Here is a 46,573-nt window from a genome sequence, read left to right as displayed (position 1 = left end):
GGGGTGGAGCAGCCCGGTAGCTCGTCAGGCTCATAACCTGAAGGTCGTCAGTTCAAATCTGGCCCCCGCAACCACCTTGATCTGACGCCCCGGACCATCAGGTTCGGGGTGTTTTTTTTGGTCCGCGAGCTTCCGCCGGATGGGCGTGACGTGCTCCCCGCCTATTCACCAATGAGCTCGATCTCTCACAAAGTGCAGGACCATACGGAGTAGTCGTTTCCGTGAAACCGGTCCTGGAGCCAGTCTTCCATTGGCGGCGTGGGTCCGGGCGGGACGGAACCTCCCTCCGGATCGACCCATATCTGCGGGCTCTGGCGAGCATAGCCGTAAAGGCTCGAGCCGTCTGCCCGGAGCGCGGCGAGGCCGAGCGGGTCGGGTTGGGCATACCGCCCGAGGGTCGGGTCGTAGTGGCGGTGCCAGTTGTAATGGAGGCCCGCCTCGAGCTGGAACCACTGGCCGGGGAAGCGGGCGTCGAGGGTGGCGCTGCCGGTGATCGAATGGACCTTGCCGAAGGATTCGTAGACCGCCCGCCAGACGACCGCCTGGGCGGCGTCGGTCATCATGAAGGGGCGGCCGACGTGGTCGTTGTGGACGTGCAGGAGCGTCGGCGTGGCCAGGTTCGCGCCGTCGACCGCGACGGGCAGGTCGTCGAGCCAGATATATTCCCGGAGCGTGACGCCGGCCCCGTTGGTCTCGGCGATCGGGCGGTCGCGCGTGTCGTAGATGGAGTGCGTGGTTCCGTTCGGCGTGCCGTTGGTGAGCGAGCGCACGACCAGCCGCTCGAAGGCGTCGTACCTGTATGTGGCCCGCGCGGTCGCCCCGACCGTCAGGCTTGAGGGACGCCCGGCCTGATCTCGTGCCGAACTTCACTGCGTTGCCACGTGGCCGCAGATTTGCCGGTCCGGTCCACACCAAGGCCTGCGGAGCCGTGATGACCGGCCGGTGCCGGTCAGGCCGCGTCCTTTCGGCCCGCCTGCATCCGTTCGGTCCGGCGCTTCAGGAGTTCGACCGCCACCAGGAGCAGGAGGGCCGCGACCATCATGACGATCGAGGCGGCGGCGATCATCGGGGAGAGGCTTTCGCGCAGGCCGGAGAACATCTCGCGCGGGATCGTCCGCTGCTGGGGCGCGGCGAGGAACAGGACGGTGACCACCTCGTCGAAGGAGGCCGCGAAGGCGAAGAGGGTCCCGGTGACGACGCCGGGCAACACGAGCGGCAGCATCACGCGCCGGAAGGCGAGCAAGGGGGGAGCCCCGAGCGATGCGGCGGCGCGCATGAGGTTGTGATCGAAGCCCGCGAGCGACGCGCCGACGGTGACCACCACGAAGGGGCTCCCCAGCGCGGCGTGGGCCAGCACGATGCCGGTGTAGGTCTGCGTCAGCCCGAGGGGGGCGAAGAAGAAGTAGAGCCCGACCGCGTAGATCACGACCGGGACGACGAGGGGCGACAGCAGCAGCGCCGTGACGACCTTCTTGCCGGGGAAGTCGCTGCGCGCGAGCCCGACCGCCGCCGCGGTGCCGAGCACGGCCGCGATCACGGCCGAGGCGGCGCCGATCGCGAAGGAGTTCTTCACGGCGAGCGACCACTTCTCCGATGCGAAGAAGGCCTCCATCCACTTCAGCGAGAAGGCGCGGATCGGGTAGACCAGGAACTCGCCGTCCGAGAACCCGAGCGGCACGATGGCCAGGATGGGCGCGATCAGAAAGATGCCGGTCAGCACCGCGACGGCGGCCAGCAGCAGGGAGGAGATCCGCTCGAGCGGCGTCAGGGGCATGGTCGGTTGCGGCATGTCGGTCTCCTCAGGCGAGGCGGCGGCCGCCGGCGATCCTGGCATAGAGGATCGACAGGACGGCGGTACAGCCGAGCAGAACGACACCGAGCGCCGCGGCGAGACCCCAGTTGATGGTGTCGTTGACGAAGAAGGCGATGAACCAGGAGATCATCTGGTCGTCGGCGCCGCCGACCAGCGCGGGCGTGATGTAGTAGCCGATGGCCGAAATGAACACGAGGAGAGCGCCGGCGGCGACCCCGGGAAGCGTCTGCGGGAAATAGATGCGGCGGAAGGCAGTCGCGGGCGTGGCGCCCAGCGAGCGGGCGGCGCGCACCGTCTCGGGACGTATGCCGCGCATCACCGCCGCGAGCGGCAGCACCATGAAGGGCAGGAGCACGTGCGTCATCGCGACGACGACGCCGACCCGGTTGAAGATCAGGCGCAGCGGCTGGTCGACGATGCCCAGGGCCAGCATGATGTTGTTCAGGATGCCCTGATCCTGCAGCAGGACGATCCAGGCCGCGGTCCGCACGAGGAGCGAGGTCCAGAACGGCAAGAGCACAAACACGGTCATCAGCGCCGCGACGCGCCGGCCCGCCCGCGTCATCAGGTAGGCGTAGGGGTAGCCGATCAGCAGGGTGAGCAGGGTGACGAGCCCTGCGACCGAGAAGGTCCGCTGCAGGATCGTGCGGTAGATCCGGTCCCGTTCGGGCGCGGAGACGATCGCACCGGTTTCGGTCTTGCGCAGGTCGAGCGCCGACAGGAGGTAGAAGTCGGTGACCGGGCCCGAGGCGCGCCGCAAGGCCCTCGTCGTCTCGGGCCGTATCCAGGCCGGATCGATCTGGGCGAAGACGGTCCGCCAGTCTCCGTTCGGCGGCGCCTCGATCCTGCCGATCTGTCGCGCCGTCTTCATGACCAGGGTCCGTCCGCCGTCGACCGCATAGTTCACCCGCCGGGCCGCGACCGCCACCGTGTCGGCCGCCGCCGAGGCCTTGATGTCGGCCGCCAGCGCCGGCCAGAGGAGGGCGGGCGGTTCGCCGCCGCCGTCCCAAGCGCGGGTCACGGCCACGGTCCGCGGCCAGACCGACGCCACGTCGCCGTCGAGGAAGGACCGCCTCAGCATGTCCCCGATCGGCACCAGAAAGGTGAAGACCAGGAAGACGAGCAGCGGCGCGACCAGCAGGAAGGCGCCCCGCCGCCGCCCCCGTTCGGCACGGGCATGCGCCTTGACGAGGTCGAGTTCGGCGGCTGTCGCTTCGGTCATGGCAAGCCGTTCCGTGATGGCGGCGGAACCCGCCCGCGCGGCGCCTCGAGCGCCGGGCGGGCCGGGCGACGACCCGGGCGGACGAGCGCCGCCCGATCTCGGGGGACGATCAGTTCACCGCCGCCCACTTGTTGAAGCGCTCGGCGAGCTTGTCGTTGTTCTCGATCCAGAACTCGGTGTCGATGAGCTTGGCCTTGGCGAGGTTCGCGGGCGCGGTCGGCAGATCGGCCAAGGCCTTGGGGTCGATGAGCGGCGTCGCGGCCTTGGTGGTGACCCCGTAGGCGATGTGGTTCGGCAGCTTGGCCTGGTTCTCGGGCTTGCCCACGACGGCCAGGAACTTGTAGGCCGCCTCGACATTGGGCGAGCCCTTGAGGATGACCCAGCTGTCGAGCGTGTAGAGCGCCTGGTTCCAGACGATGCCGAAGTTGCGCTTGTCCTTCTTGTTGGCGGCGTCGATGCGGCCGTTGTAGACCGAGGTCATGACCACCTCGCCGGAGGCCAGGAACTGCGGCGGCTGGGCGCCGGACTTCCAGAAGATGAGGTCCTTCTTGATGGTGTCGAGCTTCTTGAAGGCACGATCGACCCCGGCGTCGGTCTTCAGCACCTCGTAGACCTTGTCGGCCGGCACGCCGTCGGCCATGAGCGCGATCTCGAGGGTCGTCTTGGCGCCCATGCGCAGCGCCCGCTTGCCCGGCCAGGTCTTCGTGTCGAAGAAGTCGGCCCAGGATTTCGGCGCCTTGTCGGCCGGGATCTTGTCCTTGTCGTAGCCGAGCACGAAGTCGTACAGGATCGCGCCGACGCCGCACTTGTGGACGGCATCCGGCAGATAGGCGTCCTGGCCGCCGATCCGGGCGAAGTCGAGCTTCTCGTAGAGGCCCTCCTCGCAGCCGATCTCGAGCTCGTCGGATTCGACCTGCACCACGTCCCAGCCGGCGTTGCCGCCCTGGACCTTGGCGCGCAGCACGCCGACGCCGCCGTCCCAGCTTTCGTCGATCATGTCGACGCCCGCGGCCTTGGCGGGCTCGAAGTAGACGATCTTCTGGGCGTCCTGGTAGGCGCCGCCCCAGGACACCACCACCAGCTTGCCGGACGCGGCCTGCGCGACGGCGCCGACGCCGAGGACGAGGGCCGCGGTCGCGGCGATCATGTGACTGCGCTTCATGACTTTTCTCCCTGAGGTTTCGTAGTCCGGGTGATCGAGGGCCGCCGCTGGGGCGGGAGGCCGCCGGCCGACCTCTGCGGTCGGTCGTCGGCCTAGTGGTCGGTGCGCGCGGGGTCGTAGGCGCGGGCATGGTCCCGGGCGAAGCCGAAGCGGGTCTCCACCCCGACGTCGGGTGCGGGCAGGCCGTGGGCCGGCTGCTTGGCCACCACGTCGAGGCCGCCGGCGGATATGTGAACCTGGAGGTGATCGCCGTGATAGACGACGTCGACCACGCGTCCGGGGATCGAGTCCGGGAGGCCGTCCGCCGCGGGGCCGATGCGGATGTGCTCCGGACGGACGATGACGGCACAGGGTCCCGCCGCCCCGACGTCGACCGCTTGCGCCTCGATCCGGGCACCCCCGACCGTCCCGACCGTCACCGTGTCGCCGCTTCGCCCGAGAATGGTCCCGTCGAAGCGGTTGGACTCGCCCACGAAGGTGGCGACCAGGCCGTCCGCGGGCTCCTGGTAGAGGCTGCGCGGGTCCGCGACCTGGCGGATGTGGCCGCCGGCGAACACCGCGATCCGGTCCGACATGGTCAAGGCCTCGGACTGGTCGTGGGTGACGTAGACCATCGTGAGGCCGAGCGACATGTGCAGCGAGCGGATCTCGTACTGCATGTGCTCGCGCAATTGCTTGTCGAGCGCGCCGAGCGGCTCGTCCATGAGCACGATCTCGGGCTCGAAGACGAGCGCGCGGGCGAGGGCGATGCGCTGCTGCTGGCCGCCGGACAACTGGCTCGGCTTGCGATCGGCGACATGCGGGAGGCGCACCATGTCGAGCGCGCGCGCCACCTTGTCCTTCACCTCGGCGCGGCCCATCCGGCGCACCTCGAGCGGGAACGCGATGTTCTGGGCGACGGTCATGTGCGGGAACAGGGCGTAGTTCTGGAAGACCATGCCGATACCGCGCTCGTGGGGCGGCTTCTTCGAGAGCGGCCGGTCGGCCAGATAGATCTCGCCCGAGGTCGGCACCTCGAATCCCGCCAGCATCATCAGGCAGGTCGTCTTGCCGGAGCCTGAGGGTCCCAGCAGGGTCAGGAACTCGCCCTTGCCGATCGCCAGGTCGAGGTCCTTCACCACGTGGGTCTTGCCGTCGTAGGTCTTCGACACGCCCCGGAAGGCGACGAGGGTCGATGCCCGCGCGATGTCGCGAGCGCCGCCGGCGACCAAGGGCTTGTTCACGGCAATTCTCCTCCGCCGGACTTGCTCGGCGTCCCTCGATGTCCCGATCGCGCCCCCGCGCCGTCGCGATGACACCCGCTCCAGTCCCGGAGACGCCCCCGCGCCCCCATGACCCTCCTGCCGAGCGCCCCACGGAACCGTCGAGCCCGGCAGGAAGCTAATCACCCCGCGAGGGCCGGACAAACGCTTTTTAACGACCGCAGTGTTGCTCCAACGGCACCAGCCGAACCCGCCGCGCACCATTCCCGTACGGATCCGTGCTCCGGAGCGGCGTGCGCGGCCGGGAAAGGGTTCGTCCACGAGACCGGCTCGACCGCTCGCGCGGACGGCCGGCGCGGGCCCGGCAGAGACGGAGCGAGGCTCGAGCGTCGGATGCGGGGGATCAGTCCTCGACCGGCACCAGCCCGCCTTCGGTGGTGGCCACGCTGGATGCGAACCATTGGCGCAGGCGCAGGATCACCGCCGCATCCCACCGCTGCTCCGGCGCGACGAACCAGTAGCCGCCGAGGCAGACCTCGGTCTGCAGGAGCTCGACGAGCCGACCGGCGACGAGATCGTCGGCGGCCTGCAGACGGGTGGCGAGCGCGACGCCCTGGCCGGCGAGGGCCGCCTCGTGGGCGGAGGAGGCGTACCAGAGGCGCGGGCCGTGCAGAGTGGTCGGCGGCTCGTGGCCGGCGGAGCGGAAGAAGCGCCGCCACTGGTCGCGGCTGTCCTCGTGGATCAGGAAGCACCGGGACAGATCGTCCAGCGTTCGGATCGGGGGCTGACGGGCGATCCACTCCGGGGAGGCGACCGGGAAGATCCTCGTCCGCTCGAGGAGCTGGCTGCGGCCGCCCTCGGGCGGGAGTTCGCCGAAGCAGATCGCGGCATCGGCGTCGCCGCGCTTCAGGTCCGGCCGCTCGACCGTCGCCCGCACGACGATCTCGACGCCGGGCAGCGCGGCCTGGAGGTCGGACAGGCGCGGCGGCAGCCAGCGCGAGGCCAGACCGGGCACGCACCACAGCCGGAGCTGCCGGGCGCCCGCCCGGTCGGGCCTGAGTTCGGCCGTGGCCTCGGCGATGCGGTCGAAGGCGGCGGACGTCGCGGTGTAGACCAGGCTGCCCTGTTCGGTCAGCGCGACGCCGCGCGGGCCGGTCTCCACGAGCCGGGTGCCGAACCAGTCCTGCAGGTTCTGGACGTGGCGGGACACCACCGTGTGGCAGACCCCGAGGTCCTCCGCCGCCTTGCGCATCGAACCGTGGCGGCCGACTGCCTCGAAGGCCCGGAGCATGGAGAGCGGCGGCAGGCGGCGGCGACGGTCGTCCTCGCCGATCCCGCCGTCCGACGTCCCTTTCGCCCGACCGGAGCCTCCTCGCGGCTTCGCCATCGCGGTTTCCCTTGTGGAGTGGTGCCAAGATAGCACCACAGAGCCCGAAAGAAAGCGCCTGCCACGAAGCGTCGTCATGGGGGAAACTGGTCGCACCGTCCGATCACCGGGTATTCCTCGCCATGACCACCAATGCCGCTCTTCTCGCCCGCCGCGCCGCCGCCGTTCCCCGCGGCGTCTCCACCGCCACCCCGGTCTACGCGGACCGGGCCGAGAATGCCGAGATCTGGGACGTCGAAGGCCGGCGCTTCGTCGACTTCGCGGGTGGCATCGCGGTCCTGAACACGGGGCACCGTCATCCCAAGGTGATGGCGGCCGTGGAGGCGCAGATGCGGCGCTTCACGCACACCGCCTTCCAGGTCAACGCCTACGAGCCCTACATCGAGCTGGCCGAGAGGCTCAATGCGCGCGCCCCCTTCTCGGGGCCGGCCAAGACGATCTTCTTCACCACCGGCGGCGAGGCGCTGGAGAACGCGGTCAAGATCGCGCGGGCCCATACCGGCCGCAGCGGCGTGATCACCTTCACGGGCGCCTTCCACGGACGCACCATGCTGACCATGGCGATGACCGGCAAGGTGCTGCCCTACAAGAAGAAGTTCGGCCCGATGCCGGCCGAGGTGTGGCACCTGCCCTTCCCGAACGAGTATCACGGCGTCACGGTGAAGCAGGCGCTCGACGCCCTCGCGTTCCTGTTCCGCGCCGACATCGAGCCCGAGCGGGTGGCGGCGATCGTGGTGGAGCCCGTCCAGGGCGAAGGCGGCTTCTACGAGACGCCGACCGAACTCTTCGTGGCGCTTCGCAAGATCTGCGACGATCACGGCATCGTTCTCGTCGCCGACGAGGTGCAGACCGGCTTCGGGCGCACCGGCAAGCTCTTCGCCATGGAGCATACGGGCGTCGAGCCCGACATGGTGACCATGGCCAAGTCCCTGGGCGGCGGCTTCCCGATCTCCGGCGTGCTCGGCCGCGCCGCGATCATGGACGCGCCCGAGCCGGGCGGCCTCGGCGGCACCTATGCGGGATCGCCGATCGCCTGCGCGGCGGCGCTCGCCGTTCTGGACGTGATCGAGGAGGAGAAGCTGCTCGACCGCGCGAACGCGCTCGGGGCGGCCATCAAGGCGAAGCTCGAAGGCTTCGCGCGCCGCAACGACATGGTGCCGATCGCGGCGATCCGCGGACGCGGCGCCATGATCGGCTTCGACGTGGTCAAGTCGCACGGCGCCCACGAGCCCGACGCGGAGGCGACCCGGCGCGTCGCTGCGGCCGCGCTCGAGGCCGGACTGATCCTGCTAACCTGCGGTGTCTTCGGGAACGCGATCCGGATCCTGGTCCCGCTCACGGTGTCGGATGCCGTCCTGGAGGAGGGGCTGAACGCCCTCGAAACGGCGCTGGTCGCGGCGCGGGGCTGACGCCCCGCACGGGATCCGGGCCCCCAGGGGCCTCGCCGCGCGCCCGAAGGGTCCTCGGCGGTTCGCCAGGCGTCGCCGGATCGGCAGCGCCTCCGCGGTGGCCGGCGCTCCTCGATAGCGGCGGATGGGGTGGCGCGCGAAGGGACCGCCCCCGGGCCCCGCTCGTCCGTGGGGCGCAACGGGCGAGGGCGACGCCGCGCCCCATGCCGAGGACCGGTCTCAGCGGCAGATGTACTTCGTGCTGTTCCTCGTCATGCTCCAGTGGCAGGTCGGGCCGTAGTAATAGGGGCGGTCATAGGGGCGATAGGGCACCCCGAACCCGTAGGGCCCGTAGTAGGTCGGGGCGTAGCCGTAGGACGCCGGGCCGTAGCCGTAGTAGGGGGCGCCGTATCCGAAACCGACCACGACCGGGCCCCCGTATCGGCCCGGATGGTGGTGGCCGTGGCGCCAGACCTTGCCTTTGCCCTTGCCCGCAGCGTGCCCGTGGTTGCCGCCGCCATGGCCCTTGCCGGCGTAGGCCGCCTCGCTCGTGATCGGCAGGGCCGCCAGTGCCAGAGCGGCGCTGGCGAGGAAAGCCACGGACACCTTCTCGACGATCATCGTACTCTCCCTGAAGAACGCACACATGGCAGGCACCCTCGATCGTCCTGGCCACATCCTCCCCGTAACCGATTAGATGCCGATACCGTAAAGACGGCAAGTCGTCGTTTCCCGGAAGCCGGCTCAACCTTGCGAGAGGCGGGGCGGCGTCGAAAAGCTGGTCCAGCAAACTGCGCCGCGTGACGCCGGTCGGTTCTTGGCGGCCCGAGACTCGGTGTTCCGACGTCTTGGCCAATCAACGCTCGAGTTGACGAGGCGTGCAGAGGCCGGCTGCGCGGATCGAATTAAGGCTACGACGTATGTTTTTTGATCAAGTGAAGAGGATCGTGGGAATCCAGCATCTCCAAGCGCTACTCCTCTCCCTCGACTTCCCCGATGCCCGGCCCGAGGACCCGGCCTTGTTTCACAAGGCGGGCTGTGGCTTTATCGCATCCAGATTGGATCGATCCAAAAGAGATCGACCGAATCCGGAGGAGACGCTTGTGGACCAGGATCGCGGCGCCGCGGATCGGGGATCCGCGCGCGGCAAGGTGACCCTCACGGAGATCGCCGCCCACGCGGGCGTTTCGCGATCGACAGTGTCGCTGGTCCTGCGCAAGAGTCCTCTGGTGGCCGACACGACCCGGGCCCGAGTCCGCGCGGCCATCGAGGCGCTCGGCTACGTGTACGACCGGGGAGCCGCCCGGATGCGCGGGCGGCGGTCGGACACGGTCGGGCTCGTCGTCGTCGACCTGACGAGCCCCTTCTACGCGGAGTTCATCGCCGGGGTGGACGCGGCGCTCGATGCGGCCGGACGGCTCGCCTTCATCGCCAACACGGGCGAGGACCCCGCCCGGCAATGGCGAGTCCTTGAGCGCTTTCGCGAGCACGCGGTCGACGGGGTGATCCTGTGTCCGGCCGAGGGCGCCGAGGCGGCCATGCTCGACCGCATCGGCAGTTGGGGCTTGCCCTGCGTTCAGGCCCTGCGTTTCGTACCGGGGTCCGTCACCGACTATGCCGGCACAGACAACAGCCTCGGCACCGAGCAGGCAACCGAGCATCTGATCGGCCTAGGCCATCGCCGCGTCGTGTTCGTCGGCGGAGGGGCCAGCCACTCGGTCGCGCGCGACCGCATGGCGGGCTATCGAACCGCGATGCTCCGGCACGGCCTGGAGCCGGCGACCCTCGCCTGCCGCAACACCCTGGCGGACGGAACCGCGGCGATCAGGGCGGCCTTGTCGGCCCCGGTGCGCCCGACGGCTGCTGTCTGCTTCAACGACCCGGTCGCGATGGGCGTGATCCACGGGGTTCGCCAGGCCGGGCTGCGGCCCGGCGCGGACCTGGCGGTGGTCGGCTTCGACAGCATCGCGGATGCGGCGTTGTGGGTCCCGAGCCTGACCACCGTGGCGATCCAGCCCTCCGAGATCGGCTGCGCCGCCGCCAACCTCCTGATGCGGCGCATCGCGGATCCGACGGGTGCGCCGGAAAGGTCCATCGTGGCGCCCCGGCTGGTCGTTCGCGAGTCCAGCGGCCCGGCGCTATCCGCGGCCCTCGCCTCGGTCGGGGTGGCCTCGGCATGATCGTCGACACGCGCACCCTCCTCCTCGATCGGCTGCTGCCCTGGTGGGCGGAGGCAGCCTGGGACCCGCGGGACGGCGGCTTCGTCGCCGAGCTCGGCCAGGACGGCGGGCAGATCCGGGAGACGTCACGGCTTCTCCTCGTCCAGGCACGCATGCTCTACGTGCTCAGCCACGCGCACCGGCTCGGCGCGGGACCTTTTGCCCTGCACGCCGCCGGGCGCCTCCGCGCCTTCCTCGAAGAGTGGTTCCGCCTCGACGACGGCGCCTGGGCGCGCGCGGCCGCCCCCGAAGCGGGCGGCACTCGGGACGGCCTCGTGGATTTCTACGACCAGAGCTTCGTGCTCCATGGCCTCGCCTGGTGGTATCGGGCGAGCGGCGACCCGCGCACCCCGGCGGATGCGGTCGCGACCCTTGCGGCGCTCGACCGTCGTCTCGCCGACCCGGCGGCCGGAGGCTACTTCGAGGACGACACGCGGCGGCTGCCCCGGCGCCAGAACCCTCATATGCATCTCCTGGAGGCGATGCACGCCTGGTTCGAGGCGACCGGAGACCAATTGTGGCTCGACCGCGCCGAGGCCGTGGTGGCGCTGTTCCGCTCGCGCTTCCTCGACGAGGCAACCGGCACTTTGCGGGAATTCCTCGATGCCGGGCTGGCCCCCGCGGACGGCCCGGCCGGATCTTGGCGCGAACCGGGCCATCATATGGAATGGGTCTGGCTCCTTCTCCACCATCGCCGCCTGACCGGGCGCGGCGACGACCTCGGGGCCGCAGCCGAGCGCCTTTGGGAGACGGCTGAAGCGCATGGCGTGGACCTCTCCGGCCACCTCGTCGAGGCGGTCGACCGCGGCGGCCGCGTGCTCGACCCGAACCGACTTCTCTGGCCGCAGACCGAGGCCGTCAAGGCGGCCCTGGCCAGAACCGAGATGCTTGGCGCCGACCCTGCCCCGGCCGACCGCTTCCTCAAGGTCCTCCTGGCCCACCACATGCCGGCCGGCGGGCCGCTCTGGATCAACCGGTTGTCGCCTGAAGGCGTGCCGCTCGGCGGCACCATGCCAACCCGGATCCTCTACCACCTGACCCTCGCGCTCGCCGAATACGCCCGGCTGCGCCCTTCCTTCGCCGCAACCGGGCCCGCGGGCAGGACGGCGCCAGACCGCATCGGAGCACCGGCATGACGAAGCGAATCGGGTTCATCGGCCTCGGCCTCATGGGCCACGGCATGGCCTCGAACCTGCTTGCAAAGGGCCATCCGCTGACGCTGCTCGGGACGCACGCCCGGGCGAACGTGGCGGATCTCGTCGGGCGCGGCGCGAGTGCGGTCGGAACGCCCGCGGAGGTCGCCGCCGCGAGCGAGGTCGTCATCACTTGCGTGCGCAGTTCGGCCGACGTAGAGGGCCTCGTCTATGGCGAAGACGGCATCCTGGCCGGCGCGAGACCGGGGCTCGTTCACATCGACACGACCACCGCAAACCCGGTCTCGACCGCCCGGATCGCGGCCGACTATGCGGCGCGCGGGCTGCGCTTCGCCGATGCACCGCTCGGACGGACACCCCGCGAGGCGGCGGAGGGGCGCCTGAACGTGATGCTCGGAGCGGACACGGCCCTGAAGGACGAAATCCTGCCCGTGCTGCGGGGGTTTGCCGAGAACGTCTTCCATGTCGGCCCGGTCGGCGCCGGCCATACCATGAAGCTCATCAACAACTTCATGGCCATGAGCCACGCCTGCGTGGCGGCGGAGGCGGTCGCGGCGGCGCGGGCCGCGGGACTAGACCTCAAGGTCATGACCGACATCATCTCGGCCGGCGGCGCCAACAGCGCGCAGTTTCAGATGATCATGCCGTGGGTTGTCGACCGCGATCCCTCGCGGTTGCAGTTCACGATCGCCAATGCGCGCAAGGACCTCGCCTACTACGGCGCCTTCGCGAGCGAGAACCGGCTGAGCGGGGGCGTAGCGCCCGCCGTCCTGCAGACACTGACCCTGGCGGCCGCGCTCGGCCGCGGGGATCAGTTCGTCCCCCGCCTCGCCGACATGCTGAGCGACCTAGCCGGGGCGGGAGAAGAGGGTACGGCACCGAGATGATGTCCGGCTCAAGCAAGTCGAATGTATATTTCGGCCGTTGGCCGAAGATAGTAGCGTACTGTCCCGGCCAAGAAGTCTCTAATCTGTAAATCATTAGTCGTGGCGAAGAAAGGGCTTGTCACACGCCAACGCGCAGCCATAGTGGAAACGACGGCCCCGCCAGAGGGCTCGAAACGGGAGGAACACGCATGAGGAAGATTTGGATCTCGACCGTCTTCGGCGCCGCCATGGCCGTTGCGGCCGGCACCGCCTCGGCCCAGCAGGCGATCGAGCTGCACGGCGCTTCGCAGTTTGGCGACGAGCACGCCTTCACCAAGGCGATGGTCAAGTTCGAGGAACTCGTCAAGGCCTGCTACAAGCAGCCGATCAACTTCGTTCTTCACAAGAACAGCGAGCTCGGCCTGGAGAAGCAATATTTCGAGTACATGGCGGCCGGCAAGGCGGTCGACTATGCGATCGTGTCTCCGGCCCACATGTCGACCTATTCGAAGGCGGCCCCCTTCATCGACGCGCCGTTCCTGTTCCGCGATCTGTCCCATTGGAACAAGGTGCTGGAACAGGACCTCTTCAAGCCGATCGCGGACGAGATCGCACGCCGCGCCGACACCATGCTGATCGGCTATGCGGGCGGCGGCGTGCGCAACATTTTCGTCACCAAGCCGGTCACCAACATGGCCGAGCTGAAGGGCCTCAAGGTGCGCGTCCAGGGCGCGCCGATCTGGAGCCGGACCTTCGCGGCCGCCGGCATGTCGCCGACCGTGATCGCCTACAACGAGGTCTACAACGGCATCCAGAACGGCGTCATCGCGGCCGGCGAGAACGAGGCGGCGGGCGTCGAGCAGATGCGCTTCTACGAGGTCGCCCCGCAGCTCGCGATGACCCAGCACGCCATCACGATCCGGCCCCTGGTGTTTTCGGGCAAGACCTTCCGCAAACTCCCGCCCGAGCTCCAGACCTGCGTGACCTCGGCCGGCAAGGAGGCCGGCAAGCACGGGCGCGACATCGAATCGAGTGAGGACACGGCCAAGCTGGAGGCACTCGAGAAGGCAGGCAAACTGAAGCGGGTGGCTTTCACCGAACGGGACGCCCTCAAGAAAGCCGTCGATCCCATCCTGATCGAGTACGCCAAGGAGATCGAGGCGGGCGACATCCTGGCCAAGATCAACGCGATCCAGTAACGGCGCCTCGGGCGCGGGCTGTCTATCCACGGATGCCGGGCCGAGCCCCGGCATCTTCGGCCCGGACCCGTCCGATCCTGGAAGGCCCGGCCGTCTCCGCGTCCGACCTGTCCCGGACCGACCAGACCGCAATCGTCAAGATGTCCCGCTCGCCCGGGACGGGGGGAAACATGGCGTCCTCAGACAGTGCCGGCGCGTGGCGACGCTTCACGGCCTGGTACCACCGCATCCTGCTCGCGATGCTGGCACTCCTGCTCGGCGTCCTCATCATTCCGGTGACGCTGCAGATTTTCTCGCGCTTCACCCACATCATCCCGCACTACATCTGGACGGAAGAGATGGCGCGCTTCCTGTTCGTCTGGGCCATCATGATCGGCTCGATCGTCGGGGTGCGCGAGTGGACGCACTTCGACGTCGACGTCTGGCCACGCCTCGGCCGCAAGGCCGACGCCGCGCTCCGGCTCGTGGCGCGGACCGGGGTACTCGCCATCGCGTTCGTCTTCCTTATCGAGGGATACGAGTTCACCGACCAGGCGATCTACCGCATCTCGGAACTCGCGGAGCTGCCGCTCTGGATCATCCACGTCGCTTGGCCGCTCACCGGCGCGAGCTGGATCCTGTTTCTCGCCGAGCACTACGTGGACGATTTCCGTGCGCTGACCGGGAGGCATGGATGACCGGATCCCTCCTCGGCTCCGGCCAGGCGGCCGCGATCCTGTTCGGCATCTTCTTCACGGCGCTCCTCTTGCGCATCCCGGTCGCCTTCTCGCTGGCGCTCGCGTGCCTCCCCATCCTCCTAATCGAACCGCGGCTCTCCTCCGAGATTCTCGTTCAGGAGACCTTCAACTCCTACAATTCCTTCATCCTCCTCGCCGTCCCGTTCTTTCTCCTGACCGCGAACCTGATGAACGGCGGCGGCATCACGGACCGGCTGATGACCTTGTCCCGGACCATGGTCGGCCACTGGCCCGGCGGCCTCGCCCAGATCAATGTCGTTCTGTCCTTCTTCTTCGCCGGCATCTCCGGCTCCTCGACCGCTGATGCGGCAAGCCAATCCAAGGTCTTCATCGAGGCGCAGCGACGGGAGGGCTACGACGACAGCTTCTCGGTCGCCATCACGGCGGTTTCGTCGGTGCTCGCGGTGATCATTCCGCCGTCCATCCTCATGATCATCTGGGGCGGGACCCTGACCACCTCAATCGGCGCGCTCTTTCTCGCCGGCATCGTTCCGGGCGCGCTGATCACCGTCGCCCAGATGGCGACCGTGCATGTCTACGCCAAGATGCGCAACTATCCGACCTATAAGCGCGCAAGCTGGGGCGACCTGGCGCGCAGCCTTCTCGTCTCCGTGCCGGCGCTGACGACGCCCTTCATCATCATAGGGGGCAAGATCTTCGGCTGGTTCACCGCGACCGAATCCGCCTGCATCGCCGTCATTTATGCTGCGTTCTTGAGCCTGCTCTTCTACCGCGAGATGAACCTGCGTGGCTTCTACGAGGCCCTCGTGGACACGGGGCGCTTCTCCGCCATCGCACTCTTCTGCGTCGGCACGGCATCGGCCTTCGGCTGGCTCCTCGCCTACTACAAGATTCCCCAAGCGATCCTGTCCGGCGTCTCGGCCTGGCACCTCGGCCCGACCGGGATGGGGTTCCTGGTCGCCGGCGTTTTTCTGGTCGTCGGCTGTTTCCTAGATGCGATTCCGGCGATCATCATCGTCGGGACCATCCTGCAGCCCCTGACCGTGTCGGCGGGCATGGACCCTGTGCATTTCGCGATGATCGGTATCGTGTCCCTGGCCTTCGGCCTCGTCACCCCGCCCTATGGCCTGTGCCTCCTGATCGCCTGCTCAATGGCCGGCATGCGCCTGATGGACGCGATCAAGGACGTTCTAATCATGCTCGCGCCGATGTGCATCGTCCTGGTGATGATTATCGTCTGGCCGGAGATCGTGCTCTTCCTGCCGCGACTGATCTCCCCGGATTTCCTGCGATGATACGGCACCTCGGCACTCTGTCTGCCTATTACGCAAGGTCTCTACTGCACCCGTCGCGAGACCTTGGCGAATATGCTGAGGCCTAGCCATTGCGGCATTGCATAGGTCAAGGCTGGATCGCCTTCCAATCTCAGTTGCCCACTGTCGACCTCATCCTTGATTGTGGTCAGTCCCATCCAGACGGAGGTCATCGAGCGAAGCGAACTCTCCACGAGCAGATCAAGCTCATAGCCGGGGTCGAAGCTGCATAGATCAACGCTGCCCCGGTCGACTACCAGCCACCAATTCCTCTGCTGCAGGGGCACTTCCGAGTACACGAACTGTATCGTGCTGCGTCGCTCGGGAAGCAATGCGACGACGAGGCTGCGGCGCATGTCCCACATGAGCAGCGAGGGGTCGAGGTTCTTCAGGGAAAGCCTCGACTCCATCCAGCGCTGGGCCCATTCGCCAAGGCCGATGATGAGCGGTCGGAGTTCCTCGCCCGCCTCCGACAATCGATATTCCAGGGTTCCGTTCTCGTTTGGACGAGTGACGATCACCCCGGCCTGCTGCAGCTCCTTGAGCCTCTTGGATAGAAGGGAGGGCGACATCTTCGGTAGTCCACGCCGGAGATCATTGAAGCGCGAGCTGCCACACAACAGTTCCCTGACGACAAGAGTTGTCCAGCGGCTGCACAAAATCTCGGATGCCATGGACACTGGGCAGAATTGGCCGTAGCCCGCACGCTGGTCCATTGCTCGTGATCTCCGATGATCGAGCCGAACAATAGCGCGAAAGCCACCCCAAAGAAACAGGCGGTACAGTTCCAGGACTAGATCACTTCAAGGCCGCGAAGGATTATTCCCGTCACTACCAGGGAGGTCCACATGTCCACGTACGCAGCCACGATGAGCCCGGACACATCGCCCGTTCAGCCCGACCTCCCAGACAAGGAGAATTTCGTCGACCTCGCCCATCGGCTGGGGCCTCAGATGGCCGGCCGCGCCATGCAGGTCGACAGCGACAATGTCTTCGTCTCGGACAGCTTCGCGACTTTGAAGGAAGAAGGCCTCATCGAAGCCGGCGTTCCGCGCGAGCTAGGCGGGGGAGGCGCGGAAATTCCCGAACTCGCTGAAATGTTGCGAGTTCTGGCGCGGGACTGTGGCTCTACCGCACTGGCCTTCTCGATGCATACGCATCAAGTCGCGACCGCGGCCTGGCGCTGGCGGCACCAGAACGCCTTGCTGCTCGAGCCGCTCTTGCGGCGTGTTGCCGCCGAAAGAGTGATCCTTCTCTCCTCGGGCGGTTCGGACTGGATCGGCGGTTCGGGCGAGGCCGAGAAGGTCGAGGGAGGCTTTCGCGTCTCCGGGCGAAAGAAATTCACCTCGGGGGCGGAGGCCGGCAACATTCTCATGACCAGTGCCATCTACGAGAAAGACGATGGCAGCCGCTCCGTCATTCACTTCGGCGTTCCGATGGCGTCCGCGAATGTGCGCATAGAGCAGACCTGGAACACCCTGGGCATGCGGGGCACCGCCTCGAACGATGTCGTCCTGGACGATCTCTTCGTTGCCGACGCTTCTGTCGCCTTCTCCCGCAAGGCGGGGGAATGGCATCCCGTTTTCCAGACGATCGCGACCATCGCCTTTCCACTCGTTTATGCCGTGTATCTGGGGGTGGCGGAGAGCGCTCGCGATATCGCAATCGACATTGCAAGAGGACGGCCGCAGGCAGACCCGTCTCTAGCCGGCCGCCTGGATACCGAACTGAGGGCGGCTCAGCTCGCGCATCGCTGGATGCTCGACATCGTGGCTCTGAACGCACCCTCGGCGCATACGGTCAATGAAGTCATGATCGGACGCAGTCTCGTCGCCCGCCATGCAATCGCGGCCGTCGAGCTCGCCATGGAACTCGCAGGCGGCGCATCCTTTTACCGCGCCGCTGGATTGGAGCGTCGCTTTCGCGACATTCAAGGTGCTCGATTTCACCCGCTGCAAGCCGGACCGCAAGCGCACTATGCCGGTGCAACGGCGCTCGGCTTGTCGACCGCGAAGGTCTATTAGCCGGCGAGGACCGCCGCGAGTATTGGACCCCCAACGTCCCAATCGGTGATCCAACCGACGGTTGCGGCCCTGGGCGCATGTCCCGGGGCCGCCCGCCGAGACTCCGTTCGCGCGGACCATTGCGTACGAACGAGGTGAGCCGGTCGGAAAGGCCGCTGACTTCATCCGCCTACGCGTGATATTCACGCTTTTGTGCGGAAATCACGCACCTGCTGCTTGGATCGCATGGGGGAGCCCGAGCGCGAGCCGCGCCAAACCGGTGATGCGAAAGGCTGCGCCGCGCTCGTGCCGGATCCCAGGGGATTGGCATGTACATTGCGAACAAAGGGGTCAGCATACGTCCACCCCTGTGCTCCACGATCGGGAGGATCGCCATGACTGCCCATCGCCGCAGACCCCTCGGATTTCTGGCCGTACTCGCTCTTGCGTCGATCCCGGCCGGGGGCCTGTCGGCCGCGGAGTTGCGCGTCGGGTTCAGCCAGGACGCGCAGACCCTCGATCCGGCCAATCACCGCAACCGCGAGAACGAAACGATCCTGCGGAACATGTGCGACGGGTTGCTGACCCGAGACCCGGCCATGAAGGTAGTCCCCGAGATTGCCGACTCCTTCCGCCAGGTCGACCCTCTGACCTGGGAATTCAAGATCAGGGACGGCCTCAAGTTCCATTCCGGAACGCCGCTCACCAGCGCCGACGTCGCCTTCACGTTCAACCGCATCGTCAAGGACAAGGCGATGAGCGGGCAGACCAGCCCGCGCAAGAGCCTCCTCGGTCCGGTGGAGGACGTGGAAGCCGTGGACACGCGCACCGTGCGCTTCAAGATGTCCGCCCCCTGGCCCATCCTCCCGGCGATGCTTCCGTTCCAGGAGGTCGTCAGCAAGGCCTTCGTCGAGAAGCAGGGCGATGCCGCCCTCGCCACGAAGGTCGACTGCGTCGGCCCCTTCAAGCTCGTCGAATGGCGGCGCGGCGACGCGGTCATCATGGAGCGCGATCCGGGCTACTACGGCGGCTCCCCAGCCATTCCGCCGGTCGGGCCCGCCAAGGTCGACCGCGCCATCTTCAAGATCATTCCCGAGAATGCCTCCCGGGTGGCCGCGCTCCTGGCCGGCGAGGTCGACATCATCAACGAACTGCCCGCCTCCGCCATCCGGCAGGTCGAGGCGAGCGAGCGCGCCAAGGTGATGGCGGTCAACGGCACCCGCACCTTCTTCATGGCGATCAACCTGGCTAAGAAGCCCTTCGACGACGTCCGCGTTCGCAAGGCGCTCAACCACGCGGTCGACCGGCGTCTCATCATCGACAAGATCCTGGAGGGCCGCGCCACGCCGCTGAACGGGGTCATGAGCCCCGACGCCTTCGCTTTCAACAAGGACCTGCCCGAGTACCGTTACGACCCGGACGCGGCCAAGAAGCTGCTCGCCGAGGCGGGCGTGGCGAACCTCGAGTTGACCATCGACACGACGGGGGCCTTCAAGCCGACCGCCGAGGCCATCGCCGCACTGATGGCGCGCGCCGGCATCAAGGCGAATGTCCAGGTCTGGGAGGGCGCCGTCCTGTCGCCCATGTGGAACGCCGCGGACAAGCGCAAGGACCGCGATCTCTACCTCACCTCCTGGGGCAACGGCGCGCTCGACCCGTCGGACATCATGGTGCCGACGCTCCGCTCGGGGGGCCGCGGCAACGCCGCGGGCTACGCCAACGCCAAGGTCGACCAGCTTCTGGACGCGGCGGAGACCGAGGTGGACCAGGTGAAGCGGGAGACGATGTACAAGGAGGCGCAAGCGCAGGTGAACGCCGACGTGCCCTGGGTCTTCCTCTGGCTGCCCCAGGACCTCTATGGCGTGTCCAAGCGGCTGAAGGGCTGGCAACCGTCCGCCGACAGCCGGATCAATCTCCACGACGCCAGCGTCGACTAGCCGACGCCGAGCCCCGGAGCCCGCATCCATGTCGCCCGGCCGCCTCCTCGAACGGCTCGCCGCCCTGATCCCGATTCTCCTCGGTGTCAGCCTGATCGTCTTCCTGATGATCACGCTGACTCCGGGCGACCCGGTCCAGATCATGCTCGGCGATAGCCGCTCGAGCCCCGAACAGGAGGCTGCGCTCCGGCACGACATGGGTCTCGACCGACCGCCCTGGGAGCGCTTCTTCGTTTTCCTGTGGAACGCCGCGCAAGGCGAGTTCGGCCTCTCCTTCTTCCACCGGCGCCCGGTTCTCGACGTGATCCTCGAGCGGCTTCCGGCCACCATCGAACTGACGCTCGTCTCCCTCGTCCTGGCGCTCGCCATCGCGATCCCGCTCGGCGTCTTCGCCGCCGTCCACAAGAACTCCTGGATCGACCGTGCCGCCACGGTCGGTTCCCTGCTGGGCGTTTCCCTGCCGGGGTTCTGGTTCGGCATCCTCCTGATCCTGCTCTTTTCCGTCACGCTCGGGTGGCTGCCCGTCTCGGGGCGCATCGGCTACTCTTCCGAAGTTCCGGGCGTCACGGGTCTGCTCCTCGTCGACGCGCTGATCGCCGGCCGTCCCTCGAGCTTCCTCGACGCCCTCCGTCACCTGGTCCTTCCCGCCCTGACGCTCGCTTTGCCGATGGCGTCGGTGCTGACGCGGGTGACGCGCTCGTCGATGCTGGAGGTGCTCCGGTCCGACTACGTCCTCTTCGCGGAGGCCAAGGGCCTGACGCGCGCGAGGGTGATCGGCCGTCACGCGCTCAAGAACGCCCTGATCCCGACCGTGACCGTCGCGGCACTCGAAACCGGTTCGCTGCTCGGCGGCAACATGATCGTCGAGACCGTGTTCGGTTGGCCCGGCCTCGGCCGGCTGGTGGTGGAGGCGATCTTCAGCCGCAACTTCCCGCTCGTTCAGGCGGCCGTGCTGCTCTACGCGGTCACCTACGTCGTCCTGAACTTCGCCGCCGACCTCCTCTACACCGTCTTGAACCCCCGGGTGCGCCTGTGACCGCCGGGACCGCCGACAGGGAGGCCGGAGGGAGAGCGGATTCGCCGCTGGCGCTCGGCCTGTCCAATTTCCGGGACAATCGCCTGGCCGTCCTCTCCGCGCTCGTCGTGGTCGCCTTCGTGGCCGCGGCCGTACTGGCGCCGTTCGTCGCCCCTCACGACCCCAACGAGGCCGATCTCTTCCGCCGACTGCAGCCGCCCGCCTGGCTCGGCGGCGAGTGGGCATACCCGCTCGGCTGCGACGGCCTCGGGCGCGACATCCTCTCGCGCCTCATCTACGGGGCCCGCGTCTCCATCCTGGTCGGCGTGCTCGTCGTGGCGATCGCGACGGCGGTCGGCGTCCTCGCCGGCCTCGCGGCGGGGTACCTGGGCGGGGCGACAGACCGACTCATCTCCGGCCTCGTCGACGTTCTCCTGGGATTCCCGTACCTCATCTTCGCCATCGGCCTCATGGCCATGATGGGGCCCGGCTTCCAGAACATCGTGCTCGCGCTCGTCTACAAGGAGTGGGTCGTTCCCTGCCGGATCGTGCGGGGCGAAACGCTCGCCGTGCGTGAACTCGAATATGTGGAGGCGGCCCGGTCCCTCGGCGCCTCGCGCAGCCACATCATGCTCCGCGAGATCCTGCCCAACATCGTCTCGCCCGTCGTGGTGGTCGCGACGGTGCGGATCGCGCAAGTCATCATCCTCGAGGCGAGCCTGTCGTTCCTCGGCCTCGGCGTGCAGCCGCCCACCGCCTCCTGGGGTTCCATGGTGGCGGACGGGCGGGAATTCCTGATCGATGCCTGGTGGGTCTCCACCTTCCCGGGCCTCGCGATCCTGGCGCTCGTGCTTGCCATCAACATCGTCAGCCAGGGCCTTCGCGACGCCTTCGATCCAAGGATCCAGGCATGACCGCCCCCGTGGTTCCGCACCTCAGGACCGAAGACGGCCAGATTGCCAGGGCGCTGCTGGTGGTCGAGGGCCTGACCACATCCTTCCCGACCCGGGGCGGCGTGGTCACCGCCGTTGACGGCCTCGATCTCACCGTCAACGAGGGCGAGTGCCTCGGCGTCGTCGGCGAGTCCGGATCGGGCAAGAGCGTCACCTTCCTGTCCGTCCTCGGCCTCGTCCGCCCGCCCGGCACCGTGACGGCGCGCCGTCTCTCCTTCGCGGGGCGCGACCTGCTCGCCCTGTCCGAGGAGGCGCGGCGCGATCTGCGCGGCCGGGAGATCGCCATCACCATGCAGGACGCCCTGACGGCGCTGAATCCCGCCTTCACGGTCGCCACCCAGATCACGGAGACGCTTCTCGCCCACGGGCGGGCCGCGTCGATGGCGGAGGCTCGCCGGGCCGCGGTGGAGATCATGGGCCTCGTCGGCATCCCCGCCCCCGGGAAGCGGCTCGACGACTATCCGCACCAGTTTTCCGGGGGAATGCGTCAGCGGATCATGATCGCGATCGCGCTCGCCTGCCGACCCCGACTCCTGATCGCCGACGAACCGACCACCGCCCTCGACGTCACCATCCAGGCCCAGGTCCTCGACCTGATCGCCGACCTGCGCCGGGACCTCGGCATGAGCGTGGTGCTGATCACCCACGATCTCGGCGTCGTCGCCGAGCATTCCGACCGGGTCCTCGTGATGTACGCGGGCCAGGTCGTCGAGGCGGGCCGGACCCGGGACGTCATCGACCGACCGCTGCACCCCTATACGCGCGGCCTCCTCGCTTCCATGCCCTCCCTCGAGGACCTCGATCGCCCGATCCAGCCGATCCCCGGCCAAGTTCCCGACCCGACCCGTCTGCCCGCCCACTGCCGCTTCTTCGACCGCTGCGGCCTGGCCGACGAGGCGTGCCGGACGCCTGTCCCGCTCGCGCCCGCAGGGCCGGGGCGAGCCGTTCGTTGCGTGCGTCCCGGGGAGCCGGTCGATGCGTGACCCCGCTACCCCTCTGCTGGTGGCCGACCGGATCGTCAAACGCTTTCCGCTTCCCATGCCGCTCGCCAAGCGTCTCCTGGGGCGCAAGCCGGCCGCGGTCGGCGCCGTCGAGGACGTCAGCCTGACGGTCGCCCGAGGGGAGACGCTCGGCGTCATCGGCGAGTCGGGTTGCGGAAAGTCGACCCTCGGCCGGGTGCTCCTGAAACTCCACGCAGCGTCTTCGGGCACGATCCAGTTCGACGGCCAGGACATAACGGACCTTTCGGAACGGCAGTTCCGACCCCTTCGGCGCCGCATGCAGATCGTCTTCCAGGACCCCTACGCCTCGCTCAATCCGCGCCGCACGGTCGGTGAGATCGTCGGGCTGCCCCTTCGCCTGCACGAGGGATTGGGGCGGCGCGACGCCGAGGAACGAGCGGCGGAGTTCCTGCCCCATGTGGGGCTGTCCGCCCGCCACCTGCGCCGCTACCCGCATCAATTCTCGGGCGGTCAGCGCCAGCGGATCGGCATCGCCCGCGCGCTCATCCTCAACCCTGACTTCGTGGTCTGCGACGAGCCCGTCTCGGCGCTCGACGTGTCGATCCAAGCCCAGATCATCGAACTCCTGCTTCGCTTCAAGGCGGAGTCCGGCCTCACCTACCTGTTCATCTCCCACGACCTGGCGGTGGTCGGCCGCGTCTCGAACCGCATCGCCGTCATGTATCTGGGCAAGCTGGTCGAGGTCGGGCCGCGCGACGCCATCCTGCGGGCGCCGGCGCATCCCTATACGCGCGCGCTCCTCGCCGCCGCCCCGCGACTCCACCCCGAGGAGGGCCGAGAGCGGATCCGCCTCGTCGGCGACCTGCCGTCCCCGATCACGCCGCCCTCCGGGTGCCGTTTCCACACACGCTGCCCGGCGGCGATGCCGGTCTGCGCGCAGATGGCGCCGGCCGAGACGGAGGTCGCACCAGGCCACCGCGTGTCCTGCCACCTGCACGGAGTGAGCGGATCATGAATACCTGCAAGGCCGACGTGATCGAGTTGGAAGGCTCCCCGGCGGAGCGCGGCGCCGCACAGGTGCGCGCCGCGGGCGTCGATGCAGCCGAAGTGCGTGCGGTCCTGGACGCACGGTATTCGGCTGCCGCCACCGTCATCGAGTCGGAAGCGGCCCATCGCTATCTGGCCGGCCAGATGGCTTTTGCGCGCCGGCATGCGGCCCCGGAGATGTCCGAGCTCGACGGCGTCGCGGCCGGCCTCGGCATCGCACCCGAGCGTCTGTTCGCCCTCCTTCATCTCTCCATCCTGTCGCACGCGTTCGAGTGCGACGGCTGCACCGCCTGGGCACGCCCGCGGCCCGAGGGTGGCGCCATCCTCGTCAAGAACCGGGACCTCTCCGGCCCGCACCGTCATTTCCAGGCCGTCTTCCGGCACCGGGACCCAACCGCGCCCGGCGGCGTGGTGTTGAATGTCGGGACCATCGGGGCTCCGGGCGTCTACTCGAGCGGCATCAACGGCGCCGGGCTCGCCCTCGCGGACACGGCCATCCCGGCTCCCCGCCACCAGATCGGTTGGCTGCGCTACCTTCTGATGACCCGGATCCTCTTCACCTGCCGGACAGTGTCCGAAGCTATCGATCTGATCGGATCCTTGCGCCACGCCGGGGGCGGCAGCCTCATTCTCGCGGATGCCTCCGGTGCCGTGGCGAGCGTCGAGTTGCTGGCCGAGGGCCCCCGCATCGACAGGTCCGAGCCGGCCTTCCGGACGAACCATTTCCTCGCCGAGCCGCTCCGAGCCACCGAGGCCCGAGTCTCCGCGGCGGCCTTCACGTCGACTACAGGTCGTCTGGCGAACCTCAGAAGCCGCTTCGACTCGGGCCTGGGCCTCGGGACGCCGGAGTCCATTCAGGCCGCCATGGCGAGCCATGGGCCGGCCGGCTTCTGCCGCCACGGCGAGGGCGACGGCGCTCACACGGTATCCTGCGCCCTCTACACCACCGCCGACCGGCGGCTCCGGGTCGCGCGGGGAAATCCTTGCATCGCGCCCTGGGAGAATGCCGCGACCGACGGCGAGGGAGGGGCCGCCGATGCTTCCGCCGGGCATGCGTCATGACCCCGACCCCGGCCGCCATCGACCAGATCCTCGGCAGCCATCCGGGTGTCGAGGACGTGCGTCGGCTCGTTCGGAAGGCCGCCGCCAGTCCGGCACGCTGCGTACTGATCTATGGCGAGACCGGAACCGGAAAAGGGCTGGTCGCCCAGGCCATCCACGAGCTTTCGCAGCGCTCGGCCGGGCCGTTCGTGGACATCAATTGCGCGGCGATCCCGACGGAACTGGTGGAGTCCGAGCTCTTCGGCCACGAGCGGGGCGCCTTCACGGGGGCAGCGAGCAAGAAGGTCGGTCTGGTGGAGGCCGCCCACGGGGGCACACTGTTCCTCGACGAGATCCGCGAACTCAGTCCGGTCCTGCAAGCGAAGCTCCTTACGTTGATCGACCGGCAGAGCTTCCGGCGCATCGGTTCGGTCCAGCCGATCACGGTCGACGTCCGCTTCGTCGCGGCCACGAACCGCATCCTGTTCCGCGAGGTACGTGAGGGGCGCTTTCGGGAGGACCTCTACTATCGACTGCAGGTCGTCGCCATAAACCTGCCCCCCCTGCGCGAAAGGGGCGGCGACATCCTGTACCTCGCCCGGCACTTCCTGCAGCAGCTCAGCGACCGCTACGGCCGCGATATCCGCCGCATGTCGCCGGAGGTCGAGGACATCCTGGTGCGCTATTCGTGGCCCGGCAACGTGCGCGAGCTGCAGCACCTGCTTGAACGCATCGTGGCCCTGGAGGAGACCGACCGCGTCGAAGTCGCGCACATTCCGGCACGGGTCATGCGCGACATCGCCGGCGAGGGGCTACCGCTCCGCCGAGGTGGTCGGATGAGCTTCCACGACGCCACGCACGCCTTCCAGGCCGATCTCCTTCGCGCCGCCCTCGACGAGGCAGGCGGCAACCAGCAGCGCGCCGCCGAAGCCCTCGGGCTGACGCGTCACGCGCTCCGCCACCAGATCCTGAAGCTCGGCCTGAAGATCAGGCCCTGAACCAAACCGGAAGGAAATCGCGCCGTGTCTCGCTCGATGAAGATGATCTGCCCCAACGGACACCTCGGTTTCGCACCGACGAGGCCGGGCAGTTTCGCGCTGGGCGTCCAGGCCTCACCGGACATCATCGCCGCCGACTCGGGCAGCGACGACGTCGGCCCCGTGCCCCTCGGCTCCGATACGTCCACCAGCCCTCTCGCGTGGCAGACGCACGACCTGGAACTGATGCTCCTGGCCGCACGGGCGCGCGGCGTACCGATGATCATCGGGTCGGCGGGCGACACGGGTTCCAACAGCCGGGTCGATCTCTACGTCGACATCATCCGGAGCTTGGCGGCGAAGCATGGCCTGCCCCCCTTCCGACTCGGCTGGTTCTATTCCGAAATCGAGAAGGACTGGCTGCGCTCCCGGATGCGCTCTGGACAGACGGTGACCGGCCTCGATGCGCGTCCCGATCTGGACGACGCGGAACTGGATGCCACCGAACGGATCGTCGCCCTCGCCGGCGTGCACCCCTTTATCAAGCTCCTCGACATGGGAGCCGACGTGATCATAGGAGGCCGGTCGAGCGACGCGGCGATCTTCGCCGCCCCCGCCATTCGCGCCGGCTACCCCGAGGCACTCTCCTACTATCTCGGCAAGGTCCTGGAGTGCGCCTCCTTCTGCGCCGAGCCTTACGGCGGCAAGGAGACCGTGCTCGGAGAGATCACCGATACGGAGGTGCGCGTCACAGCCATGCATCCGGACCAGCGCTGTACCGTCGCGTCGGTCGCCGGACACGCGATGTACGAGCGGTCGAACCCGTTCTTCGAATATGTCGCGGGCGGCTGCCTGGACATGAGCGAGTGCCGCTACGAGCAGATCGGACCGAAGACCACACGGGTCACTGGCCCGAAGTTCGTGCCCTCGGACGGCACGCGGGTGAAGCTCGAGGGATCGGGCAAGATCGGAGAGCGCTACGTTGGCCTCGTCGGGATCCGGGACCCGTACACGATCGCCAATGTCGATCGGGTCATCGACTGGGCCAGGGAGCAGGCCCGTGACCGCTTCGGCAATGCCGACTACCAACTCCACTACACGGTCTACGGCAGGGACGGGGTCATGGGACCGCTCGATCCGGAGCGGGACCGGCCGGCGCACGAGCTCTGCGTCATGGTCCAGGGCATCGCGCCGACGACCGCAATGGCCGAGGAGGTCTGCATGACCGGTACCCGGCAGATGTTCTACGCGCGCCTTCCCGACGTGAAGGGCACGGCAGGCTCCGTGGCCTTCGCGCTCGACGAGGTCATGCGGGCGAGCCCGGCCTATCGCTGGACCCTGAACCACACGGTCGGGCTCGCCGACCCGCTCGAGGTCTTCCCCTGCCACATCGCCCAGGTCGGCGCCTGAGCCCCAGAGGATCCCCATGACGAAGCTCTGCGACCTTGCCAAGACGATCCGCAGCAAGAATGCCGGCACTGATAAGATCACCTTCGACGTGATCTTCTCCGAGCCTGAAACATACCGACGCGTGGTCGGCTCCGGCGCGATCACGCGCGAGTCCATGTCCGCTCTCTACAGGATCGACCCGGCCCGCATCACCGACTTCGTTATCTTCGACCCGGCCCTCGCCATCAAGTTCACGATCCTGCGCGACCGCCCCAGCGGGTCGCCTGGGGATGGCGACATATTCGGGGCCCAACAGTATGCGCCGCTCCTGTCGCTCGAGATCCCCTAGGTCCGGCCTGCCGGTCCGGCTTTGCCCGAGATACCGGCTTTCGCTGATCGGATCGATAGATGGCGACCGAATTGAAGGAGGGTTTTGGAAGCAGGGCCGCCACGCACCGGATCGGGGTTTCCGAGTGCCGCGATCACCTGAGCTTGCGTCGCGGGCCTGTCGAACAGATTTTGGTTCGCCAAGCTCGTTTTTCGGCCAGCCGGTGTGCAGACGTGCCAGGAAGCGGAACTCCTCAGGCATTCAGAATGGGTAGTGCACACGCGCCTCACATCGTCCTACGTCACCCGGCTCCTCCGGGTCACCTGCCTCGCGCCGCCTATCCTTGAAGCGGTGCCCTCCGGCACGCAGCCGGTTGGGCTGTCGGCCAGAAAGCTCATGGCCTACACAGGAACGGGGATGCGCTGGACTGTAGCACCGCCCGAGAAGCCTGTGGGTGGACGCACGTCGCCGCGCCTTCCAACCGGCAGCTCAGCATTGATCTAAGTTCCCGGTACAAATGAAGCCAGGCGCATGCGCCGGCCTTGTTAGTTGTGGGCTCACATACCGCTGAGAGCATTTCTGGCCGGCACTTCGTAAGCAACCGGTTTAGAGCTGTCGCGTCTCAATCCAAGATGAGGTGCTCCCCCCGTTGGCGAGGTCATGTCATCGACAGGAACGCTCCCCTGCGTCAGACCTTCGCCACCGGCATGCCTTCCTCCGCCTGCTTTCAAAATGAAGACGATCTTCCGGCAATCCAGGAAACGAGGCGCAGGTCACTCCGCATCTTGTGCAAGTAACGCCTTGGCCGGTAAGCGCGACGGTATCATCGTCATCAGTTCACGAACTCGTCAGTATGAGTGAATTATTGCACGGGCTGGAACTGGTACACTGGGGGTGTGTATTGAACGTTCCCGAGCCCATTCATGGGAGGGCTGCTTGTGTCGAAATTCACGTTGGAAAGTAAGTACTGTAAATGATAGCGATTACTATGCGAATTATGGATCTGCGCCTCTGCTTGTTTGATTATATTAGTCAACAGTACCGCGCTGACGCAAACAGGCGGCCACGCGACGTGCTCGCGGCATCAGCCCGAAACGCTCTCCCGTCCCTATCCTGCGCGATGCGCGGGCTCACGGCAGTCTCACGAGGCGAACATGGGTGACGTCTACATTCCCGGTGTCTGGTCGCAACGCTACATGAACCTGCCCGCCGCAGTGCGGGCGAACGTCGACCAGGAGGTCAACAGGCTGTTCAGGGAGCGGACCGGCATAACCCGCACCCTCGATCCCAAGAGGGATCACGACCTCGCCAACCGCTGGCTGCGCATCCGCGACGAGGTCATGGAGCAGACGGCCGGAAAGGGTTTGCCTGATACGCGGACGCCGCCCAAGCCGTCGTGCCCGAACGACTTCAGCAAGTCGTTCGAGATCGAAGCCAGAGCGGCCAGCCGCACCAGGCATCAGAGCATCGAAGTTGCCAGCCGGTTTGTCCGCACCGTCGGTGCGGTCGGGCGAACCGGCCGCTTCATTCCGACGATCATCGACACGAAATACTGGTTCGCTAAGCTCTACGAGATCACCACGGGCTTCGAGATCAGCGCGGCACGTGATTACAAGGAGCCGGGCTTTGTGCTCCACTTCATTCCGATCTTCTACAACATGTACAATCAGGCGCTGGATTCGTGGGGGGCCGGCGGCGGCGCGGTTTCACCGCTGTGGCGTGCGCATTTCATGAGTACAGGCCGGCCAGACAACGATTCGATATTGGGCTGGTCGAACGGGGTGGTGGCCAGCCTTGTCACCGGCGTCAACGCCCACATCCGTGGCGATATGGGCCAGGCGCTGGAGACTGCCTACCGCTTGTTCGTCACAAAATACTGCCTCGATCCGGCGCCGCCGTTCGATACCTACAAGCCGGACTTCTTCGCCATGGGCACAGTCTTCAATCAGGCGCGGACGGCAGCAATGTCGCTGGTGGCGTCACTCGGACCCATCCCCGAGGCCGGGGTGAAAGTCGGCGACGCGCTCGGGGCCGGCCTTGACGTAAGCCAGGTCAACCAGTGGCGCGCCGAAGCATGGGCCGAGGCGAAGCGGCGGCTGGGGCAGTAGGAAGTGGGCGCGGGAGGGCGCGAAGGCCGGGTGTTCGCAATGCGGTCTTCTAGAGCGGAACCCGACCTGACCGAATCAGGTGGGGTTCCCAAATCGGCCGGAAGCTGATTCAGACTGTGTGCCGGGTGGAGGCCTCCGGATATGTCGAAAGCGCTGTCTGTCGATCTTCGGGCGGCACTCCGATCGGATCGAGGCGGGGCTCGGACCGGACCGCGAGACTTGAACCGACTGGATGATTGAGCACGCAGTCGCGGAGACGCCCGTACCACGGAAATGCGAGTTGGAGATTTCGCAGAATCGGAGCGCGGCGACCGTCGTAATGCGCGTCTCTTCGGTAAGGCCCGGCGATTTTCGCGATGGAGAACTGTTTGAGGCGTCCGACTATTCGCCAGCAGCCCAAATCAACCACAGTCGTCTCTGCAATATCTGAATTTGTGGCGGAGAGGGTGGGATTCGAACCCACGGTACGCTTGCACGTACAACGGTTTTCGAGACCGTCCCAATCGACCACTCTGGCACCTCTCCGCAGGACCGGCCGGTCGACAGGCGGCGGAACTTACACAGGTGCCGGGGGGGAGGCAAGGGGGTCGCGGGCTGGTTCGGCGCGGGCCGGAACCGGGGCGGGGACCGGGCCTGCGAAGCGCCGCGCGGGCATTACAAAAGCGGAGGGGTGGCATTCCTTCCAATGCCCTTTCAACGTGACGCACCCATTTTATGCAGCTGGCGCCGAATTGCCCGGTGACTGGCGGCCGGGTTGGGATTACCACCTTCCTTGCAAGGAATTTCTCGCGAGCCGCCCCGATGGCGCTGCAGCGAAGGCCGCGCCCTCGCCCCTCGAGATCTCGCAAGGACTGCCGAGCCACCCGCCCGAGGGCGGGTCCGAGGCATTCCGTGCCGGACCGCAGGGGACCTTCGCCGGGCCATCCGCCCGGCCCGTGCGGCGGGCGTCGCAGGAGTTCCGCACCAGCCGTGCCGATGGCGCGGGCGATCGGATGGAGGACAGCATGAACCGGCCTCTCGGCAAGACCCCTGACGCCGTCGGAACCGCCGAGCCGTCGCTCGCCGACTTCTGCCGCGAAAGGCTCGCGGCGGGCCGCGACCGGGTGCGCAACGAGCCGAAGCACAATGCGGTCAGCCAGCTCGCCTTCGAGCTCTCCCGGCAGCTCGAGGGCGGCCGCATCACCCGCAAGGACCTCTTCGCCCTGGCGGCCGACGTATGCCGGACCAGCCTGGAGGCGAGGGCGGCGCGGCTCGCCGCCCATGTCGGCCCGGTCGACATGGACGAGAACCGGGCACGCCTGAAGGCCGCGATCCTCGCCCTCCTGGGCGACGAGACGGTCACCCCCGAGGCGCTGGCGCGCATCGCGCGGCGGGCGCTCGGCATCGTCTTCACGGCGCACCCGACGTTCCTGCTCTCCACGCCGCTGCGCAAGGCGCTCGCCGCGCTCGCCAGCGGGAAGGATCCGGGCCCCTGGTCGGCGCCGCTCGGCCCGGACCGGCGGATCACCCTCGTCGACGAACACGAGGCCGCCATGGCGGCGCTCGACAGCGCCAAGGCGGCGGTCGCCGAGTTCAACGCCATCGCGATCGAGATTCTGAAGGAGAAGGGCTACGCCGACTGGCGTCACGCCCGTATCGGCTATGTCGGGCTCGGCACCTGGGTCGGCTACGACCTCGACGGCCGCACCGATATCCGCTGGGTCGATTCCTTTCGCTTCCGTCTCGTCGAGAAGATCCGCCAGATCGGCCGCTACGAGGCGGAGCTGACTCGCATCGCGGGCCTGGCGGCCGGGGAGCCCGCCGTCGCGGACGACCTGGAGGCGCTCGCATCGCGGCTCTCCTGGACGCGTGCGGCGACCGAGCGGGCGCTCGCCGGCTTCTCGGTCGACGCCCTCGACCCGAAGAGCGTCACTGCGGCCGCCAACGCGCTGACGGGCGACTACCCCAACAAGGCCGTGCGCATCGCCCCCTTCGTCAAGGACCTGCAGCGCATTGCCGACCGGGCTTCGGACGGGACGGCCGTGAAGCTCCTGGCCCTCGCCAGCGAGATGGAGGCGCTCTCCTTCGGGGTCGGCGAGGTGCACCTGCGCATCAACGCCACCCAGCTCCACAACGCCCTGCGTCACCACCTGCACCTCGATTCGGACGACCACTTCAACGGCCGCTCGATGATCGAGCGGCTGAGCGCGCTTATGCGGGAGGCCAAGCCGCTCGCCATCAACTTCGGGTCGATCGACATCGAGACCAAGACGGCGATGCGGCAGTTCCTGCTCGCCGCCCAGATCCTGAAGCACGTCGACGCCGATTCGACCGTCCGCTTCCTGATCGCGGAATGCGAGACACCCGCCACGGTGCTCTGCGCCTTCTACTTCGCCCGCCTCTTCGGGATCGCCGAAAAGCTCGACGTCTCCCCCCTGTTCGAGACTCCGAAGGCTCTCGAGAGCGCCGCGCGCTTCTTCGACGTCATGTTCGAGACGCCGGAGTATCGCGAGCAGGTGCGCCGGCGCGGCCGGCTCGCGATCCAGACCGGCTTCTCGGATGCGGGCCGATTCATGGGCCAGATCACCGCGGTGCTCGCCATCGAGCGCGTCCACGGCCATCTCGCCCGCGCGGTCGAGCGGCACGGGCTCACCGACGTGGAGGTCCTGGTCTTCGACACACACGGCGAATCGGCCGGGCGCGGCGCGCATCCGACCAGCTTCGAGGATCGCGCCTACTACGTGATGAGCCCCTGGGCGCGGCGGCAGTTCGCCGAACGGGGCATCCACCTCGTCCATGAGGTGAGCTTCCAGGGCGGCGACGGCTACGTCCACTTCGAGACGCCGGAGCTGTCGCTGGCAACGGTGACGCGCCTCATCGAGGCCGATGCGGGCTGGGCCGCCAAGGCGGAGGACGACCTCCTCTATGAGCGGACCAACTTCACGTACGACTTCTTCCGCCGGCTCGCCGCCTACCACGGCACCCTGCTGGACGACCGCTCCTACCACCGGGCGCTCGGCTCCTTCGCGCAGGGGCTCCTCAACGACACGGGCTCGCGCAAGTCGCGCCGGCAGTTCGACGTCTCGGGCGGCGAAGTGCACCAGATCCGGCGCATCCGGGCCATCCCGCACAACGCCATGCTGCAGCAGCTCGGATACCCGGTGAACGTGGTCGCCGGCTTCGGCAGCGCCACCAAGGGCGAGGAGGACCGCTTCGTCGAGATCTATGCGGCCTCGGACCGGCTGCGCCGCCTGACCGGCCTCGTGCTCCACTCCAAGCGGCTGGCCTCGATCAAGACGCTGAACGCCTTCGCCAACCTGTACGATCCGGCCTTCTGGTCGTCGCGGCCCTACCCGGAGGCGGAGCAGCATCTCACCGAGCCCTGCCTCTACATCGCGCAGCTCCTGCAGAACGACGACCGCGAGGTGGCCATCAACGCGCTGGCCGTCTCCATGCGCCTCGACGCCATCTACCTGCACCGCCTCTTCGGGATGGTGGGCCTCGACGTGGACGACGAGGCCGCGGAGGAGCGGGAGCGGATCGCCCTCCTGCAGGCGGTCCGGCTCGCGCTCCTGCAGCACATCTTCCTGATGGCGGCGCGGGTGCCGCGCTTCTCCACCCGGAACGACGTCAGCCGGGAGGACATCATGGAGCTCGTGTTCAGCCTGCGGATCCCCGAGGCGATCGCCATGCTCAGGGACACCTACCCGGTCAACGCCACGGACATCGGCAGCTACGCCCTCGACGAACCCCGCACCTATCCGGAGGACCGGGTCTCCCACTACGCCGACATCACCGAGGAGAAGATCAACCCGATGGAGGAGACCTACGGGGTCATCCTGTCGATCGGGGCCGCGATCGCGCTCGAGTTCGGCGCCCACGGGTAGCAGCGCCCCAACGCAGCACGCTCCTCCGTCCCGCGCATATTGGACGCACCCGGCCGCCTCGACAGGGCGGCCGGCGGCGCCTATGATGTATCTTGTATGCCAGAGTCCAGAACTGGCCGGATCGAGGAGGAAACCCGAGTGAAGTCTCCCGCCCGCTGGCCCGTGGCCGACGAACCGGCGCCCGACCTGGTGATCGAGCGTTTCGCCCCCGAGCAGACGTACAAGACCAAGGTCTACGTGGCCCTCAAGCACGCCATCGCCAACATGGACATCTACTCGACCTCCGAGCCCAAGTGGATCGACGAGCGGCAGCTTTCCGAGCGGCTCGGCGTGAGCCGGACGCCGGTGCGCGAGGCGATCGCGATGCTGGAGCAGGAAGGCTTCGTGAAGTCCCTGCCACGGCGCGGCATCATGGTGCTGCGCAAGACCCAGCGCGAGATCGTCGAGATGATCCAGGCCTGGGCGGCGCTGGAGAGCATGGCGGCGCGGCTCGTCACCCTGCACGCGACGGACCAGCAGATCACCGGCCTGCGCAAGCTGTTCGAAGGGTTCGACGACAGCCACAAGCCCGTCGACTACCTGGCCGACTATTCGACCGCGAACATCACTTTCCACCAGACCATCATCCGCATCTCCGGGTCCAAGCTCCTGGGCGAGATGACCGACAACCTCCTGATGCACGTTCGCGGTCTGCGGCAGCTGACGATCGGCCGGGACGACCGCATCACCCGGTCCATGCAGGACCATCTCGCGATCATCGATGCCCTGGAGCGGCGGGACACCGACCGGGCCGAGACCCTTTCGCGCGAGCACACGCTCGGCCTCGCCGCCTATGTGGAAGCGCACGGGCACGAAATCTTCGACTGAGGCTGCCGGCCGCTTCGCTTCGAACGTCAGACCAAGTCGCGCCCGGCGAACGCCCGCCCGGCGTGCCGACCTTTACATCATGACGGCCGCGCACCCGGTCCGGACGGACCGGCCGGCAGATCTTGTCGGGAGCCCGAAGTGTTACGGCCGTGAAGGCCGGTGCCTCCGGTCGAACCGCAGGCGCCTGCCGTCGCGGCCACGACCCGGCCTACGCCGATCCAGCACGCGGGACTTGCGCCCCGGCTCTGCCCGCGGGAAACCGGAAGGTCTGCCGCGCCCGCGTGCGCCCTGCCTAGCCACAAACGAAAACGCGCCCGCAAGCGGGCGCGTTCGAATTTCGAAGTTCGTCTCGGCTCAGGAGGCCTTGCGACGGCGCCAAGCGGCATAGCCGGCAGCGGCGAGCAGGAGCGGGAGGCCAGCGCCGGCGATCGGGCCGGGGACATTCTTGGGGCCTTCGCCACCACCGATATTCGGGGTCACCCCACCACCGGTCCCACCACCCTTCGGCCCCTCGACAGCGGCCATCGCCAGCGTCGAGCTGGCGGCAAGGAAGGCGGCAACGGCTACAGCACGCATGATCATCGTTCAATCCTCCTAATATGTTTAAACCTTAGTTCGCATTTGCCGATCATGTCAACCCTATCTGCAGCGCTGCGGTATGCCAAGGTTAAATGTGGCATGTTTGCCGCAGGGAGAGCGGCTGCGGAAAGGCGGATTCGTTATCGAATGGATTTAATCTGCGGTGTGGTCACATATACTCTCGGATATAGGTGGCGACCTTAGAACACCTCCCCGTTCGGCGCAGCCAGACCCGCGATCAGTTCGCTCCGGCACCCCGACGACATCGACACCAGGTAGATCGGTTTGGGGTCGATGCCGAGCCGCAGGGGGGCGATGAGCCGATAGGCGTAGCTTTCGATTTGGGCCCGGATGCCCGGGCGCTTCTCCGTGAACCGCCCCTTCCACAGGTAGGCGATCCGGTGGGAGCCCGCATAGCGCTCGAGCAGGTAGCCGTCGTCCCCGCCCTCCGGGCGGCTCAGCCCGAAGGCCACGGTGCAATCCGGGGACTCACCCTCGACGAGGCCGCCGCGCAGATCGACGCGGGCGCGGTAGCCGGCGCTCTCCAGGCTGCGCCCGAGCGCAGCCAGCAGGCGCGGACCCGGTGAGGGGGGCTGGTTCGCCTCGGCGTTGAACTTCAGGGCCAGTGATGCCGCCGAGAACAGGAGCACCAGGACCAGTCCGACCAAACCTCGCTTCACCGGCGGTTCCCCGCGATGGAGATCGCGAAGATGGCGATCGTCGTGGCCAGGCCCGCGACGCTGGTCCCGACCGGCCCGTGAAGCAGGCCATACTGATCAGGGTGGAGTGCGATCAGGGCGATCCGCGTCGTGTTGATCGCCATCACGGCGGCCATCGAAATCGGGAGGAACAGGAGCGTGCGCCGCCAGCCGCTCGCGCCGAACCAGGTTCGGGCCGCGACCCAGCCGAGAACCGCGAGCGACAAGTTGGCGAAGGAGGAGCAGCCCTCCAGGACCTTCAGAACGCTCTTGCCGTCGGCGGCCTCGATGACGTTGCCGTTGAACGGCAGACCGGCCGCCCAGGCGACCAGGGTAGTGTCGACGAGCAGGATCGGATCCAGGAACAGGCGGAAGATCAGGCGGCCCCACAATCCTGCGAAGGCGAGGGCCAGGACCAGCGAGGCGGTCCGGCGGAGACCAGGCGCCCTGTCGGCCCGCGCCAAGAGCCAGACACCGGCCAGCGTCAGCCCGGCCCAGGCCGCCTGCGGGACGGGGTAGAGCACGAGGGCCGCCACGGCCGCGAACACGACGACGTCCCCCGCCGACAGAGGCAGGGCCGGCAGCCGCGCCAGCCGGCCGAGCAGGATCGCCACCGCGATCCAGACGATGCCGCTGATCTCGAAGGCGGCGAAGAGCGCGGTTGCCCAGCCCCAGCGGGCGACGGAATCGTAGATGTTGCCGAACTCGGCATTCAGGAAGGCGGCGCCGATCAGGACCGTCAGGACCCGGGGATCGAGCGCGGCTGCTGTTGTGGGGCGATCTCGAGGTTCGGGGCTGATGTCTGCGACCGCGGCCATGCCGATCTCCCGAACCGCCGCAGCGTGGATCCTCACATCAAGCGGCAAGCCCGTACTCTGGTTCCCGTCCATGAGCCATTGCTCATGTGTTGTCGGCATGACCATAGTCAAAAGCGTTTATATGCTTCAAGTCGTCAGGTCTCGACTGACAATGGTATTCCAGAGTAACTCGCCCCTTGATAGATCTTTTGTGTCAAGAATACCCGCAAAGATTGCGGTCCTGGCAGCGGCAAGTGGTTCGGGCCCCCGGCCTCTTGTCCGAATGCCCGGGAGCTCGAATTAGACGGTGACCACGCGGAGGTTGTTGGTGGATCCCGCCGCACCGAAGGGCACGCCGGCGACGACCACGACGCACTCGCCGGGCTGGGCGAAGCCAGTCTCGCGCACGTGTCTGACGGCCTCCTCGACCATCTGGGAGTAGCTCGAGACGTCGTCGGAGCGGACGTTGAAGGCGCCCCAGAGCAAGGCCAGACGGCGTGCGGTCGGCAGGTTGGGGGTGATCGCCAGGATGGGCAGGCCCGGGCGCTGGCGGGCGATGCGGGCCGCGGTGGTGCCCGTTGACGTGAAGGCGACGATGCCGGCCGCTCCGATGGTCTTGGCGACCTCTGCGGCGGCCGCCGAGACGGCATGCTGGGCGAGGGGCTCGACGGCGGGGTGGAGCGCCTCGACGATCGCCGGGTAGGCGCTGTGCCGCTCGGTGCGGGAGACGATGCGGTCCATCGTCTCGACCGCCTCGAGGGGGTACTGGCCGGACGCGCTCTCGGCCGACAGCATCACGGCATCGGCGCCGTCGTAGATGGCGGTGGCCACGTCGGAGGCCTCGGCGCGGGTCGGCGCAGGGGCCTGGATCATGGATTCCAGCATCTGGGTGGCGATGATCACGGGCTTGCCGGCGAGCCGGCAGAGGCGGACGAGGTCCTTCTGCGCCCCCGGCACCTCCTCGGGCGGGATCTCCACCCCGAGGTCGCCGCGCGCCACCATGACGGCGTCGGCGAGGCGGAGGATGTCGTCGATGTCGGCGAGCGCCTTGGGCTTCTCGATCTTCGCCATGACGCCGGCGCGGCCGCCGATCAGCTGGTGGGCCTCCATCAGGTCGGCAGCGCGCTGCACGAACGAGAAGGCGACCCAGTCGACGCCGAGTTTCAGGCCGAAGGCGAGGTCGGCGCGGTCCTTCTCGGTGATGGGCGAAAGCTGGAGCAGGGTATCGGGGAGGTTCACGCCCTTGCGGTCGCTGATGACGCCGCCGGTGGCGACGGTCGCCTCGATGAAGTCGTGGCCGCAGCCGCGGGCGACGAGGCGGACCTTGCCGTCGTCGATCAGCAGCTTGTGGCCGGGCATGATGCCGTCGAAGACCTCCTTGTGGGGGAGGGGGAGGCGGGTCGGGTCGGCGGAGGCCTTGTCGAGCACGAAGGTGACCCGGGCGCCGGCCTCCAGGCGGACCTTGCCGTCGGGCAGCGTCCCGAGCCGGATCTTCGGGCCCTGCAGATCCTGGAGGATCGCGATCGGGTGCTTCGCCTCCTGCTCGAGGGCGCGGATGGACTCGTAGCGGCGCCGGTGGTCGTCGTGGCTGCCATGGCTGAAATTCAGGCGGAAGACGTCGACCCCCGCGCGGAACAGCTTCTCGATCGTCTGGGGATCGGAACTCGCCGGTCCCAGGGTGGCGACGATCTTCGCGCGCCTGTTGCGAAGCATGGCACCTCTCTCCTCGTTCTCCGGCACGACGGCCGGGCGCGTCCCGCTTTGCGATAGCGCAGGACGAGGGCGACGTCATGACACAGGTCGGGCGGGAGGAGAACCGTCGATGCAAGATTTTTCGCGTGAGCCGGGATATCGCGCGCCTTCCAAGAAATGCTGGATTGTACTCCGTATTATTGACAGTGGGTGTTCAGGTTGAACAATATTCTGGAACTCTACAGCAGATTCCCTTACGTCATTTCTTTCAAGGCCGAGTGTCGGCGATCTCCAGACCAGTATTGCTTCATGGCCTCCATCGCGTCTTAACGCCGATTTTACGCATGGTGACCAGGAATGGGGGCGGACGGGGGTTTTCAGACGATGTTCGCCAGAAAGAAGAGCCATACCGGTGCTGCCGACATCATGGAGCACCTGACGGGGCTTGCGCCCGAGCAGGCGGAGGCTGTCCACGCCACATTCCGGTCGACGCTCGCGCCTCGCGTAGGCCCGATCCTGGACGGCTTCTACGCGGTCCTGCAGAGAAGCCCGGCCATGGCGGACTTCCTCGCCAAGAGCCCCGGGGTTGCACATCTGAAGAAGGCCCAGGAGGGCCACTGGACGAAGCTGCTGGGCTCGCCCGTCGACGAGGCCCTGCTCGACCGCTCCCGGCGAATCGGCGTCGCCCATGTCAAGACCGGCCTTCTGCCCCGCTACTACGTGGCGAGCTACTCCTACCTGCTGGAGCACATGCTCCACGCGGCGCTCGGCGAGGGAAGCCGGCCGGCGGTCCTGGCGAGCGGCATCGTGCGCGCGATCCTGCTCGATATGGCGGCCGCCCTCGACGCCTACGTGGACATGACCGAATCGGAGGCGCGCCGCCAGGAACTGGACCAGATGGCGGAGTCCATCGAGGAGGAGATGCGGCACGCCAGTTCGGCCATGCAGAAGCAGGCCGAGACCCTGACCCGGGTCGTGGCCGACATGGCGCAGGCGATCGAGGGCGTGGTCGGCGGGGCCGACACGGTCGACCGGGGCTCGCGCTCGGCCAGCACCAGCATGGCGTCGGTCGCCTCGGCGGTGGAGGAACTGGCGGCCTCGAGCCGCGAGGTCGGCCGGCAGGCCGAGGAGACGTCGCGCCTGGTGGGCGACGCCCGCCAGCAGGCGGAGGCGGCCAGCGACGTGATGAACCGCCTCAGCCAGGCCTCCGACGAGGTGCGCAAGATCGTCGAACTGATCAACGAAATCGCGCAGCAGACCAATCTCCTCGCCCTCAACGCGACCATCGAGGCGGCACGGGCCGGCGAACTCGGCCGCGGCTTCGCCATCGTGGCCCAGGAGGTGAAGCAGCTCTCCCAGCGCACCGGCGCCGCCACCCAGGAGATCGCCTCGCAGATCAACGCCATGGCGGAGCAGACCCGCGTGGCGGTGGGCGCGATGGCGCAGATCGGCCAGTCCGTGAAGGGTATCGACCAGGTCGCGCGCAGCGTGTCGGAGAATGCCAGCGGCCAGATGCGCGCGCTGGAGGAGGTCACGGACAGCGCCCACCGGGCCGCGCAGGGGGCCGGGCAGCTCGAGAAGAGCGTCGGGGTGATCCAGGACGCCATCGCGTCGGCGGAAGGCGCCAAGGGCGTGCTGGTCGGGACGTCCTCGGAACTCGCCGGGATCTTCCAGCATCTGGAGAGCCGCCTCATCGTCACGGTCCGCAGCTTCGCCAACACGGACAGCCGGCGACACGCCCGCTATCCGGTGCGCTGGCCCTGTTCGCTGGTCCAGGGGACGCGGCGGCTGGAGACCCGCATGGTGGAGATCTCGCTCGGCGGCTGTCTGGTCGACGCCCCGTCGGGCGACGCCGTAGACGCTGCGGCGGACGTCGAGATCGACATCGAGGGCGTCGGACGCGTCCCGGCCAAGGTGGTCGGCGAGCAGTCGCTCGGCCTGCGCATCCAGTTCTCCGGGCTCGCCGGCACCGCCCAGGAGCGGCTCACGTCCCGGATCGAGGACGCCGAGAGGGCGGACCAGCGTGTGCGGGAGCGGCTCGCGTCCTTGCGCGACCAGATCCAGAACGACCTGGAGTCCGCGCTCGAGCAGGGGCGTATCACCGAAGACCAGCTCTTCGACATCGAATTGACCCCGATTCCCCAGACCAATCCGCAACAGCACCGGTCGCGGTCGCTCGATCTTCTGGAGACCGTCCTGCCCCGGCACCTGGAAGCGGCGCTCGACATCGACAAGGACGTCATCTTCTGCGTCGCGGCCGACCGCAACGGCTACCTGCCTTGCCACAACAGGAAGTATTCGCAGCCGCAGGGGGCGGACCCGGTCTGGAACAACGCCAACTGCCGAAACCGCCGCGTCTTCGACGACCGCACCGGCCTGACCGCGGCCCGGAACACGAAGCCGTTCCTTTGCCAGACCTATCCGCGCGACCTGGGTGGCGGCCGGACGGTGCTGATGAAGGATCTCTCGACGCCGATCACGGTCCGCGGTCGCCATTGGGGCGGGCTCAGGCTCGGAATGGCGTTGAGGTGAAGCGTGCCCGCCGGCAGGACGTGAGACGATGACCTCGGATGCGGAACGATCGGTCACGCCCAGAGCCGAGCGCCTCGTCCGGGCGCTCGATCTCGCCTCTATCGTGGCGGAGACGGACGCGCAGGGGCGGATCACCTACGCGAACGATCGCTTCTGCGAGATCAGCGGATACAGCCGCGAGGAACTGATCGGTTCGGACCACCGGATCCTCAAGTCGGGCGTCCACGACGGCCGCTTCTACGAGGATCTGTACCGGACCATCCGAGGCGGCGACGTCTGGCGGGGAGAAATCTGCAACCGGGCGAAGGACGGGCGGCTCTACTGGGTCGCGACCGTGATCGCGCCGTTCCGGGACGAGACGGACGAGATCGCCGGATACACGGCGATCCGGACCGAGATCACGCCTCAGAAGCATGCCGAATCGGAGGCCCGGCGCAGCGAGGCGGTGAGCGCGGTGATGCTGCGGGGGCTCTCCGCGGGGCTCGTGCTGCAGGACCGCACCGGCCGGATCCTCATGGCCAACGCCGGCGCGATGGCGATCCTGGGCCTGACGGAAGCCGAGATCACGGGGCGGAGCTCAGTGGACCCGCGCTGGCGCGCGGTCCGCGAGGACGGATCCGACTTTCCCGGCGACGAATACCCGGCCATGCTGGCGTTGCGCACCGGCGCGGCCCAGCACGACGTGGTAATGGGCGTCCATCTGCCCACCGGCGATCTGCGGTGGATCCTGGTCAGTTCGGAGCCGGTGTTCGAGGACGCGGGCGACCCGCCGGCCCTGGCGCTGACGTCCTTCACCGACATCACGTCGCAAAAGATGGCCGAGAAGGCCCTGGCCGACAACTCCGGGCTCCTGCAGGCCATCCTCGACAACTTCCCGGGCGGGGTCGCCCTCGTGGACCGGGATCTGGTGGTGAGGAAGTGGAACCGGAGCTACCGGGAGGTGCTCGATCTCCCCGAGTCCCTGTTCGCCGGCCCCGCCCCCAGCCTGGAGACGCTCCTGCGCTACAATGCCGGGCGGGGAGAGTACGGCCCAGGCGACCCCGACGAGCAGGTGGGCGTCCGGCTTGCCTTGGCGCGCCGGTTCGAGCCGCACTGCTTCGAGCGCACCCGGCCCGGGGGGCAGGTGCTCGAGACGCGCGGGATGCCCCTGCCCGACGGCGGCTTCGTCACGACGGTGGTGGACAGCACGGACCGGCGGCGGTCGGAAACGGCGCTGAGGGCGAGCGAAGCCCGCTTCCGATCCATCTTCGATCTGTCGCCCGTGGGGCTGGCGCTCGTGGACCTGGCCTCCGGGCGCATCCTCATGCAGAGCCGCGCCCTCGCCGACATGCTGAAGCTGACGCCGGCCGCGTTCGAGGGGATGACGCTCGCCGACCTCCTGCCCGCCGGGACGGAGTTTCCGGCCCAGCCCACCGGCGGCGACGGCTTCGGGCCGGTGGAACTCGACCTCAAGCGCGGGGACGGCCAGCCGGTCCCGGCGATCGCGTCCGGGCGCGTGGTCCAGGAGGCTGACGGGCGCTCGTCGCTGATCCTGGTCCTGCAGGACATCTCGGCCCGCCGCAGCTACGAGCAGAGGCTCTGGCAGCTCGCCAACCACGACGCCCTCACCGGACTGCCCAACCGGGTGCAGTTCCAGATGCGGCTCCACGACGCGATCGACCGGGGCAACCGGACCGGCAGGAGCGTGGCGGTGGCCATGTTCGACCTCGATGCCTTCAAGGAGATCAACGACTCCCTCGGGCACGACGCGGGCGACGAACTTCTGAAGACGGTCGCCCGTCGAGTCATGCCGCTGATCCGCAGCACTGACACGCTCGCCCGGCTCGGCGGCGACGAGTTCGGCGCCATCTTCCCGGACCTGGAGGATGCGCGGGACATCATTCGGCCGCTCGACGCCATCGTGGAGGCCATGAAGGAGCCGGCGCGCCTCGGCGCCGAGCTGCGCCGCTTCACGACCAGCATCGGGGTGGCGGTCTATCCGTCGGATTCGAAGAGCCCGGCGGAGCTCATGAAGAATGCCGACCTGGCCCTCTATCGTGCCAAGGCGGCCGGGCGCAACCGCTACGACTTCTTCCGGGCCGAGATGCGCGTCGAGATCGACCGGCGAACCCGGCTGCGGACCGACCTGGAGCGGGCGCTCGACACGGGGGCCCTGCGGCTCGTCTACCAGCCGATCGTGGCCGGCCGCAGCGGCGAGGTCGTGGGCCTCGAGGCGCTGCTGCGGTGGAACCACGAGGAATTCGGGCTCCTGACGCCCGGCCAGTTCATCGAAGGCTTCTCGGACCCCGCCATCTCGGGCGCGCTCGGCCGCATGGTGATGCGCCTGGCGATCGGGCAGGCGCGCCGGTGGCGGGCCGAAGGGATCCACTTCGGGCGGATCGCCTTCAACGTGACGGCGGCCGATTTCCGGACCGACACGCTGGTGGAGGACCTGTCGAGCGCGCTGGCGGAGGCCGGCGTGCCGGCCACGGACCTCGCCATCGAGATCAAGGAGCAACTGCTGCTCGGGCGCGGCGTGGACCGCATCGGCCCGGCGCTCGCGCGGCTGCACGCCCTCGGCGTCGAGATCGCGTTCGACGACTTCGGCACCGGATTCGCGTCGCTCATGCACCTCAAGCAGTTCCCGATCGACCGCATCAAGATCGACGGTTCGTTCGTCGACCGGATCGAGCAGGCGCCCGAGGACCAGGCGATCGTCATCGGGCTCGTCGACCTCGCACACCGCCTGGGCATCGAGACGACGGCCGAACGGGTCTCCACGCGGTGGCAGCGGGACTTCCTGGAAGGGATCGGCTGCGACCAGATCCAGGGCTATCTGGTCAGTCCGCCGCTCGAACCGGAGGACGTGCCGGCCTTCCTGGACGGACAGTCCGGGATCGACGCGGTCGACACGTTCGGGCGGATCGCGATCTGACCGTCAGGGGCGGACGCCCGGGGCCTCCAGGGGCATCCCGCGGGCCCGCGCCATCAAGAAGAGCTCGAGCGCGGCGGCTTCGTCCGATCCTTCCGGCCAGGGCTCGGCGCGCATGCCGGCGAGGCAGTTCCGAAGCCTGCGTTGCAGGGAGCCGAGGCTCTGCCATTCCAGGCGGTAGAGCGGGTAGGCGGTCGGGTGGGCCTGCGGGATCGGGGCGCCGCCGAGGCGGCGGCCCCAGTTGTCGTCGTGGCAGTCGGCGCAGGAGAGCGCGAGCTGGCCCATCCTGGTCGTGAACAGCCGCCGGCCCGCCTCGACGGACGGGGCGAGGCGCGGGTCCTCGCCGGCGGTGATCGACATCCCGCGCGACTGGCGGGCCACGTAGGCGGAGAGCGCCAGCATCTCGGGGCTCTCGGGCGCGGGACGGGGGGCGCCCTGCCGGTCCGACCGGCATTGCGCGATGCTGCCGGCGAGGGTTCGCGGCGCTCCCGTCGCGGCGTCGTAGACCGGGTGGCGCGCCGCCACGCCGGCCATGGAACGGGCGGCGTCGCCGTGGCAGTCGGCGCAGGACCGGCCCGAGGCGCCGGCCGGCGTCCGCCACAGGGCCTCGCCCTCCTCGACCCAGAGCATGCCGGGGTTGAGGCTGTCGTCAGCCTCCATGGCGCGGGTCTCCTCCGACATGAAGGCCGCGCCGGAGCGGCGCTCCCCGGGCGCGATGCCGTCCGCAAGGACCGGACCCGAGGCCGCGAGCCCGAGAACCAGGACGGCCGCGACCGCCTTCATGTCACCGTCAGGGTCTTCCGCTCGACGCGGAACTCGCCCTTCTCGTCGGTCCAGCGAATCTCGACCTCGCCCGTCTCGGTCGCGAGGATCGGGAAGGCGACCAGGGGGTTCGCGGCGATGGCGGGGAAGAGCTCCATGCGGAAGACCTCGCGGCCGGCGTAGCGGGCGACCAGGGAGGCGATGATGTCGCGCGGCAGGAGCTTGCCGTCCGGACCCGGCCGGAAGCCCGATTCCATCGGGTGGCGGATCAGGGTCTTGACGGTGACGACCTCGCCGCGGGCGGCGTTCGGCGGCATGTTGACGAGGGCGCGGTCGAGGGGCATGGCCTCAGTTCTCCACGCAGGCCGGGAGGGTGACGACGAGGTCGGCGGCGCCGGACCAGAAGGTGCCGTCGCTGAGGGCGGCGACCGCGACGATCTTCTGGCTGTCGCCGAGCCGGATGCGCGTGCCGACTTCGGCCCGGCCCGACCAGGGGCCGAGGTGGAACCGGGCCACGAAGGGCTGCGGGTTCTTCTCGTTGAAGACCGCGATGGTGGCGACGTGGTCGGCCTCGGTCATCGGGCTGTCGACCCGGATGGTGAGCGGCACGGAGTTGCCGTTCTCGACCAGCGGCGGGATCTCGAGGGCGACGCGGCCGGGGATGGGTGCGACGCCGCGGGTGAAGTCGGCGATGCCGGCCGCCATGGTGTCGGGGGTCGCCAGGGCGGGGCGGACCGTCAGCCAGGCGAGGCCGCCGGCGCCGAGGAGCACGAGGCTGCGGCGGGTCGGGGACAGGCGCGTCGCGTCGGTCATCGGAGCGTCTCCAGGTAGGCGACGACGTCCTCGATCGCCTGCGGGTCCAGGATGGTCCGGTCCCGGAACCGGGCCTGGACGCGGACGAGGCCGTCGAGCTTCAGAGTGGGCGGCATGATCGAGGCCGGGTTCAGGCGGCGCGCGTCGACGAGGCGCAGGCGGAGCTGGGCCGCCGTCCAGCGGGAGCCGGCGCCGGCGAGGTCCGGCGCCAGGTCGCCCTGCTGGCGCACCTCCGGGATCGGGGCTGCGTGGCACATCAGGCAGAGCCCGGCCGTGCGGTCGGCCACGATGGCGCGGCCCCGGAGAGGGTCGCCGGCCCGCCCTTCGAGCGGGGCCGGGATCCCGTCGCCGACCACGACGTAATCGGGGATGCGGTCGCCCGCGCGGACGGGCGATGCTCCGCCCGCAGCCGCGGCGAGCGCGACCGCGAGGAGCCGGACGGCCCGGCCCATGGCATCAGGCCTGGCCGATCCTCGTCGTGCCGATCGGGGTCGCGCGGTAGCGCTTGCCGGTGGCCGCGAAGATGGCGTTGATGACCGCCGGGGCGGCGACGAAGATGGTCGGCTCGCCGACACCGCCCCAGAAGCCGCCGGAGGGCATGACGATGGTTTCCACCTTCGGCATTTCGGCCATGCGGAGCACCTCGTAGGTGTCGAAGTTCTCCTGCTCCACCCGGCCCTTGGCGACCGTGATCTGGCCATGCAGGGCGGCGGAGAGGCCGAACGCGAAGGAGCCCTCGACCTGGGCGGCGATCTGCTGCGGGTTCACCGCGTGGCCGCAGTCCGTGGCCGCGACGATGCGGTGGATCTTCAGCTTGCCGTCGGTCACCGAGACCTCCGCGCAGGCGGCCACGTAGCTGCCGTAGCCCATGTGCTGGGCGAGGCCGCGGTAGACGCCCTTCGGGGCCGGGGTGCCCCAGCCGGCGCGCTCGGCGACGGCGTTCAGGACCGCGAGGTGGCGCGGGCTGTCCTTGAGGAGCTTGCGGCGGAACTCGAGCGGGTCCTTGCCGGCCGCGTGCGCGAGTTCGTCGATGAAGCTCTCCAGGTAGAAGGCGTTCTGGTTGTTGTTGACGCCGCGCCAGAAGCCCGGAGGCGTCGGCGGGTTGCGCATGGCGTGGTCGATCAGGAGATTGGGCACCGCGTAGCCGAAGACGCCTTCGGTGCCGCTCGGGTTGAGGCCCTGGAAGGTGGCCGGGTCGCGGCCCTGCTGGAGGCCGGCCGGGTTGACGCCGGCCAGGATCGACTGGCCGGAGATGCGCATGTGCAGGCCGACCAGGTCGCCGTTGGCGTCGAGGGCGCCGACCATCTTGCACTGGGTGCTCGGATGGTAGCGGCCGTGCAGCATGTCCTCCTCGCGCGACCACAGAAGCTTGACGGGCGTGCCCGGCAGTTCCTTGGCGATCAGCACGGCCTGGCGGACGTAGTCGTGGCTGGTCGCCCGCCGGCCGAAGCCGCCGCCGAGATTGATGCGGTAGACGTCGCACTTCTCGATCGGCAGGCCGGAGGCGGCGACCGCGGTGGCCAGCGCGGCCTCGGCGTTCTGGGTCGGGCACCAGACCTCGACCCGGTCGGGCGTGTAGAGCGCGGTGGCGTTCATCGGCTCCATGGTGGCGTGGTGCTGGTGCGGGAAGGCGTAGACGGCCTCCACGACCTTGGCGGCGCCGGAGACGGCCG

39 protein-coding genes and 1 tRNA gene (1 of these 40 only partly in view) are annotated in these 46,573 nt (G+C 68.3%); 22 read left to right on the top strand and 18 right to left on the bottom strand.

Features of this window, described 5'->3' with window-relative positions; genetic code table 11:
• Positions 1–185 precede the first annotated feature (185 nt).
• From WBG79_RS26995 to WBG79_RS26970, 6 genes are all read right to left on the bottom strand, one after another.
• Positions 186–770: an RHS repeat-associated core domain-containing protein gene (locus tag WBG79_RS26995; RefSeq protein ID WP_337360349.1), complete on the bottom strand. Its 585-nt coding sequence runs from the start codon at positions 768–770 to the stop codon at positions 186–188.
• 179 nt (positions 771–949) lie between these two features.
• On the bottom strand, positions 950–1,789 hold the full coding sequence (locus WBG79_RS26990) for an ABC transporter permease (RefSeq protein WP_337360348.1): 840 nt from the start codon (positions 1,787–1,789) through the stop codon (positions 950–952).
• 10 nt (positions 1,790–1,799) lie between these two features.
• Positions 1,800–3,035 carry an ABC transporter permease gene (locus WBG79_RS26985; protein ID WP_337360347.1) on the bottom strand — a complete coding sequence of 412 codons (1,236 nt, stop codon included), beginning with the start codon at positions 3,033–3,035 and terminating at the stop codon, positions 1,800–1,802.
• A gap of 109 nt (positions 3,036–3,144) precedes the next feature.
• Entirely contained in the window at positions 3,145–4,197 is a 1,053-nt protein-coding gene (locus tag WBG79_RS26980) for an ABC transporter substrate-binding protein (RefSeq protein WP_337360346.1), read from the bottom strand.
• A gap of 92 nt (positions 4,198–4,289) precedes the next feature.
• The gene (locus WBG79_RS26975; protein ID WP_337360345.1) at positions 4,290–5,420 is read right to left on the bottom strand and encodes an ABC transporter ATP-binding protein; all 1,131 of its coding nucleotides are present in this window, start codon (positions 5,418–5,420) and stop codon (positions 4,290–4,292) included.
• A 382-nt stretch (positions 5,421–5,802) separates the two neighbouring features.
• Complete coding sequence (locus tag WBG79_RS26970) at positions 5,803–6,786, bottom strand: LysR substrate-binding domain-containing protein (RefSeq protein ID WP_337360344.1); 984 nt, start codon at positions 6,784–6,786, stop codon at positions 5,803–5,805.
• A gap of 122 nt (positions 6,787–6,908) precedes the next feature.
• On the opposite strand from WBG79_RS26970, the gene gabT reads away from it, so the two are divergent.
• On the top strand, positions 6,909–8,195 hold the full coding sequence (gene gabT / locus WBG79_RS26965) for a 4-aminobutyrate--2-oxoglutarate transaminase (protein ID WP_337360343.1): 1,287 nt from the start codon (positions 6,909–6,911) through the stop codon (positions 8,193–8,195).
• A gap of 219 nt (positions 8,196–8,414) precedes the next feature.
• Here gabT and WBG79_RS26960 read toward each other — a convergent pair whose 3' ends face one another.
• Entirely contained in the window at positions 8,415–8,795 is a 381-nt protein-coding gene (locus tag WBG79_RS26960; protein WP_337360342.1) for a hypothetical protein, read from the bottom strand.
• Between the two features lie 482 nt (positions 8,796–9,277).
• Between WBG79_RS26960 and WBG79_RS26955 the strand changes: the two genes are divergently transcribed.
• The 6 genes from WBG79_RS26955 (at position 9,278) to WBG79_RS26930 (ending at position 15,605) form a co-directional block, all read left to right on the top strand.
• Positions 9,278–10,354 (top strand): LacI family DNA-binding transcriptional regulator, encoded by a 1,077-nt coding sequence (locus WBG79_RS26955; protein WP_337360341.1) that lies wholly within the window; start codon positions 9,278–9,280, stop codon positions 10,352–10,354.
• Positions 10,351–11,529 (top strand): AGE family epimerase/isomerase, encoded by a 1,179-nt coding sequence (locus WBG79_RS26950; protein ID WP_337360340.1) that lies wholly within the window; start codon positions 10,351–10,353, stop codon positions 11,527–11,529. The genes WBG79_RS26955 and WBG79_RS26950 overlap by 4 nt, the downstream gene beginning before the upstream one ends.
• Entirely contained in the window at positions 11,526–12,434 is a 909-nt protein-coding gene (locus WBG79_RS26945) for an NAD(P)-dependent oxidoreductase (RefSeq protein ID WP_337360339.1), read from the top strand. Before WBG79_RS26950 ends, WBG79_RS26945 begins: the two co-directional genes overlap by 4 nt.
• Before the next feature lie 188 nt (positions 12,435–12,622).
• On the top strand, positions 12,623–13,612 hold the full coding sequence (locus tag WBG79_RS26940) for a TRAP transporter substrate-binding protein (RefSeq protein ID WP_337360338.1): 990 nt from the start codon (positions 12,623–12,625) through the stop codon (positions 13,610–13,612).
• A 170-nt stretch (positions 13,613–13,782) separates the two neighbouring features.
• Complete coding sequence (locus WBG79_RS26935) at positions 13,783–14,289, top strand: TRAP transporter small permease (protein ID WP_337360337.1); 507 nt, start codon at positions 13,783–13,785, stop codon at positions 14,287–14,289.
• Positions 14,286–15,605, top strand: a complete 1,320-nt coding sequence (locus WBG79_RS26930) for a TRAP transporter large permease (RefSeq protein WP_337360336.1) — start codon at positions 14,286–14,288, stop codon at positions 15,603–15,605. Before WBG79_RS26935 ends, WBG79_RS26930 begins: the two co-directional genes overlap by 4 nt.
• Before the next feature lie 41 nt (positions 15,606–15,646).
• On the opposite strand, the gene WBG79_RS26925 is transcribed toward WBG79_RS26930, so the two are convergent.
• Entirely contained in the window at positions 15,647–16,339 is a 693-nt protein-coding gene (locus WBG79_RS26925) for a winged helix-turn-helix transcriptional regulator (protein WP_337360335.1), read from the bottom strand.
• A 132-nt stretch (positions 16,340–16,471) separates the two neighbouring features.
• On the opposite strand from WBG79_RS26925, the gene WBG79_RS26920 reads away from it, so the two are divergent.
• From WBG79_RS26920 to WBG79_RS26870, 11 genes are all read left to right on the top strand, one after another.
• Complete coding sequence (locus WBG79_RS26920; RefSeq protein WP_443147523.1) at positions 16,472–17,647, top strand: acyl-CoA dehydrogenase family protein; 1,176 nt, start codon at positions 16,472–16,474, stop codon at positions 17,645–17,647.
• A gap of 374 nt (positions 17,648–18,021) precedes the next feature.
• Positions 18,022–19,563 (top strand): ABC transporter substrate-binding protein, encoded by a 1,542-nt coding sequence (locus WBG79_RS26915; RefSeq protein ID WP_337360334.1) that lies wholly within the window; start codon positions 18,022–18,024, stop codon positions 19,561–19,563.
• Between the two features lie 28 nt (positions 19,564–19,591).
• Positions 19,592–20,599 (top strand): ABC transporter permease, encoded by a 1,008-nt coding sequence (locus tag WBG79_RS26910; RefSeq protein WP_337360333.1) that lies wholly within the window; start codon positions 19,592–19,594, stop codon positions 20,597–20,599.
• A complete protein-coding gene (locus WBG79_RS26905; RefSeq protein ID WP_337360332.1) occupies positions 20,596–21,492 on the top strand; it encodes an ABC transporter permease in 897 nt (298 codons plus the stop codon). The genes WBG79_RS26910 and WBG79_RS26905 overlap by 4 nt, the downstream gene beginning before the upstream one ends.
• Positions 21,489–22,514, top strand: coding sequence for an ABC transporter ATP-binding protein (locus WBG79_RS26900; protein ID WP_337360331.1), 1,026 nt, complete (start codon positions 21,489–21,491; stop codon positions 22,512–22,514). The genes WBG79_RS26905 and WBG79_RS26900 overlap by 4 nt, the downstream gene beginning before the upstream one ends.
• Positions 22,507–23,508: an ABC transporter ATP-binding protein gene (locus WBG79_RS26895; RefSeq protein WP_337360330.1), complete on the top strand. Its 1,002-nt coding sequence runs from the start codon at positions 22,507–22,509 to the stop codon at positions 23,506–23,508. Before WBG79_RS26900 ends, WBG79_RS26895 begins: the two co-directional genes overlap by 8 nt.
• A complete protein-coding gene (locus WBG79_RS26890; RefSeq protein ID WP_337360329.1) occupies positions 23,505–24,602 on the top strand; it encodes a C45 family peptidase in 1,098 nt (365 codons plus the stop codon). The genes WBG79_RS26895 and WBG79_RS26890 overlap by 4 nt, the downstream gene beginning before the upstream one ends.
• Positions 24,599–25,579 carry a sigma-54 interaction domain-containing protein gene (locus tag WBG79_RS26885; protein ID WP_337360328.1) on the top strand — a complete coding sequence of 327 codons (981 nt, stop codon included), beginning with the start codon at positions 24,599–24,601 and terminating at the stop codon, positions 25,577–25,579. The genes WBG79_RS26890 and WBG79_RS26885 overlap by 4 nt, the downstream gene beginning before the upstream one ends.
• Before the next feature lie 24 nt (positions 25,580–25,603).
• On the top strand, positions 25,604–26,968 hold the full coding sequence (locus WBG79_RS26880) for an acyclic terpene utilization AtuA family protein (protein ID WP_337360327.1): 1,365 nt from the start codon (positions 25,604–25,606) through the stop codon (positions 26,966–26,968).
• A 16-nt stretch (positions 26,969–26,984) separates the two neighbouring features.
• Positions 26,985–27,296, top strand: a complete 312-nt coding sequence (locus tag WBG79_RS26875) for a DUF4387 domain-containing protein (protein ID WP_337360326.1) — start codon at positions 26,985–26,987, stop codon at positions 27,294–27,296.
• Positions 27,297–28,429: 1,133 nt separating this feature from the next.
• Positions 28,430–29,383 (top strand): DUF5995 family protein, encoded by a 954-nt coding sequence (locus tag WBG79_RS26870; protein ID WP_337360325.1) that lies wholly within the window; start codon positions 28,430–28,432, stop codon positions 29,381–29,383.
• Positions 29,384–29,818: 435 nt separating this feature from the next.
• Here WBG79_RS26870 and WBG79_RS26865 read toward each other — a convergent pair.
• Positions 29,819–29,908, bottom strand: a tRNA-Ser gene (locus WBG79_RS26865).
• Positions 29,909–30,387: 479 nt separating this feature from the next.
• On the opposite strand from WBG79_RS26865, the gene WBG79_RS26860 reads away from it, so the two are divergent.
• Together WBG79_RS26860 and WBG79_RS26855 are read left to right on the top strand one after the other, a co-directional pair.
• A complete protein-coding gene (locus tag WBG79_RS26860) occupies positions 30,388–33,249 on the top strand; it encodes a phosphoenolpyruvate carboxylase (protein WP_337360324.1) in 2,862 nt (953 codons plus the stop codon).
• A gap of 96 nt (positions 33,250–33,345) precedes the next feature.
• Positions 33,346–34,116, top strand: a complete 771-nt coding sequence (locus WBG79_RS26855) for a GntR family transcriptional regulator (protein WP_443147522.1) — start codon at positions 33,346–33,348, stop codon at positions 34,114–34,116.
• Between the two features lie 354 nt (positions 34,117–34,470).
• On the opposite strand, the gene WBG79_RS26850 is transcribed toward WBG79_RS26855, so the two are convergent.
• The 4 genes from WBG79_RS26850 to pyk form a co-directional block, all read right to left on the bottom strand.
• Entirely contained in the window at positions 34,471–34,698 is a 228-nt protein-coding gene (locus tag WBG79_RS26850) for an LPXTG cell wall anchor domain-containing protein (RefSeq protein WP_337360322.1), read from the bottom strand.
• A gap of 197 nt (positions 34,699–34,895) precedes the next feature.
• A complete protein-coding gene (locus WBG79_RS26845; protein ID WP_337360321.1) occupies positions 34,896–35,375 on the bottom strand; it encodes a hypothetical protein in 480 nt (159 codons plus the stop codon).
• Complete coding sequence (locus WBG79_RS26840; RefSeq protein WP_337360320.1) at positions 35,372–36,211, bottom strand: hypothetical protein; 840 nt, start codon at positions 36,209–36,211, stop codon at positions 35,372–35,374. The genes WBG79_RS26845 and WBG79_RS26840 overlap by 4 nt, the downstream gene beginning before the upstream one ends.
• Before the next feature lie 279 nt (positions 36,212–36,490).
• The gene (pyk, locus tag WBG79_RS26835) at positions 36,491–37,903 is read right to left on the bottom strand and encodes a pyruvate kinase (RefSeq protein ID WP_337360319.1); all 1,413 of its coding nucleotides are present in this window, start codon (positions 37,901–37,903) and stop codon (positions 36,491–36,493) included.
• A 363-nt stretch (positions 37,904–38,266) separates the two neighbouring features.
• Here pyk and WBG79_RS26830 point away from each other — a divergent pair, with 363 nt between their 5' ends.
• Both WBG79_RS26830 and WBG79_RS26825 read left to right on the top strand, forming a co-directional pair.
• The gene (locus WBG79_RS26830) at positions 38,267–40,414 is read left to right on the top strand and encodes a methyl-accepting chemotaxis protein (RefSeq protein WP_337360318.1); all 2,148 of its coding nucleotides are present in this window, start codon (positions 38,267–38,269) and stop codon (positions 40,412–40,414) included.
• A 28-nt stretch (positions 40,415–40,442) separates the two neighbouring features.
• On the top strand, positions 40,443–43,328 hold the full coding sequence (locus tag WBG79_RS26825) for a sensor domain-containing protein (RefSeq protein ID WP_337360317.1): 2,886 nt from the start codon (positions 40,443–40,445) through the stop codon (positions 43,326–43,328).
• A 3-nt stretch (positions 43,329–43,331) separates the two neighbouring features.
• On the opposite strand, the gene soxA is transcribed toward WBG79_RS26825, so the two are convergent.
• The 5 genes in view from soxA to WBG79_RS26800 are tightly spaced (at most 4 nt apart) and all read right to left on the bottom strand, a layout consistent with a single transcriptional unit that may run on beyond the window.
• Positions 43,332–44,108, bottom strand: a complete 777-nt coding sequence (soxA, locus tag WBG79_RS26820; RefSeq protein WP_337360316.1) for a sulfur oxidation c-type cytochrome SoxA — start codon at positions 44,106–44,108, stop codon at positions 43,332–43,334.
• Positions 44,105–44,431 (bottom strand): thiosulfate oxidation carrier complex protein SoxZ, encoded by a 327-nt coding sequence (gene soxZ / locus WBG79_RS26815; protein ID WP_337360315.1) that lies wholly within the window; start codon positions 44,429–44,431, stop codon positions 44,105–44,107. The genes soxA and soxZ overlap by 4 nt, the downstream gene beginning before the upstream one ends.
• 4 nt (positions 44,432–44,435) lie before the next feature.
• The gene (locus tag WBG79_RS26810; RefSeq protein WP_337360314.1) at positions 44,436–44,900 is read right to left on the bottom strand and encodes a SoxY-related AACIE arm protein; all 465 of its coding nucleotides are present in this window, start codon (positions 44,898–44,900) and stop codon (positions 44,436–44,438) included.
• Positions 44,897–45,352 (bottom strand): sulfur oxidation c-type cytochrome SoxX, encoded by a 456-nt coding sequence (gene soxX, locus WBG79_RS26805; RefSeq protein WP_337360313.1) that lies wholly within the window; start codon positions 45,350–45,352, stop codon positions 44,897–44,899. The genes WBG79_RS26810 and soxX overlap by 4 nt, the downstream gene beginning before the upstream one ends.
• Before the next feature lie 4 nt (positions 45,353–45,356).
• Positions 45,357–46,573: the 3' portion of a xanthine dehydrogenase family protein molybdopterin-binding subunit gene (locus WBG79_RS26800; protein ID WP_337360312.1), read on the bottom strand. 955 nt of this gene lie beyond the right edge of the window; the window shows 1,217 of its 2,172 coding nt (coding positions 956–2,172); the start codon falls outside the window, past its right edge — the gene reads right to left on this strand; the stop codon is at positions 45,357–45,359.

The organism is Prosthecomicrobium sp. N25 (genome assembly GCF_037203705.1).
Classification (GTDB): domain Bacteria; phylum Pseudomonadota; class Alphaproteobacteria; order Rhizobiales; family Ancalomicrobiaceae; genus Prosthecodimorpha.
The sequence above is the reverse complement of the archived record's forward strand: the minus strand, read 5'-3'. Positions and strand labels throughout refer to the sequence as shown.

Excerpts from the sequence above, each read along its gene's own strand:
- WBG79_RS26990 (WP_337360348.1), bottom strand. The coding sequence starts at position 1,789 with ATGCCGCAACCGACCATGCCCCTGACGCCGCTCGAGCGGATCTCCTCC.
- WBG79_RS26985 (WP_337360347.1), bottom strand. The coding sequence starts at position 3,035 with ATGACCGAAGCGACAGCCGCCGAACTCGACCTCGTCAAGGCGCATGCC.
- WBG79_RS26980 (WP_337360346.1), bottom strand. The coding sequence starts at position 4,197 with ATGAAGCGCAGTCACATGATCGCCGCGACCGCGGCCCTCGTCCTCGGC.
- WBG79_RS26970 (WP_337360344.1), bottom strand. The coding sequence starts at position 6,786 with ATGGCGAAGCCGCGAGGAGGCTCCGGTCGGGCGAAAGGGACGTCGGAC.
- gabT (WP_337360343.1), top strand. The coding sequence starts at position 6,909 with ATGACCACCAATGCCGCTCTTCTCGCCCGCCGCGCCGCCGCCGTTCCC.
- WBG79_RS26960 (WP_337360342.1), bottom strand. The coding sequence starts at position 8,795 with ATGATCGTCGAGAAGGTGTCCGTGGCTTTCCTCGCCAGCGCCGCTCTG.
- WBG79_RS26950 (WP_337360340.1), top strand. The coding sequence starts at position 10,351 with ATGATCGTCGACACGCGCACCCTCCTCCTCGATCGGCTGCTGCCCTGG.
- WBG79_RS26945 (WP_337360339.1), top strand. The coding sequence starts at position 11,526 with ATGACGAAGCGAATCGGGTTCATCGGCCTCGGCCTCATGGGCCACGGC.
- WBG79_RS26940 (WP_337360338.1), top strand. The coding sequence starts at position 12,623 with ATGAGGAAGATTTGGATCTCGACCGTCTTCGGCGCCGCCATGGCCGTT.
- WBG79_RS26935 (WP_337360337.1), top strand. The coding sequence starts at position 13,783 with ATGGCGTCCTCAGACAGTGCCGGCGCGTGGCGACGCTTCACGGCCTGG.
- WBG79_RS26930 (WP_337360336.1), top strand. The coding sequence starts at position 14,286 with ATGACCGGATCCCTCCTCGGCTCCGGCCAGGCGGCCGCGATCCTGTTC.
- WBG79_RS26925 (WP_337360335.1), bottom strand. The coding sequence starts at position 16,339 with ATGGACCAGCGTGCGGGCTACGGCCAATTCTGCCCAGTGTCCATGGCA.
- WBG79_RS26920 (WP_443147523.1), top strand. The coding sequence starts at position 16,472 with ATGTCCACGTACGCAGCCACGATGAGCCCGGACACATCGCCCGTTCAG.
- WBG79_RS26915 (WP_337360334.1), top strand. The coding sequence starts at position 18,022 with ATGACTGCCCATCGCCGCAGACCCCTCGGATTTCTGGCCGTACTCGCT.
- WBG79_RS26910 (WP_337360333.1), top strand. The coding sequence starts at position 19,592 with ATGTCGCCCGGCCGCCTCCTCGAACGGCTCGCCGCCCTGATCCCGATT.
- WBG79_RS26900 (WP_337360331.1), top strand. The coding sequence starts at position 21,489 with ATGACCGCCCCCGTGGTTCCGCACCTCAGGACCGAAGACGGCCAGATT.
- WBG79_RS26895 (WP_337360330.1), top strand. The coding sequence starts at position 22,507 with ATGCGTGACCCCGCTACCCCTCTGCTGGTGGCCGACCGGATCGTCAAA.
- WBG79_RS26890 (WP_337360329.1), top strand. The coding sequence starts at position 23,505 with ATGAATACCTGCAAGGCCGACGTGATCGAGTTGGAAGGCTCCCCGGCG.
- WBG79_RS26885 (WP_337360328.1), top strand. The coding sequence starts at position 24,599 with ATGACCCCGACCCCGGCCGCCATCGACCAGATCCTCGGCAGCCATCCG.
- WBG79_RS26875 (WP_337360326.1), top strand. The coding sequence starts at position 26,985 with ATGACGAAGCTCTGCGACCTTGCCAAGACGATCCGCAGCAAGAATGCC.
- WBG79_RS26870 (WP_337360325.1), top strand. The coding sequence starts at position 28,430 with ATGGGTGACGTCTACATTCCCGGTGTCTGGTCGCAACGCTACATGAAC.
- WBG79_RS26860 (WP_337360324.1), top strand. The coding sequence starts at position 30,388 with ATGAACCGGCCTCTCGGCAAGACCCCTGACGCCGTCGGAACCGCCGAG.
- WBG79_RS26855 (WP_443147522.1), top strand. The coding sequence starts at position 33,346 with ATGCCAGAGTCCAGAACTGGCCGGATCGAGGAGGAAACCCGAGTGAAG.
- WBG79_RS26850 (WP_337360322.1), bottom strand. The coding sequence starts at position 34,698 with ATGATCATGCGTGCTGTAGCCGTTGCCGCCTTCCTTGCCGCCAGCTCG.
- WBG79_RS26840 (WP_337360320.1), bottom strand. The coding sequence starts at position 36,211 with ATGGCCGCGGTCGCAGACATCAGCCCCGAACCTCGAGATCGCCCCACA.
- pyk (WP_337360319.1), bottom strand. The coding sequence starts at position 37,903 with ATGCTTCGCAACAGGCGCGCGAAGATCGTCGCCACCCTGGGACCGGCG.
- WBG79_RS26830 (WP_337360318.1), top strand. The coding sequence starts at position 38,267 with ATGTTCGCCAGAAAGAAGAGCCATACCGGTGCTGCCGACATCATGGAG.
- WBG79_RS26825 (WP_337360317.1), top strand. The coding sequence starts at position 40,443 with ATGACCTCGGATGCGGAACGATCGGTCACGCCCAGAGCCGAGCGCCTC.
- soxA (WP_337360316.1), bottom strand. The coding sequence starts at position 44,108 with ATGAAGGCGGTCGCGGCCGTCCTGGTTCTCGGGCTCGCGGCCTCGGGT.
- soxZ (WP_337360315.1), bottom strand. The coding sequence starts at position 44,431 with ATGCCCCTCGACCGCGCCCTCGTCAACATGCCGCCGAACGCCGCCCGC.
- WBG79_RS26810 (WP_337360314.1), bottom strand. The coding sequence starts at position 44,900 with ATGACCGACGCGACGCGCCTGTCCCCGACCCGCCGCAGCCTCGTGCTC.
- soxX (WP_337360313.1), bottom strand. The coding sequence starts at position 45,352 with ATGGGCCGGGCCGTCCGGCTCCTCGCGGTCGCGCTCGCCGCGGCTGCG.